The organism is Streptomyces sp. A1277 (assembly GCF_004795015.1).
Classification (GTDB): domain Bacteria; phylum Actinomycetota; class Actinomycetes; order Streptomycetales; family Streptomycetaceae; genus Streptomyces.
Map to the genome: position 1 here is coordinate 1 of NZ_SSBI01000056.1, position 55,054 is coordinate 55,054.

Consider the following 55,054-nt stretch of genomic DNA (forward strand, 5'->3'; position numbering starts at 1 on the left):
GAACTGGCCGTCGTCCTCGTCGACGCCCGCAACGGGGTGGTCGAGCAGACCCGCAGGCACGCCGCGGTCGCCGCCCTGCTGCGCGTCCCGCACGTGGTGCTGGCCGTCAACAAGATGGACCTCGTCGAGTACGCGGAGCCGGTGTTCGCCGCGATAGCCGAGGAGTTCACCGCGTACGCGGCCTCCCTCGGCGTCCCCGAGATCACCGCGATCCCGATCTCCGCGCTGGCCGGCGACAACGTCGTGGAGCCGTCCGCGCACATGGACTGGTACGGCGGCCCGACCGTCCTGGAGCACCTGGAGACGGTCCCGGTCAGCCACGACCTCACCGGCTGCCACGCCCGCTTCCCCGTCCAGTACGTGATCCGGCCGCAGACCGCCGAGCACCCGGACTACCGGGGCTACGCGGGCCAGATCGCCGCCGGCGTGTTCCGGGTCGGCGAGCCCGTCACCGTGCTGCCCTCGGGCCGCACCTCCACGATCGCCGGCATCGACCTGCTCGGGGACAGCGTGGACATCGCCTGGGCGCCCCAGTCGGTGACCCTGCGCCTCACCGACGACATCGACGTCTCGCGCGGCGACCTCATCGCCCCGGTGGACGACGCCCCGGCGGTCACCCAGGACGTGGAGGCGACCGTCTGCCATGTCGCGGACCAGCCGCTCACCGTGGGGCAGCGGGTGCTGCTCAAGCACACCACCCGTACGGTCAAGGCGATCGTCAAGGACATCCCCTCGCGGCTGACCCTGGACGACCTCTCGCAGCACCCGGCCCCGGGGCAGCTCGTCGCCAACGACATCGGCCGGGTCGTGGTCCGTACCGCCGAGCCGCTCGCGCTCGACGCGTACGCCGACTCGCGCCGCACCGGCTCCTTCCTCCTGATCGACCCGGCGGACGGCACCACGCTGTCGGCGGGCATGGCGGGCGCCTCGTTCGCCGCCGCCGAGGAAGCGCCGGCCGCCGGCGACGACGCCGAGTGGGACTTCTGATGGGCATCGACATCTTCTCGACCTTCGCGAAGGAGGGCGGCCGCGTCGGCAGCGGCGCCCTGGGCAGCGGGCAGGGCGGTGTCGGGCGATGTGCGCGATGACGTACGCGCACCGCCTGCGCGCCCGGCAGCTCCAACAGCTCCGCACGCACCGCCCGCATCGACGAAGACCCGCCGACCGCCCGGCCGCGCCCCCGCAATTCCGAGGGGCGTGAGCACCGGGCCTCCGAGAGGAAGACCTCCCGTGCCTGCCCCCCGTACCACGCTGCGTCGCAGCATCGCCGCCGCCGCCGCGCTGCCCCTGCTGGCCGTGGCCCTGACCGCCTGCGGCTACGGTTCCGAGTCGACGGACGACGACGTCAAGAAGGCGAACGCCGCCGCCGACGGGAAGAAGCTCTCCGCCGACACCGTGCGCATCGGGTACTTTCCGAACCTCACGCACGCCACCGCGCTCGTGGGCGACCAGGAGGGTCTGTTCCAGAAGGAACTGGGCGGCACCCAGCTCAAGACCTCCACCTTCAACGCCGGCCCGTCCGAGATCGAGGCGCTGAACGCCAACTCGATCGACATCGGCTTCATCGGCCCCTCGCCGTCCATCAACGGCTACACCAAGTCCAAGGGCAAGAACCTCCGGATCATCGGCGGTTCGGCCTCCGGCGGCGTGAAGCTCGTCGTGAACCCGAAGAAGATCAAGACCCTGGACGACCTCTTGGGCAAGAAGATCGCCACCCCGCAGCTCGGCAACACCCAGGACGTGGCGTTCCTCAACTGGATCTCCGAGAAGGGCTGGAAGGTCGACGCCCAGAGCGGCAAGGGTGACGTCTCCGTCGTCCGTACGGACAACAAGGTGACGCCCGACGCCTACCGCTCCGGCTCCATCGACGGCGCCTGGGTCCCCGAGCCGACCGCCTCCAAGCTGGTCGCCGAGGGTGCGAAGGAACTGCTCGACGAGTCGAAGCTGTGGCCGGACGACAAGTTCGTGATCACCAACATCATCGTGTCGCAGAAGTTCCTCAAGGAGCACGGGGACGTCGTCGAGGCCGTGCTGCGCGGCTCCGTCGCCACCAACGCGTGGATCAACGCCAATCCGGACAAGGCCAAGCACTCCGCCAACGCCGCGCTGAAGAAGCTCACCGGCAAGGAGCTCCCGGCCGAGGTGATCGACCCGGCGTGGAAGTCGATCCTGATCACCGACGACCCGCTGGCCGCCACGCTCGACGCGCAGGCCCAGCACGCGGTGAAGGCCGGTCTGCTGGAGGAGCCCGACCTCAAGGGCATCTACGACCTGAAGCCGCTGAACAAGATTTTCAAGGCCGCGGGCAAGCCCGAGGCCGACGACGCCGGCCTCGGCGTCAAGTAACCAGCCGCCCGAAGACTCCCAGGAGGTGACGACCATGGCGAACACCCTCACCAAGGCCGAGGACCGTGTCTCGGTCGGGCACGCCGCTCGTCTCGCACATGTCTCGAAGTCCTTCGCCGGGCCCGCGGGAACGCAGCTGGTCCTGGACGACATCAGCCTCGATGTCGCCCCGGGCGAGTTCGTCACCCTTCTGGGAGCCTCCGGATGCGGCAAGTCGACGCTGCTCAACCTGGTGGCCGGACTCGACCGGCCGACCGGGGGGACCATCGAGACCCCCGGCGGCCGGCCGGCGCTGATGTTCCAGGAGCACGCCCTCTTCCCGTGGCTGACCGCGGGCAAGAACATCGAACTCGCGCTGCGCCTGCGCGGCGTAGCGAAGTCGCAGCGCCGCCCGGAGGCGGAACGGCTGCTGGAGCTGGTGCGTCTGGGCGGGGCGTACGGCAAGCGGGTGCACGAGCTCTCCGGCGGCATGCGGCAGCGCGTGGCGATGGCCCGCGCGCTCGCCCAGGACAGCCGACTGCTCCTGATGGACGAGCCGTTCGCCGCGCTCGACGCCATCACCCGCGATGTGCTGCACGACGAGCTGACCCGGATCTGGCGCGAGACCAATGTGTCGGTCCTCTTCGTCACACACAACGTGCGCGAGGCCGTACGGCTCGCCGAGCGCGTCGTGCTGCTCTCGTCCCGCCCCGGCCGGATCGCCCGTGAGTGGACGGTCGACATCGAGCAGCCTCGCCGCATCGAGGACACCTCAGTGGCGGAACTGTCCGTCGAGATCACCGAACAACTGCGTGGGGAGATCCGCCGTCATGGCCAGCACTGACATCAAGTCGGACGAGGCGGGGTCCGGCGGGAGCGGGCCCGGTACGCGAAAGCCGGACGACCTGGCCGGTCTGGAGGCGGGCCTGGACGCCCTGGACACGGTGCAGGTGCAGCGCACCCCGGTGCGCGAGGTCCTGCTGCGCAAGGTCCTGCCGCCGCTGCTGGCGGTGGCCCTGGTCCTCGTCGTGTGGCAGGTGCTCGTCTGGGCCGAGGTGACCGAGGACTACAAGCTGCCCTCGCCCTCCGCCGTCTGGGACAGCGCCCGTGACATGTGGCTGCGCGGAACCTTGCTGGAGGTGGTGTGGACCAGCGTCTCGCGCGGTCTGCTCGGCTTCCTGCTCTCGGTCGCCATCGGCACCCCGCTCGGCCTGCTGGTGGCCCGGGTGAAGTTCGTCCGGGCCGCGATCGGCCCGATCCTGTCCGGGCTTCAGTCGCTGCCCTCGGTCGCCTGGGTGGCGCCGGCCGTGATCTGGCTCGGCCTCGACGACAAGATGATGTTCGCGGTCATCCTGCTCGGCGCGGTGCCCTCGATCGCCAACGGGCTGGTCTCCGGCGTCGACCAGGTGCCGCCGCTCTTCCTGCGAGCGGGCCGCACCCTGGGCGCGACCGGGCTGCGCGGCACCTGGCTGATCGTGATGCCGGCCGCCCTGCCGGGCTACCTGGCCGGCCTCAAGCAGGGCTGGGCGTTCTCCTGGCGTTCGCTGATGGCCGCCGAGATCATCGCCTCCTCTCCCGAACTGGGCCTCGGGCTCGGGCAGTTGCTGGAGAACGGCCGCAACAACGCGGACATGCCGGGGATCTTCCTCGCCATCATCCTGATCCTGTTCGTCGGCATCGCCATCGACCTGCTCATCTTCAGTCCGCTGGAGCGGTGGGTGCTGCGCAGCCGCGGTCTCCTCGTCAAGAACTGAGCGCTCATGTCCTCTCCGGTCCTCCTCGTCATCGCCCACGGCAGCCGTGACCCGCGGCACGCCGCGACCGTGCACGCGCTGACCGCGCGGGTACGGGCGCTGCGGCCGGGGCTGCGCGTGGAGACCGGGTTCCTGGACTTCAACGCGCCCTCGGTGCCGCGGGTCCTTGAACGGCTGGCCGCCGAGGGTGCGCACGAGGTGGTGGCGCTGCCGCTGCTGCTCACCCGGGCGTTCCACGCCAAGTCGGACATCCCGGCGGTGCTGCGGGAGGCCCGCGCGGCGCTGCCCCGGCTGCGGGTGAGCCGGGCCGAGGTGCTCGGCCCGTCGCCGCTGCTGAACGCCGCCCTGGAACGGCGGCTGGACGAGGCCGGGGTCCGCCCCGGCGACCGAAGCTCGACCGGGCTCGTCCTGGCCTCGGCGGGCTCCTCAGACCCGGAGGCGATCGCAGTGATCGCTGAAATCGCGCGGGAGCTGCGGCACACCGGTTGGTGTTCCGTGCGGCCTGCGTTCGCCTCCGCATCCCTCCCCCGCACCGAGGACGCGGTACGGGCCCTGCGGGCCGACGGCGTGCGCCGGGTGGCGGTCGCCCCGTACGTGATCGCGCCCGGCCGCCTCCCGGACCGCATCGCTGCGGGGGCGGCCGAGGCCGGCGCGGACGTGCTGGCCGGGGTGCTGGGGCCGGCGCCCGAGCTGGCCCGGCTGCTGCTGGACCGGTACGACGGGGCCCGCGTGCGGTCCGCGCGCCCGGTCCCGCTCAGCGCCTGAGCCGGCCGGGCCGCTCAGCCCACGTCGATGCCGCCCGTGCGGGTGCGCTTGAGCTCGAAGAAGTCCGCGTGGCCGGCGAGCACCCGGAAGCTGTCGAACAGCCGGGCCGCCTCCTCGCCGCGCGGGATCGCCCGCAGCACCGGCCCGAACCAGACCGTCCCGTCCACGTGGATCGTGGGGGTGCCCACGTACCCGCCCGCCTCCGGGTCCTGGCCCGCCTCGTGGCTGCGCCGCACGGCCTCGTCGTACGCCTCGGTGTGCGCGGCCCCCGCGAGCCCTGCGGGCAGGCCCAGTTCGGCGAGGGACTGGGCGACGACCTCGTCGAAATCCTCGTTCTTCTGCTGGTGGATACGGCTGCCGAGGGCCGTGTACAGGTCGCGGAGCACCTCCTCGCCGTGTTCCTCGGCCGCGGCGGCGGCGACCCGCACCGGGCCGATCGACCGGTCGACCAGGTCGCGGTACCAGTCGGGGAGTTCGTTGCCGGTGTTGTGCAGGTAGAGGCTCATGACGTGGAAGCGGAGTCCGATGTCGCGGTGCTGCTCCACCTCCAGCATCCAGCGGGAGGTGATCCAGGCGAACGGGCAGGCCGGGTCGAAGTAGAAGTCGACGACGGGCCTGCCCTGTTCCGGGGTGCGGTGTGCGCTCATGGGGTGAGCCTAGCCAGCCGGTGGCGCACTCCCCCGGGCCATTCGGCGCCCCGCGTCCTGGGCCACTTTCAGCCCGCGGTCCACTGCGGGTCGCGTCCGCTCAGGGCGAGGGCGCGGGTGAATCCGGTGGCCCCGGGGGCGTCCACCTCGTCGGTGAAGCCCTCGTACTGGCGGTAGAGCGCGGCGGTCTTCTCGACGGTCCCCAGCACGTGGGCGGCGGCCTCGTCGGAGAGCCGGAACTCCTGGCCGGTGGCGCGGGCGACGTCCCAGCCGTGCAGGGCGATCTCCTCGATGAGCATGGCGGCGGTGTCGGCGGCCGGGGACGCAGACTCGCCGGTGCCGATGGTGCCTTCCCAAACGGTCGGGTCGGCCCAGGCGGCGACGGCCCGGTCCAGCTGGGCGGCGTACTGCTCGGCCCAGTCGGCGTCGGCGGTGAAGTCGCGGGCGATCAGCTCCTCGGGGAGCTCGGTGCGCAGGGCGCGGTGCTCCATGCCGTGCGAGGTGTAGAGGACCCAGTGGTTGATGAGCGTGCGGACGTCCCAGTCCGCGCAGGGGGTGGCGGTCGCCTCCAGCTGTCGGGCGCTGACGCCCCGGGCCACACGGGCGGCCTCGGCGGCGCATTCGGTCATGTGGGCGTGCTCGTTCTTCATGCACGACAACGTAGGTGCGCATGGCCCGGCCGGTATTGAAGAAAGGCGACAGCGGGCGGGCGGCCGGGGAGGGTGTATGGGCCACGGACTAGGCTCTCCGGTGCGCCGGAAGGCGCTCGCGCCCGTACGAAGGAGCAGCCGCACGTGACCACCACCGCACCTCTGTCCCCCTCCGTCGCCACGGCCCCGGTGCCGGTCATCCGCGCCGAGGGGGTCTCGCTCGTACGTGACGGGAACGTCCTGCTCGACTCGGTCTCGCTCACCGTGCGCGGCGGGGAGCACTGGGCGCTGCTCGGTGCCAACGGGGCGGGCAAGAGCACGCTGCTCGGGCTGCTCGGCGCGGTCACGCACCCGACCCGGGGTTCGGTCGAGGTGCTGGGCCGGACGCTGGGGCGGGTGGATCTGCGGGAGCTGCGGACGCTGCTGGGCCATGTCAATCCGCGTCATCCGCTGCGGTCCCCTCTGACGGTGGACGAGGTGGTGCTGACGGGCCTGACGAACTCGGTCGAGCCGGTGCCGCGCTGGTCGCCGGGCCCTGGGCAGCGGGAGCGGGCGGAGCGGCTGCTGACGATGCTGGGCATGGGCGACAAGACGGGGTCGCGCTGGCCGGCGCTCTCGCAGGGTGAGCGCGGCCGGACGCTGATCGCCCGCGCCCTGATGCCGCAGCCCCGGCTGCTGCTGCTCGACGAGCCGGCGACCGGGCTCGACCTGGCCGCCCGGGAGCAGCTGCTGGACAGCCTGGACGCGTTGCGCGAGGAGCATCCGGAACTGGCGACGGTGCTGGTCACGCATCATCTGGAGGAGCTGCCGGCGTCGACCACGCATGCGATGCTGCTGCGCGGCGGGCGGTGCCTGGCCTCGGGTGCTGCGGACGAGGTGCTGACCACGGACCGGGTCAGCGAGTGCTTCGGGCACCCGGTGCACATCACCCGCACGGACGGCCGGTGGACGGCCCGCGCCCGGCGTTCGCCCCGTCGCTGACCTCGGGGGCCGCGTCGAAGGGGGTGGCCTGGTGGTAGTAGAGCAGCCAGCCCGCATCGGTGAGCCGCCACAGCGAACTGCGGTGGGCGCGCCTGCCCTTGGCCTCGGTGTCGAAGGTGAGGTGGACGAGCTCGTCGGCGAGGTTGACGCCGCGCATCCGGGAGGCGGTGAGCTGGCCCGGCCGCGGGGCCAGGCCCGAGATGAGCGAGTCGATGACCGTGGCCCGGTCCCAGTGGCGGCCGGCGGTGTCGACCTCGTGGTAGTCGGGGTGCAGCACCTGGTCGAGGAGGACGGTGGAGGCCCGGACCACGGGGTCCATGAGCCGGAGCTCGCCCTCGATGGCCGCGGCCACGCCCGGCGCCGGCTCCGTCATGCCCCGCCCCCGCCCGCATCGGTCGTCATGGGCCCAGCTTAGGACGGTCCCGCCGGGCCGTGCGGCCGCCGCGCCCCGTGGGGGAGAGCGCGGTGGCCGCCGGTCGGGTGCGCTGTTACTCGACGACCTTCAGGAGCTTGTTCGCGGTGCCCGCGGTGGCGTCGCTGATGGCGCCCGGGGTGGCACCGCCGGTCAGGGCCGTGGCGACCTCGTCCGGGGTGGCGTCCGGGTGTCCGGCCAGGTAGACGGCGGCGGCACCGACGACGTGCGGGGTCGCCATGGACGTACCGGAGATGGTGTCCGTGCCGGTGTCGCTGTCGTTCCACGCCGAGGTGATGTCCGAGCCCGGGGCGTAGAGGTCCACGAGCGAGCCGTAGTTGGAGAAGTACGACTGCCCGTCGTCCACCGTGGACGAGGCGACCGTGATGGCCTCCGGGACGCGCGCCGGGGAGGACTCGCTCGCGTCGCCCGACTCGTTGCCGGCGGCCACTCCGTAGGTGACACCGGAGGCGATGGACTTCTGGACCGCCGCGTCGAGCGCCTCGTCCACGCCGCCGCCGAGGCTCATGTTGGCGACGGACGGACCCTCGTGGTTCGCGGTGACCCAGTCGATGCCGGCGATGACCTGCTCGGTGGTGCCCGAGCCCGAGTCGTCCAGGACTCGCACGGCCACGATCTTGGCCTTCTTGGCGACACCGTACGTCGCACCGGCTATGGTGCCGGCCACGTGGGTGCCGTGGCCGTAGCCGTCGTCGGCGACGTCGTCGTCGTCCACGGCGTCGTAGCCGTAGCTGGCCCGGCCCTCGAACTCCTCGTGCGTGATGCGGACCCCGGTGTCGATGACGTACGCGGTGACACCTTCGCCGGCGCTGTCCGGGTAGGTGTAGGCGTTGTCGCCGGCGGTCCCGGTCTGGTCGATGCGGTCCAGGCCCCAGGACGGCGGGTTGTCCTGGGTGGCGTCGATGTGGAACTTCTTGTTCTGGACGACCTTGGAGACGGCCGGGTCGGCGGCGAGCCGCTTGGCCTCGGTCTCGGTGAGGCCGCTGGCGGAGAAGCCGTTGATGGCGGAGCTGTAGTTGCGGTTCAGCTTGCCGCCGTACTCCTTGGCCAGCTTCGTCTTGTCCGCCTTGTGGTCCAGCATCACGATGTAGCTGCCGGAGACCGCGGTCGCCGCGTCGGCGCCGTAGATCTTGCCCATGGCGGGAGCGGGTGCCGCCCCCGCCATCGGGCTGCCCAGCAGGGTGACGCCGGCGGCGGCCGCCACCGCGGTGATGGAAGCGGTCAGCTTGAACCGGCGTACGCGCTTGTGAATTGCCATGAAGAGGGGTCTCCTCGTCATTCTTTGTGGGGGGATTGGCCTCCGGCCGGAAAATCTCCGGGGGTTGTTCGAAACCTTTACCGATTGACGCGCACAGATCAAGACCTTCATACGGCTCTGACGCAGTCGTCAAGCTTTCGTCACAAGAAGCCCTCACCCGCGCACCGATGCGCCAACCACCTTTACGTGTAAGGGGCTTCGACCCTCCGTCTCGGGGGCACGACCTGTCCGCAAGTCGGAGAGGTCCTGCGGCCGTGCTGATCGACGCGACGATCATCCGCGGTGTCCTGCTGCCGGCCGCGATGGCCCTGCTGGGCGAGCGCAACTGGTACTTCCCGAAGTGGCTGCGGTGGCTGCCGGACATGACCCACGACCAGTCGTACGACGACGTGCCGGACGAGGCCGCACCGGTCCTCGGCGGCGGGGAGCCGGAGCGGGTCGGCGTCTGACCCCGGCCGCGCGCACGCCCTCCTCCCGGAGTCCGGGAGGAGGGCGTGCGCGTTCAGCGCTGGTAGCGGGCCAGGACCCGGTTGCCGTCGGACACCAGACGCTTCTTCAGCTCGGCCGCGTCGATCGCCCCGCTGTAGTACTCCTGGAGCGCGGGGGTGGCGACCTTGTCCTTCCACTCGGGGTAGCCGCGCACGGACTGGGCCGGTGCGGAGCGCAGCGCTCCGGCGAGGGCGGCGCCGGTGGCCCAGCCCCGGTCCGCGGTGTGCAGGGCGGGGTCGGCCAGCGCCTCGGTGCCGGTCGGCAGCATCCAGTCGCCCTTGGCCAGGCGCACCATGTTCGCCGGCCGCAGCAGGAAGTCGATGAACTGAACGGCTTCCTTCTTGTGCGGGCTGTCCTCGGCGACGGACAGGGTCTGCGGGCTCACCCCCTGGGCGAGGCCGTCCCGGCCGGCCGGGGCGGGCAGCACCGTCCACTCGAAGCCCTTCGGCGCCTGCTCGACGACCTGCTGGCGGTAGGAGAAGCCGAGCGGCACCATCGCGTACTTGCCGCCGAAGAAGCCGGGCAGGGTGTCGCCGCCGCCCATGCCGAGCGCGGTGCGGGCGGCGCTGTGGTCGGTGTCGACCTGGTCGTGGATGGTGTCCGGGACCACCTGGTCGTCCTCCCCCATCGCGACGGTCACCTTTCCGTCGGCGCCCCGGTGGAAGAGCTCGCCGCCGGCCGAGAGGCCGAGGTTGAGGGTGACGGAGACGGGTTCCTTGAGCGGCCAGGCGACCCCGTAGCGTCCCTTGCCCGTCAGCTCCTTGGTCACCTCCCGGAACTCCGGCCAGCTCCAGGGCTTCTCGGGGGTGGGGATACGGACTCCGGATTCCTTGAGGATCCTGGTGTTGGCGATCAGGACCCGGGGCTCCTGGAGGAAGGGCACTCCGTAGACCCCGCCGTCGAAGGTGGTGGTCTGCCAACTCTGCCGGGGGATGTCTCCGGTCAGCCGGTCCGGCAGGAGCGTGCGCAGGTCGGCGAGGTAGCCCCCGTACGCGAAGTCCGCGAGGTCGTCGGAGGCATCGTGGATGACGTCGGGCGCCTCGCCGCCCTCGAAGGAGGTGAGGAGCTGGTCGTGGACGCTGTCCCAGCTGCCCTGGACGTACTGGACCTGGATGCCGGGGTGGGCCGCGTTCCACTCCTTCACCAGCTGCTTGTTGATGTCGACGGACTCCTTCTGCCAGGCCAGCGACTGGAAGCGGAGCCGGATCTTCCCGTCCGCGTCGCCGTCGCCGCCCCCTCCGCCGCAGCCGGTGAGCAGCAGGGCCATCGCGGTGGCCGCCGCGGCTGCCGTACGTACCAGCGCGCGCATCAGCTCTTCACCGCCCCGGCCAGCATGCCGCCGGTGATCCGGCGCTGGATGACGGCGAACAGGACGAGCGAGGGGAGGGTGGCGAGGAACGCGGCGGCGGCGAGCGGGCCGAGGTCGGCGGCGCCCTCGGCACCGAGGAAGTGTGTCAGTACGACCGGCAAGGTCTGCTTCTCCGGTGTCTTGAGGAGGACGAGCGCGAAGAAGAACTCGTTCCACGCGGTGATGAACGCGAAGAGGGCCGTGGCGACGATGCCGGGGGCCAGCAGCGGGGCGGTGACCGAGACCAGCGTCCGCAGCCGGCCCGCCCCGTCGACCGCCGCCGCCTCCTCCAGTTCGGGCGGCACGGCCCGTACGTAGCCCACGAGCATCCACAGCGCGAAGGGCAGGGCCCACACCACGTAGACCATGATCAGCCCCGCGAGCGTGTTGATCAGGTGCAGGTGCTTGAGGACCAGGAAGAGCGGAATGATCAGCAGGACGAAGGGGAACGCCTGGCTGACCACGACCCAGCCGGTGGCCGCCGTGGCGAGCCGGGTGCGGTGGCGGGCCATCACATAGGCCATCGGCGTGGCGATGACGACGGCGACGACCCCGGCCGAGAGCGCGGCGATCAGCGAGTTGGCGGCGGCCCGCAGCAGCGGCTGCTCGTCGAACGCCTGCCGGAAGTTGTCCAGCGTCGGGTCCCGGGGAATCCAGGTCGGGTGCAGGGACCCCAGCTCGGGCGCGGGTTTGAAGGCCGTGGAGATCAGCCAGAGGAACGGGAACGCCAGGAAGACCAGGTAGCACAGCAGCGCCAGATACTGCCCGGCGCGCACGGACCGCTTGGTGCGCATGCTCACCGGTCCTCGCCTCCCCCGAGCCGTCCGGCGAGGTACACGGCGAGGATCACGGAGATCACCGCGACCATCACACAGCCCATCGCGGCGGCGTAGCCGAACTGCCCGTACCGGAATGCCTCCTCGTACGCGAAGAGCATCGGCAGCCGGGTGCGGACGCCGGGGCCGCCGTTGGTCAGGACGTAGACCAGCGCGAAGGAGTTGAAGTTCCAAATAAAATTGAGCGCGGTGATGGACAGGGCGACCGGCCGGATGGCGGGCCAGGTGACGGTCCGGAACCTGCGCCAGGCACCCGCGCCGTCCAGGGCCGCGGCCTCGTGGAGTTCCTGCGGGGTGTTCTGCAGCCCGGCCAGCAGGGCGACGGTGGTCTGCGGCATGCCGGCCCAGACGCCGACGAGGATCACCGCGGGCAGGGCGGTGGCGAGCCCGGTCAGCCAGTCCCGGCCGTCCCCGAGGCCCAGGTCGCGGATGGTCTCGTTGAGGATGCCGGCATCCGGGTTGTAGACGAGCCGCCACATGATGCCGACGACGACCTCGGGCATCGCCCACGGGATGATCGCCAGGGCCCGGGCCAGCCAGCGCATCCGCAGGTTCTCGTTGAGCAGCAGGGCGAGGCCGAGCGCGAGCAGGAACTGCGGGACGGTGACGCCGACCGCCCACACCAGGCCGATCCGGAACGACTCCCAGAACAGCCCGTCGTGCAGCAGGTCCTGGAAGTTCAGCGTGCCGACCCACTGGGTGGCGCGGGTGCGGCCCGACTGGGAGTCGGTGAAGGCCAGCAAGATGCCGTAGAGCAGCGGGCCGACGCTCAGGACCAGGATCGGGATGAGGGCCGGCAGCACCAGGAACCAGGTGCCGGGGGCCCCGCCGGGCCGCGCGGACCGCTCGGTGCGCCGCTTGTCCGGCGGACCGTGCCGCCCGGACCGCACGGTTGCACTCGCCAATGTCATGGATGAGCCCCCTTTGCGTCATTCGATCGGCTTTAGGCCGTTCTGGCCGCTCAGGTGGCCTCCGTCATCGTGCTGACGGGCCGCCGGTTCGTCAAGACAACCTGCACGGATGCGAAAATCGGATCCATGAACGAGATGGAAGCGCGCGAGGTGCTCACCGCCGCCGGGTTCTCCGGTGACGCCGAACTGCTCGCGCTCGGCGAGAACGCCGTGTTCGCGGCCGGTGACCTCGTCGTCAAGGTCGGCCGGGACGCCGTGCGCAGCCCGGAGCTGCGGGAGCGGGCCGAGCGCGAGGTGGCCGTCGCGCGGTGGCTCGCCGACTCGGGCGTGCCCGCCGTGCGGGCCGCCGAGCCCGGGGCGCGGCTGGTCGAGGGCCACCCGGTGACCCTGTGGCACCGGCTGCCCGAGGCGGTGCGCCCGGCCGAACCGCGCGACCTGGCCCCGCTGCTCACCGCCGTGCACGCGCTGCCCGCGCCCGCGGACTTCACTCTGCCCCGCCGCGAGCTGCTCGGCGGCGTCGAGCGCTGGCTGCACCTGGCGGGCGACGCGATCGACCCGGCCGACGCCGACTATCTGCGCGAGCGCCGCGACGGCTTCGCGGCGGCGGCAGCGGCGCTGGTCCCGCATCTGCCCCCGGGCCCCATCCACGGCGACGCGCTGGCACGCAACGTCCATGTCGGCCCGGCCGGACCGGTCCTGGTGGACCTGGAGACCTTCGCCGCGGACCTGCGCGAGCACGACCTGGTGGTCCTCGCCCTGTCCCGCGACCGGTACGGCCTGGCGGCCGGGGCCTATGACGCGTTCACCGAGGCGTACGGCTGGGACGTGCGCGAGTGGGAGGGCTGCGGGGTGCTGCGCGGGGCGCGGGAGACGGCGAGCTGTGCGTGGGTCGCGCAGCACGCCCCGGCCAACGCGGCGGCTCTCGCCGAATTCCGTCGGCGCGTGGCGTCCCTGCGGGACGGGGACACGGCGGTGCGGTGGTACCCCTTCTGAGGGTTCTGTCCTCAATCGCCGGACGGCCTGGATACGGCCGAGCCGGCCCACGCACCGGCCAAGCGCCTGTCCTCAATCGCCGGACGGGCTTGGTTCGGCCTGGCCGACCCGCGCACCGGCCAAGCACTTGTCCTCAATCGCCGGACGGGCTGGATACGGCCGGGCTCGATTCGGCGGCCGGCGCCGGCTCCCGGACCGGCCAGCGGCCGTCGATCTCCGCGTCGGCGGTGCCCTTGCGGCGCAGGAACTGCTGGAAGTCGGCGGCCCACTCCGCGTACCAGGCGATCTGGCGCTCGTGGAGCCGGGCGGCGTCCAGCTCGGCCACCGCGCGGTGCCGGCCGGCTATCGCGTACGCCACGCGCACCGCGGCCAGCGCGTCCGCCGCCGCGTCGTGCGCCCCGCCGTGGACCACGCCGTACTCGACGCAGACCGCCTCAAGGTTCCGCTTGCCCTTGCGGTAGCGGTCGACGGCCCGGTCGATGGTGTACGGGTCGATGACGGGCCCGATGGGGGCGCCGTCGAGCCGGTCGCTGAGCGAGGGCAGCCGGTGGCGGTGCAACTCGGCGGTGAGCAGCGTCAGATCGAAGGCCGCGTTGTACGCGACGACGGGGACGCCCCGGCGCCAGTAGCCGGCCAGGGTGTCGGCGATCTCGTCGGCCACCTCGCGCGCCGGCCGGCCCTCGGACGCGGCCCGCTCACTGCTGATGCCGTGGATCGCGGAGGCTTGGGCGGGGATGCGGATGCCCGGGTCGGCCAGCCAGCTGTGCCGGTCCACCGGCTCGCCGTCCAGCCCGTCCACGGCGATCACCGCGGCCGTCACGATGCGGGCCTCCAGCGGGTCCGTCCCCGTCGTCTCCAGATCGAAGCCGACCAGCGCATGCCGGTGCCAGCTCATCCCGTACCTCCTTCGTGGTGCTCCCCCGGATGACGACCACCCTCGCACGGGCCACTGACAACGCCCGGTCAGGAGACCGGCCGGGAGTCCGTCCAGACGGATTCGAACTCCTCGCGGTAGGTCTCGAACAGCCCGTGCTCGTACCCCTGCCCCGCCCGGACCACCGCACGCCCGCCGCCGCGCAGCACCAGCACCGGCGCCTCCATGCCGCGTGCCCGGCGCAGATAGGTCTGCACGACGCCCACCGCGTCGGCCCCGTCGCCGTCCACCAGGTAGGCCGTGAAGCGCGGGGTCTCGTCGAAGACGTGGATCTCGAAGGCGCCCGGGTCGCGGAGCTTGGAGCGCACCCGCCGCATGTGCAGGATGTTCATCTCCACCGACCGGCTCAGCTCGCCCTTCTTGAGCCCGAGCTCCCGCTCGCGGCGCTTGACCGCGCTGCTGGCCGGGTTGATGAAGAGCAGCCGTATCCGGCAGCCCGACTCGGCGAGCCGGATGAGCCGGCGGCCGGAGAAGTTCTGCACCAGCAGGTTGAGCCCGATGCCGATCGCGTCGAGGCGGCGGGCGTCGCCGAACAGGTCCTCGGCGGGCAGCTGGCGCTGGAGGCGCACCCGGTCGGAGTGGACGGAGACCACGTCCGCGTACCGGTCGCCGACCAGCTCCTCGACGGCGTCGACCGGGAGCCGGTCGGCGGAGGGCACGGCCGCCCCGCTGCCCAGCATCTCCAGGAGGCGGGCGGAGGCCCGCTCGGCCTGGGCCAGCACCGCTTCGTTGAGCGCGCGGTTGCGGGAGACGACGTTGCGCGCGACCTCCAGCTCGTCGAGCGCCAGTTCGACATCGCGGCGGTCGTCGAAGTACGGCTCGAAGCACGGCCAGTGCTGGACCATCAGCTCGCGCAGCTGGGGCAGCGTGAGGAAGCTCAGGACGTTGTCGTCGGCCGGGTCGAGCAGATAGCCCTTGCGGCGGGAGACCTCGCGCACGGCGGCCGCCCGCTGCACCCACTCCTGCCCGGCAGGGCCTGCGGCGGCCACCACCCAGTCCTCGCCGTGCACGGGCTCGTAGATCGGCCGGAGCACCGCCGCGACCACGGCACGCAGCCGCTGTTCGACGAGATTCAGCCAGATGTAGGCGCGCCCGGCCCGCTGGGCGCGCGTGCGCACCTCGCTCCAGGCGTCGGCGCCCCAGTCCAGTTCCGCACCGATCTCCAGCGGTTGCGCCAGCGAGACCGCCCCGGGCGGGACATCGGCCACATCCCCCTCGTGACCCGTGTCACCCGGGGGCAGCTCGAACCCTCCCGAGCTCACCCACGCACCGCCTTCCACTCCCCCACCAACGATCAAGGAAGGGTACTCCGGGAGCGGGAGCCGGTGCAGCCGGATGCGCAGGCTCCTTTACCAACTCCCCATGGAATCAAACCTGTTCCCGTCGGCGCGTTCGGCGGGAGTGAGCGGATTCATAGTGATTAAACACCCCAGTAAGGGCCGCAAACCGGACAGAGGCGGCGAGGAGTGACCGAAGGCCGTTCCCGGGCGACACGGAGAGGCGCGAGGTTGACCGGACCGGGCCGTGACACGGCGACGCCGCCCCCGTTTGTCGGCCGGGTCCTAGGTACAAGCCGGTCTTTCGGGGAAGATCTGGCCCAGGTGGCCAGCATTCCCCAGGCGACCGCAGCAGAACTGGAAGAGTCGAATCCATGCAGGTCTGGCCGGGACAGGCGTACCCCCTCGGTGCCACGTACGACGGCGCCGGGACCAACTTCGCGGTCTTCTCGGAGGCCGCCCACCGAATCGAGTTGTGCCTGCTGCACGACGACGGTTCCGAGACGGCGGTGGAACTGAGAGAGACCGATGCCTTCGTCCGTCACGCGTACCTGCCCGGAGTGATGCCCAGTCAGCGCTACGGATTCAGGGTGCACGGCCCGTACGAACCGCAGCGGGGCATGCGGTGCAACTCCGCCAAGCTGCTCCTGGACCCCTACGCGCGGGCGGTGTCCGGGCGGATCAAATGGGGCGAGGCGGTGTACGGCTACCCCTTCGGCCGGCCCGACGCGCGCAACGACCTGGACTCGGCCCCGCACACCATGAGCTCGGTCGTGGTCAACCCGTACTTCGACTGGGGCGACGACCGCCGGCCGCGTACGGATTATCACCGCACGGTGATCTACGAGGCCCATGTGAAGGGCCTGACGATGCTCCATCCGGGGCTGCCCAAGGAGCTGCGCGGCACGTACGCGGGGCTCGCGCACCCGGAGATCATCGCCCATCTGACGGAGCTGGGCGTCACGGCCATCGAGCTGATGCCGGTGCACCAGTTCGTCCAGGACCACCGGCTGGCGGACGCGGGGCTCGCCAACTACTGGGGTTACAACACGATCGGATTCTTCGCCCCGCACAACGCCTACGCCTCCTGGGGCGACCGGGGCGAGCAGGTGCTGGAGTTCAAGCAGGCCGTGCGCGCCCTGCACCAGGCGGGCATCGAGGTGATCCTCGACGTGGTCTACAACCACACCGCCGAGGGCAACCACCTGGGCCCCACGCTCTCCTTCCGGGGGCTGGACAACGCCTCGTACTACCGGCTGACCGACGACCAGCGCTACTACATGGACACCACGGGGACCGGGAACTCCCTGCTCATGCGCTCGCCGCACGTGCTCCAGATGATCATGGACTCGCTGCGGTACTGGGTGACCGAGATGCATGTGGACGGCTTCCGCTTCGACCTGGCGGCCACGCTGGCCCGTCAGTTCCACGAGGTGGACCGGCTTTCGTCGTTCTTCGACCTGGTGCAGCAGGACCCGGTGGTCAGCCAGGTGAAGCTGATCGCCGAGCCGTGGGACGTGGGCGAGGGCGGCTACCAGGTGGGGAACTTCCCGCCGCTGTGGACCGAGTGGAACGGCAAGTACCGGGACACGGTCCGCGACCTGTGGCGGGGCGAGCCCCGGACCCTGGCCGAGTTCGCCGGGCGGCTGACCGGCTCGTCCGATCTGTACCAGGACGACGGGCGGCGCCCGCTGGCCTCGATCAACTTCACCACCTGCCACGACGGCTTCACCCTGCACGACCTGGTCTCGTACAACGACAAGCACAACGAGGCCAACGGCGAGGGCAACCGGGACGGCGAGAGCCACAACCGTTCCTGGAACTGCGGCGCCGAGGGCGAGACGGACCGGCCCGAGGTGCTGGAGCTGCGCGAGCGCCAGATGCGCAACTTCATCGCCACCCTGATGCTGTCCCAGGGCGTGCCCATGCTCAGCCACGGCGACGAGTTCGGCCGCACCCAGCAGGGCAACAACAACGCCTACTGCCAGGACAACGAACTGTCGTGGGTGCACTGGCCCGGGCCGGCCGGTGCGGCGGGTGGTGACGTCGGGGAGCCGGACGAGGCGTCGCAGGACATGAGCCTGCTGGAGTTCACCCGGGCGATGGTGTGGCTGCGCCGCGACCACCCGGTCTTCCGGCGCCGGAGGTTCTTCCACGGCCGCCCGGTGGAGGGCACCCACGACGAGCTGTCCGACATCGCCTGGTTCACCCCGGAGGGTCAGGAGATGACCCAGCGGGACTGGCAGGCGGCGCACGCCAAGGCGCTGACGGTCTTCCTGAACGGGCACGCCATCTCGGAGCCGGGCCCGCGCGGGGAGCGGATCTCCGACGACTCGTTCCTGCTGATGTTCAACGCGAGCGCCGAGACCCTGGAGTTCGCCGTGCCGGTCAACCACGGGCGGCAGTGGCACGCCGTCGTGGACACCGCGCGCCCGGCCGGGGTGCTGCTGACCGGGTCGGGTCCGAAGGTGGCGGCGGGCGATCGGGTGACGCTGGTGGGGCGGAGCATGGTGGTGCTGCAACGGCCCGCGTGAGCGGCCACCGGGACATCCGGTGTCACCCCGTCGTGCCCTTGTGCCCGGCGGGGTGACACAGGCGGCCCGGATGTGGGTACGAAGGTTCCCATGACGCCTACCGCCACCTACCGGCTCCAGCTCCAGCCGGAGTTCCCGTTCTCGGCCGCCGAGGACGCCGTGCCGTATCTCGCCTCGCTCGGCGTCTCCCATCTGCATCTGTCACCGGTCCTGGAAGCCGTGCCCGGCTCCCGGCACGGCTACGACGTCGTCGACCACGGCCGGGTCCGCGCCGAGCTGGGCGGCGAGGAGGGGCTGCGGCGGCTGGCGCGCACCGCGCGGGAGCACGGTCTCGGTCTCGTCCTGGACATCGTGCCGAACCACATGGCGGCCGACCCCCGGCACAACCACGCCCTGCGGGAGGTGCTGCGCGAGGGGCCCGACTCGCCGTACGCACGCTGGTTCGACATCGACTGGGCGGCGGGCGGCGGGCGGATGCTGCTGCCGGTGCTCGGCGGCCGGATCGGCGACGAGATGGCGCGGATGCGGGTCGACGGCGAGGTGCTGCGCTACGGCGAACAGGAGTTCCCGCTCCGGGCCGGCACCGCCCACCTCGATCTGCCCGAGCTGCTGGACGCCCAGCACTACCGGCTCGGCTGGTGGCGGCTGGCCCGGACCGAGCTGAACTACCGCCGGTTCTTCACCATCTCGGACCTGATCGGGGTGCGGGTGGAGGACCCGGAGGTCTTCGCCGCCACCCACGGCAAGATCCTCGAACTGGTCCGGGAGGGGGTCGTGGACGGTCTGCGGATCGACCACCCGGACGGGCTCGCCGACCCGGCCGGCTATCTGGAGCGGCTCTCCGAGGCGAGCGGCGGGGTGTGGACGGTGGTGGAGAAGATCCTCACCGGGTCCGAGCCGCTGCCGGCCGGCTGGCCCGTGGCGGGGACGACGGGATACGACGCGCTGTACCGGATCGACGGCCTGTTCACCGACCCGGAGGGCGCGGCGGAGCTGCTGGGCCACTACCGCGACTCCGCGTCCCCGGCCGGAGACCGGGGCGGCTACTGGACGGCGACCGTGCGCCGGGCCGCGTACCGCGTGGTCACCCACGAACTGGCGGCGGAGACCGAACTGCTGACCCGGCTGGCGTCGCGGATCTGCGCCCAGGACCCCGCGCTGCGCGACCACGCCCCCTGGGCGCTGCACACCGCGGTGCGCGAGCTGCTGGTCCGGGTGCCGGTCTACCGGCCGTACGTGACCGCGGGCGGCCCCTGCTCCGAGACGGCCGAGGCGACGCTCGACGCGACGGCGGTGAGCGACGCGAAGGCGGTCTTCGCGGTACGTGAGGAGGCGTCGGCCGTCGATGTGGTGCGGGACCTGGCGCTGGGGCTGCTCGGCGGGGGCGGTGACCGGGCGGCGTTCTGTGCCCGGTTCGCCCAGACGGCGTCCGCGCTGCGCGCCAAGGCGGTCGAGGACACGGCGTACTACCGGTACGTGCCGTTGATCTCGGCGAACGAGGTGGGCGGCGATCCGGGCCACCCGGCGGTGGAGCCGGCGGACTTCCACGCCTTCTGCACCCGGATCGCCCGTGACTGGCCCGCCACCGGGACGGCGCTGACCACGCACGACACCAAACGCAGCGCCGATGTGCGGGCGGGCGTCGCGGTGCTGTCGCAGTGCCCCGGCCGGTTCGCGGGACTGGTGGCCGGGCTGGCGCGGTCGGCGTCGGCCGCCCCCGATCCGCAGCTGGCCTGGCAGGCATGGCAGACCGCGATCGGCTGCGCCGGGATTCCGGCCGGCGAGCGGGCGGCGCGGCTGGAGCCCGCGCTGCTGAAGGCGGTGCGCGAGTCGGGCCTGTTCACCAGCTGGACGGAGCCCGATCCGGTGTACGAGCGGATGGCGTCGGACTTCGTCGCCGCCGGGCCGGCCGCGGACACCGGCCCGGTCCGGGAGCTCGTCGAGGAGTTCGCGGCCCCGCTCGCCCCGCATGTGCGCGCCCAGGTGCTGGGGACCGCGTTGGTGCACCTGACGATGCCGGGGGTGCCGGACCTCTACCAGGGCACCGAGCGCGCGTACCTGGCGCTGGTGGACCCGGACAACCGGCGGCCGTTCCGACAGCCCGCGCCGGACGCGCCCGCCGACGAGAAGGCGGAGCTGACCGCGGCGGCGCTGCGGCTGCGGCGCGAGCGGCCCGGCGTGTTCGGCGAGTCGGGTACGTACGCCCCGCTGAGCGCGTCCGGCCCGGCGGCTGCGCACTGCCTGGCCTTCTGCCGTTCGGGTGAGGTCGTCACGGCGGTGACCCGTCTTTCGATGCGGCTCGCGGAGTCGGGCGGCTGGCGCGGGACGCGGCTGGCGCTGCCGGACGACGGGGTGTGGCGGGACCTGCTGGCACCCGGGCGGGAGTTCTCGGGCGGCACGGTCGAGGTGGCCGAGCTGTTCGCCCGGCGTCCGGTGGCGCTGCTCAGCCGGGCCTGACGAGCAGGGAGCGCGGGCCCCGGGTGAGCAGTCCGGTGGCCGCCGGGCGGAAGCCCTCCGCCCAGCGCAGCCGGGGCATCGCGTCGAGCAGCGCGCGCAACCCCTGTTCGGCCTCCAGCCGGCCGAGCGCCACCGCGGGGCAGCCCGGCGGGCCGGTCAGTGTGCGGTCCTGGTCGGGGCGGAACGGGTCGAACACGTCCGGGGCGGCGAACCGCTGCGGGTCGCGGGCGGCCGCCCCGACGAGGCAGGCGACGGGCGCCTTGGCGGGGAGGGTGCCGCCGCTGAGGGTGACCTCGGCGACGGTGCGGCGCAGCACGACCTGGACGGGCGGGTCGCGGCGCAGGGACTCGGTCCAGGCCCGGCCGGCGAGCGCGGGCTCGATGCGCAGGGCGGCCAGCAGGTCGGGGTCGTCCAGCAGGTTGGCGAGGAGCGAGGCGAGCGCGGTCTCGCGCAGGGCGGTGTCCCGGAGGCAGGGCCCGTCGCCGGCCGGCGCGGCGGCGGCCTGGGCCGCCTCCCCGTCCGGCGCCCGGTTCACGTCCCGGCCGGACCCCGCGGGCAGCCAGCGGCAGAACTCCTCGACCAGGTCGGCCCGGGAGCGCAGGGCGATGCGCCGGGCCAGCACATAGGCGGTGCGCTCCACGCGTTCGGCGAGAGGGGCGGGGACGGTGCCGGTCACCACGGTGTAGCGGTCGGAGGGCAGGCAGCGCGCGCTGCCGTGGCACAGGCCGAGGGGCGCGGGCCCGCCCCGGGGCGCCCCGTCGTGCGGGAAGCCGGTGAACCGGGGGTCGGTGAGGGCGGCGGTCACGTCGTCGTACCGGCTGATCAGCCAGGCGCCGAGCGGGGCGTCGTAGCTGAGCGGGTACTGCTCGCGCAGCATCCGGTAGAAGCGGTACGGGTCGTGGGCCGCGCCGCGTGCCAGGAGGCTCGGGCCGGTGCGATTCGTGGACCGGCCGGCTCGGGTGCGGCGTTCGGGCGAGGTCGTCGGGGCCGGTATGTCTCGGGGCGCGTCGGCCTGCATGGCGTTCCCCCGGGGCGAGTCGGTGCGCCGGTGCGCGGCGCGGTCCCCCTCAGGGCATCACCTGAACGGGCCCGTCGCAGTCGGCGCGCGGCCATCCGGGTGACACGGGGCCGCCTCGCCGGTCCGCCGGACGTCCGCCAGCAGCTCGGTGAACGCGGCCGCGGCGCCGGTCAGGCCGACGCGGGAGAAGACGGCCAGCTCCCGCCGCCAGGCCGGGTCGACGGTGAGCAGGGCGCAGTCCTCGCCGACCGCTCCGCGTACGACGTGCGCGGGGGCGGTGGCGACGCCGACCCCGGCCGCCGCCATCCGTACCGCGGTCGAGGTGTGCTCGGTGCGCACCGCCGTACGGGGTGTGAAGCCGGCCCGGGCGCAGGCCCAGTCGAGGAACGGGCGCCCCTCCACAACGGCCTCCATGGCGCAGCGCACCCAGAAGCGGTCGGCGAGCTCCTGGAGGCGGACCGAGGCGCGTCCGGCGAGGGGGTCGTCGAAGGGGACGACGAGGACGATGTCCTCCGCGCCGATCGGGACGACCGGGCCGCTCCAGCGGGCGGGCGGGGGCCCGACGGCGAGGTCGGCGGTGCCCCGTTCGATCTGCTCCTCCAGCGCCTCGGTGGTGGCGTACTCGTGCAGGACGAGGGCGACCCGGGGGTGGGCGGCGCGCCAGCGGGCGAAGACGTCGGGGAGGATGCCGACGGCGATGGCGTGCACGGTGGCGATGTGCAGTTCGCCACCCTGGGCCCCGGCGGCGGCGCGGGCGGCGCGCCGGGCCTGGGCGGCGCTGCGCACGGAGCGTTCGGCGTGCGGCAGGAAGGCGCGGCCCATGGCGGTGAGCCGCACGCCGCGCGGCAGCCGTTCGAGCAGGGGGCCGCCGACGGTCCGCTCCAGGGCCTTGATCTGGTGGGAGAGCGCCGGCTGGGTGACGTGGAGGTGTTCGGCGGCCCGGGTGAAGGAGGACTCCTCGACCACCGTGAGGAAGTACTCCATCTGCCGCAGGCTCATCACGCCCCCGTTTCGTGTGCGCACCGGTTCACCCGCCATGAACTGTGTGCATGGAAGCCACACAAACATTGACTTGGACTCATGGCAAGGACCGGGCGGAGGGTGGGGGCCATGACACGGAATCAGCGTACGAACGAGACGGACGTCGTCGTCATCGGCGGGGGGACCGGTGGTTACTCGACGGCGTTGCGGGCTGCCGGGCTCGGGCTGGGCGTCGTCCTGGCGGAGCGCGACAAGGTGGGCGGGACCTGTCTGCACCGGGGCTGCATCCCCAGCAAGGCGATGCTGCACGCGGCCGAACTGGTCGACGGCATCGCGGAGGCGCGGGAACGCTGGGGTGTGAAGGCGGTGCTGGAGTCGGTGGACTGGCCGGCGCTGGTCGCCACCCGCGACGACATCGTGTCCCGCAACCACCGGGGCGTCCAGGCGCATCTGACGCAAGCGGGTGTCGAAGTGGTGGCGGGCAGCGCGGAGTTGACGGGGCCTCGCAGTGTCCGGATCGAGGGGTACGGGGACGTCGTCGCCCGGCGCGGCATCGTGCTGGCGACGGGGTCGCGGCCCCGGATGCTGCCGGGTCTGGCGGCGGACGGGCGGCGGGTGGTGACCAGTGACGACGCGCTGTTCGCGCCCGGGCTCCCGGATTCGGTGCTGGTGCTGGGCGGCGGGGCGATCGGGGTGGAGTACGCCTCGCTGCACCGGTCGATGGGGGCGCGGGTGACCCTGGTGGAGGCCGCCGACCGGCTGGTGCCGCTGGAGGACGCCGATGTGTCGCGCCATCTGACCCGGGGCCTGAAGAAGCGGGGCATCGATGTGCGGACCGGCGCCCGGCTGCTGGAGGCGACACTGCTGGACGACGGGGTCCGGGCCACGCTGCGCACCCCGCGCGGCGAGACCCGGACGGTTGAGGCGCGGCGGCTGCTGGTCGCGGTGGGCCGGGTCCCGGTGACGGACGGCCTGGGGCCGGCCGCCGCGGGGCTCGCCACCGACGAGCGGGGGTATGTGGCGCCGGCGCACTGGTCACGGCTGGAGACCTCGGTGCCCGGCATCCATGTGGTGGGCGATCTGCTGCCGCCGCCGTCCCTCGGGCTGGCGCACGCCTCGTTCGCGGAGGGCCTGTTGGTGGCGGAGACGCTGGCGGGGCTGCGGCCGGTGCCGGTGGACTACGACGCGGTGCCCCGGGTCACCTACTCGGCGCCGCAGACCGCCGCCGTGGGCCTGACCGAGGCGGGCGCGCGCGACGCGGGGCACGACGTCGTGGTCAACACGATGCCGCTGACGGCCGTGGCCAAGGGGATGGTGCACGGGCAGGGCGGCATGGTGAAGGTGGTCGCGGAGCGCGGGGGCCGGGTCCTGGGGGTGCACCTGGTCGGGCCGCACGTCTCGGAGATGGTCGCCGAGAGCCAGCTGATCGTCGGCTGGGACGCGGAGCCCTTCGACGTGGCCCAGCACATCCACCCGCACCCGACGCTCTCGGAAGCCGTCGGCGAGTCCTTCCTCACCCTGGCGGGCCGGGGCCTCCACCAGCAGGCGTGACGTTACGCCGGCGGCCGGAGCGCGGGCGCGGACAGCCGGAACACCATCCGGCCGAAGCTGACCTGGTCGCCCTCGCGCACCGGGACCGTGCCGGTGACGCGCTGCCCGTTGACGCAGGTGCCGTTGGTCGAGCCGAGGTCGCGCAGCATCCAGCGGTCGCCCTGCGCGGTCAGTTCGGCGTGCATCCGGGAGACGGTCTCGTGGCTGAGGCGCAGGCCGTTGCCCGGGTCGCGGCCGATGAGCAGGGGGTGCGGGCTGGGGGCCGGCAGCAGCAGCTTGGGCAGCCGCTCCGCCCGCCAGGCCCGGCGGACGCGCTCGGGGAAGCCGGAGACCGCGCCCACGACCCGCAGCAGCCCGCGCGACCAACGGCCCTCGCGCTCCAGGTCCTTGGTGAGCGCTTCCAGCTCCTCGGGGCGGCTCGTCGTCAGGGCCACTTCCATGCGCCGCATGAAGGTGTCCTGGGAGAGCCTGCCCTGGGCCGCGCCCTCTCTGAGCACACCGAGAACACGGTCGCGCTGGGCGTCCGACAGCCGCGCGGGATACGTGTGGGACTCGAAGGAGGACGTCACGCCCGCAATTGTCGGTCCGACGGCCCCGGGGTGTCCAGAACAACCCTGCTTTCGCGCTCCTGACCTGCGCGGGCCGCCCCCGGATATCCGGGGGCGGCCGGTCGGAAGCGTTGCTAGGGTCGGCGGCCGTGCCTCCGGCGACCGCCGTGACGCACCCGTACACCCGGGGGGATCTGTGCCCGACGCACCACTCGACCTGACCGTCCGACCGCTCAGCGGCCCGGAGGAGCTGGACCTCTTCCGCCGACTGCCCTACGTCCTCGACCACGAGCTGGCGGACGACCTCGCCACGGGGCGCCGCCGTCCGGAGTGGATGTGGGTGGCGCTGCGCGGTGAGCGGGTGGTGGCGCGGATCGCGTGGTGGAGCAGGGGCGGCGGAAAGCCGCTGCTGCTCGACTTCTTCGACCTGGACGACACGCTGCCCGGGCCCGAGCGCGAGGAGGCGGGGCTGCGGCTGGTCGAGGCGGCGACGGCCGCCGTCGTACCGGCCGGGACGCCGCGCCCCGAGTACGGGCGGTTCGTACCGGCCGACTGGCGGGAGGACCCGGCGGTCCGCGACGCCGTGGAGGCCCGCATCCGGGTCATGGAGCGCACCGGTGCCCGGATGCTCGCGGAGCGGCTGCGCCTGGAGTGGCGCCGGGGTACGCCGGTCCCCGCCGACAGCGGGCGGCTGCGGTTCCGTCCGGTCGCCGGGCGCGCGGACCTGCTCGACCTGATGACGCCGGTGATGGAGGGCACCCTCGACGCGCACGGCCGGGCGGACCTGGCGTCCGGCCTCTCACCGCGCCAGGCCGCCGAGAAGCACTACGACGAGGAGCTGGCCGGCTATGCGACGCCCCGGGAGTGGTGGCGGGCGGCCGAGCTGCCGGACGGCGAGCCCGTCGGCTTCGTGATCCCGGCCCGCAACGACTACAACCCGATCATCGCGTACATCGGGGTGCTGCCCGCCCATCGCGGTCACGGCCACATCGACGACATCCTCGCCGAGGGCACCCGGCTGCTCGCCGCGCAGGAGGGCGTGGAGCGCGTCCGGGCGGCGACGGACCTGGGCAACGTGCCGATGGCGAAGGCGTTCGCGCGCCTCGGCTACGTCGACTTCGAGCGCGCCTTCGACATGGTGTGGGACGACTGACCGCCGGTCACTCTCCGGCGCCCCGCTGGGCCTTGATGAGATCGCGGTACCAGGCGTAGGAGTCCTTCGGGGTGCGGCGCAGCGTCTCGTAGTCGATGTGGACGAGGCCGAAGCGCTTGCTGACGCCCTCGGTCCACTCGATGTTGTCGGTGAGCGACCAGGTGAAGTAGCCGCGTACGTCGACGCCCGCGTCGATCGCCTCCCGCAGGGCCCTGAGGTGGCCGTCGAGGAAGGCGATCCGGCGGGTGTCCTTCGCGGGCTCGTCCACGGCGCAGCCGTTCTCGGTGATGTAGAGCGGCGGGAGCCGGTCCCCGTAGCGCTCCCGCAGCTGTACCAGGGTCTCGCGCAGGCCCTCGGGGACCACGGGCCAGCCGAAGTCGGTCTTCTCGTACCCCTCGATCTCCCGGATGCCGAAGGGCAGGCCCTCGGGCATGCCGAAGCCGGCGAAGCTGTCGAGGGCGTCGGGGGTGGGGGCGCCGACGAGGGTGGGGTTGTAGTAGTTGACCCCGTACCAGTCGAGCCGGGTGGAGATGGTCCGCAGGTCGTCCTCGACGGGGCCCGGCATCAGGGCCGCGAAGTTCTCGTCGGGGTAGCGGCCGGTGAGGAGCGGGTCGGCGAACAGCCGGTTGGTGAGGGTGTCGTACAGCTCGGCGGCGAAGCGGTCCTCGTCCGACTCGCCGGCCGTCCAGACCGGCGAGTGCGATACGGCGATGCCGATGTTCCCGGCGCCCGCCGCGCGCAGCGCGCGTACGGCCAGACCGTGGGCGAGGAGCTGGTGGTGGGCGGCGGGCAGCGCGTCGAAGAGAAGGGTGCGGCCGGGGGCGTGCTCGCCGAGCGCGTAACCCAGGAGGGTGACCTCGGCGGGTTCGTTGACCGTGATCCACATGGGGACGCGGTCGGCGAGGCGTTCGGCGACGATGCCCGCGTACTCGGCGAAGCGGTAGGCGGTGTCGCGGTTGAGCCAGCCGCCGGCCTCGTCCAGCGGGAGCGGGGTGTCCCAGTGGTAGAGGGTGGGGGCCGGGGTGATGCCGTGGGCGCAGAGCTCGTCCACGAGGCGGTCGTAGAAGTCGAGGCCCTGCGCGTTGACCGGCCCGCTGCCGCCGGGCACGACGCGCGGCCAGCTCACCGAGAACCGGAAGGCGTCGGCGCCGAGTCCGGCCAGCAGGGCCACGTCCTCGCGGTAGTGCCGGTGGAAGCCGGTGCCCCGGCTCGTGTCGGTGCCGTCCTTGATGCGTCCGGGCTGCGCGGCGAAGGCGTCCCAGCCGGAGGGGCCCTTGCCGTCGGTGTCGGCGGCGCCCTCGGTCTGGAAGGCGGACGCGGAGGCTCCCCACAGGAAACCCGGCGGGAACGACGGCACGGTCATCTCGGCCTCCACAGCCGTAAGAGGGAGTGCGTAGGGCAGAACCCGGCAGGGCAGTGATCAGATTCAGACCTTAATCGCCAGTATCGAACTCGATCCAGTGTCGGGGGCCGAAGATCGTGCCGTCTGCCGACCATGGGCCGGGGCGAACGGCCCCGGAAGCGAGGGAGCGCTGCATGTTGTTCGAGGTATGGGCACCGGACGCGGGATCGGCCGCTCTGCGGCTGGCGGGCGAGCCGCTGCCGATGGAACCCGATCCGGACCGGCCCGGCTGGTGGACCGCCGAGGCGGCGGCGGCGGACGGCGACCGGTACGGCTTCGCGCTGGACGGCGGCCCGGTGCGTCCCGACCCCCGCTCGCGCCGCCAGCCGGACGGGCCTGACGGCGAGTCCGCGGTGGTCGACCACGACGCGTACACCTGGCGCTCCGACTGGGCGGGGCGCGGGCTGCCGGGCGCGGTCCTGTACGAGCTGCACATCGGCACGTACACCGACGAGGGCACCTTCGACGCGGCGGCGGCCCGGCTCGGGCACCTCGCGGAGCTGGGCATCACCCACATCTCGCTGATGCCGGTCTGCCCCTTCCCCGGGGTGCACGGCTGGGGGTACGAGGGGGTGTCGCTGTGGGCCGTGCACGAACCGTACGGCGGGCCCGAGGGGCTGAAGCGCTTTGTCGACACGGCACACGGGCTCGGGCTCGCCGTCGTCCTGGACGTGGTCCACAACCATCTGGGCCCGTCCGGCAACTACCTCCCCCTCTTCGGCCCGTACTTCACCGAGACGCACCACACCCCGTGGGGCGCGGCGGTCAACCTGGACGCGCCGGGCTCCGACGAGGTGCGGGCGTTCCTGCTGGGCAGCGCGCTGGCCTGGCTGCGGGACTACCGGCTGGACGGGCTGCGGCTCGACGCGGTCCACGCGCTGGCCGACACCCGGGCGCTGACGTTCCTGGAGGAGCTGTCGGCCGCCGCCGACGCGCTCTCGGCGGAGCTGGGCCGCCCGCTCCCGCTGATCGCCGAGTCCGACCTGTGCGATCCGCGCACCACGACACCGCGCGAGGAGGGCGGGCTCGGTCTGCACGCCCAGTGGAACGACGACTTCCACCACTGCCTGCACACCGCGCTGACCGGTGAGGACCAGGGCTACTACGCGGACTTCGCGGCCGCCCCGCTGGCCGGGCTCGCCAAGACGATGACGAGCGCCTTCTTCCACAACGGCACGTACTCCAGCTTCCGCGGCCGTACGCACGGGCGCCCCGTCGACCCCGGCCGCAGCGCCGCCCACCGCTTCGTCGGGTACGCCCAGACCCACGACCAGATCGGCAACCGGGCCCTCGGCGACCGGCTCGCCGCCTCCCTCTCCCCCGGGCTGCTGGCCTGCGCGGCGGCGCTCGTGCTGACCGGTCCCTTCACGCCGATGCTGTTCATGGGCGAGGAGTGGGGCGCCCGTACGCCCTGGCAGTTCTTCACCGACCACACGGACCCGGAGCTGGCCGAGGCGGTGCGCACCGGCAGGCGGCGGGAGTTCGGGGCGCACGGCTGGGCCCAGGAGGACATCCCGGACCCGCAGGACCCGGCCACCCGGGCCCGCTCCTGCCTGGACTGGGACGAACCCCACCGCGAGCCGCACGCCCGGCTGCACGCCTGGTACCGCGAGCTGATCGCGCTGCGCCGCACCCTGCCCGACCTCGGCGACCCGGATCTGGGCTCGGTGAAGGCGGCGTACGACGACGGGGCGCGCTGGCTGGCGGTGCGCCGGGGCGATCTGCGGATCGCGGTCAACCTCGACGGGAAGCCGGCCGCGATCCCGCTGGGCGGCGGCCGGCACCGCAGCGGCGGGGGCCGGGTGCTGGCCGCCTGGCTGCCGGTCGACCCGCCGGGCCCGGACGGGATGCTGCATCTGCCGCCGGAGTCGTGCGTGGTGCTGGCCGACGGCTGAACGGGGCCGCTACTCGACGATCGCGAGTTCGCGGGCGGTGGCGTTGAGGCGCCGCCCGCCGTCCTCGGTGACGGTCACGATGTCCTCGATGCGGACGCCGAACCGGCCCGGCAGGTAGATGCCGGGCTCCACCGAGAAGCACATGCCGGGCACCAGCGGCTGCTCCTCGCCCTCGATCATGTACGGGGGTTCGTGGGTGGTGACGCCGATGCCGTGGCCGGTGCGGTGGATGAAGCGTTCGCCGTAGCCGAACTCGGTGATGACGGCGCGGGCGGCCCGGTCGATCTCCTGGCAGGCGACGCCGGGGCGCACCGCCGCGCAGCCCGCCTGCTGGGCCTCGCGCACGATGTCGTGGACCCGCTGCTCCTCGGCGGTGGGTTCGCCGACGTGGACGGTGCGGGAGGTGTCGGAGCCGTAGCCGTGCTTGAGCCCGCCGAAGTCGAGGACGACCATGTCGCCGTGCTCGATGGTGCGCTCGCCGGCCTCGTGGTGCGGGTTGGCGCCGTTGGGCCCGGAGCCGACCACGGTGAAGTCGACCTGGGAGTGCCCGTGCTCGGTGAGCAGCCGGGCCAGGTCGGCGGCGACCTCGGTCTCCTTGCGGCCGGAGAAGCGGACCTTGACGATCTCCCCGTACGCGGCGTCGGCGGCGGCCCCGGCCGCGGCGATCCGTTCCAGCTCGTGGGTGTCCTTCACCGCGCGCAGCATCGGCAGCGCCTCGGTGAGGGAGGCGTACGAGGTGTCGGGCAGCCGCTGCTGGAGGCCGAGCAGGTGCATCGCCCAGGCGTTGTCGCTGATCCCGAACCGGCCCCGCGCGTCGAGCAGCGGGGCGGTGACGGCGTACGGGTCCTTGCCGTCCGTCCAGTCCCGCAGCGTCATGGCGGGGGCGCCGACGGCCTTCGCCGCGTCCGGGGCCTCCAGCGTCGGCACGACCAGGACGGGGTCCTGGCCCGCCGCGAGGACGAGGAGGGTGAGGCGTTCGGTGTCCGCGGGCGGCGCGTAGCCCGTCAGGTACACCATGTCGGGCCCCGGCGCGACCAGCACACCCGCGAGCCCGGCCGCGGCTGCGCTCTCGGCGGCCCGTGCCATCCGGGCCCGGTAGTCGTCGGCGGTGAACGGCACGGGCTGGTTCGGGCTGGGCATGCGGGGCCTCCTGACGGTACGGAACAGCCCTCCCATCCTGCCTCCTCCGGCCGTACGCACGCGAGCGGTCAGCTTCCCGCGTCCGGCCGGACGACGAGGTCGGCGCGGTCCCTGAAGGCGGCGACGAGCCGGGCGTTGGCCTCGTCGGACCGGGCGACCCAGCGCTCGGCGTCGGCCCGCTGCTTCCCGTACCGCACATGCCGCTCGACGAGCCGGGGCACGCGGACGGCGTCGTCGCTCTCCAGGAACCACGCCTCGTCCAGCAGCCCGCGCACCGGCGCCCAGGGCCCTTCCCCGTAGAGCAGGTAGTTGCCCTCGGTGACGACGAGCGGCACCTCCGGCGGTACGGGGACCGCTCCGGCGACCGGCTCCTCCAGGGCCCGGTCGAAGGCGGGGGCGTACACGACGGTCCCGCGCTCGGGGGCCCGCAGCCGCGTCAGCAGGGCGGCGTACCCGGCGGCGTCGAAGGTGTCGGGCGCGCCCTTGCGGCCGGCCAGGCCGAGCCGTTCGAGTTCGGCCTGGGCGAGGTGGAAGCCGTCCATGGGCACGAGCACGGCGAGCGGCCCGAGCGCGTCGGTGATCCGCCCGGCCAGGGTGGACTTGCCGGCGCCGGGCGGCCCGGCGATGCCGAGGATGCGGCGCTCGCCGGCCCGGGCGAGGCGCCGGGCGCGGGCGGTGAGGCCGGTCAGGTCGCTGAGGTCGCTGAGATCCATGCGGATAGTGTCGCGTCACGGGCCGGCGACCGTCCGAGCCCACCCGTCCCACGAGGAGTCCGATGCCCCACATCGCCCTGGTCACCCTGGTCGTCCGCGACTACGACGAGGCCCTCTCCTTCTACACCGGCGCGCTCGGCTTCGAGCTGGTGGAGGACACCGACCGGGGCGACGGCTCCCGCTGGGTGGTGGTGCGTCCGAGGGGCACCGAGGGCACGGGACTCCTGCTGGCCCGCGCCAAGGACGAGGCCCAGGCGGCGAGCGTCGGCGCGCAGACCGGCGGCCGGGTCGGCTTCTTCCTGCACACCGAGGACTTCGCCGGCGACCACGCCCGGATGACGGCGGCCGGGGTGCGGTTCCTGGAGGAGCCGCGCCATGAGCCCTACGGCTCGGTCGCGGTCTTCGAGGACCTGTACGGCAACCGGTGGGACCTGCTCCAGCCGGCGTGACGCGGCGGGGCGGCGGCCCGCCCGTGCGGCCCGCGCCCCGGGGTCAGCCGCCCGTGCCGGGCAGGCTCGTGAAGCCCACCACCGGGCCGTCGGCCGTTTCGCTCGCCCGGACGTCGAAGGCCCGGTGCGGAAAGGCGTCCCCAAGGGACAGGCGCCAGGCGCGGGCGATCTCCCGGGCGAGGTCCAGGGCGTTCGACCGGGACGCGGGATCGTCGTCGAAGTCGACGTACATCCACAGCCGGAACTCGTTGAGTGTCGCCTCGACGGAGGCGACGTCAGGGCGATCCACTCGGCCGGGCCGGTGGACCGGGAGAGGAAGTCCAGATAGTCGCCTCCACCACCCGAGGCCGCCGCCCACTCCCCGGCCCCTGAATCCTTCAGCGGATCCATCCGCGATCTCCCACGGTGGGATTCCTCACTCCGTACCACCCCACATGGCCTCGATATCCTGACAGTGAACGGTGATCGACGCGTCCGTCAGTGCGATCTCATGAAGGCATCCGCCCTCCCGGGGAAGAATTTCGTCGAGCAGCACGGTATCGGCCTGCATCCAGTCGATCAACCGGTCGTAGTCGATCGAGAAGTGCGAGACACCGGAGTACCGAAGCCGAAGTCCGCACTCGTGCTTCCACTGGTTGGCGGCGAAATCGATGACCAGGATGCCGCGCTTGTCCGTCGGTACGGAGATCGCCGCCAGCTCCAGGTCCTTCACGCAACGACTGCCGCGCATGCTGTAGTGCTCCGCGTCGGACGCATAGGCCCAGGCGCCAGGAGGCAACGCGTCCCGCATCTTCGGGAGCTCGGCGAGATAGGCGCTCGGGTCCAGATCGAACCCGTGCATCTCGGCGTCCCACTCCGCTTTCACGAACTTCATGAACAGCTTTCCATTACGTGTCCGGCACCGGCCCGGGAACGGAACGGCGATCCCCCAGTCCTTGGTCGAGGTAATTTTGGCCAGCGTTCGCCACCTCAGGCCGTGGGCTCGTTGCAAGGAACAATCAGTTCCCAGTCCTTCCCAGAGTCCCCCGTGCGAAGAAATTCACCGAGATACAGTTCTGTCTCTTCGCGCACGTCCTGATCCTTCAGCCACAGGGATTCACACTCCGGACACATGAAGAAAATCTCGCCGGAGTCCTTGCGTTTATAGCAGCGCACCCAGTCCTGCCCGCAATGGACGCATGCCACCTTCTCCATCAGTGCCAACTCCTCGGAAAAGCAGTGATCACTTCATTGCCGTTTTCAACCGTGATGGAAATATAATTCTCGCCAGGATTGAAACCGACTTGACGTTCCATTGGAATGATATACGTGATGCGCGCACCCTGCTTATTCTCCGAGACCGCCAGGGCACGTCTACTCCATGCCTCATCCACCGTCTCAAGCACTCCCTTGCTTCCCGTGTCGAACACCCCATGAGCAGGCTTTGCCGGATTTTCTCGGGTGTGCTGCATTACGTGGGTGATCCGGTGCCCCTCGGCGGATCCGGGACCATAACCGAGGCCTTCTTGTGAGCGATACCACCCACCACCCAGGTCTCGCAGGTCGCATCCTGCGAGGCCGAGAGGGTCTGCCCATGTACCAGGGTGCGGGACATAGGCATGATGGTTGGGCGCCGGCTCCAGGCCCAGCGGGTCCGGGCTGATGTAGCGGGCGGTCTCGGGGTCGTAGTAGCGGAAGTGGTTGTAGTTCAGGCCGGTTTCGGGGTCGGCGTACTGGCCGGGGAAGCGGATCGGGCAGTCCACGGACGTGGTGTCCGTGGCGGCCGGGAAGTCCGTTCCCCACAGGGTGGTGCGGCGCTGCCAGGTGAGTTCTCCGTCGGGGGTGACCAGTTCGGCCGGGGTGCCGAGAGTGTCCGTGACGACGGCCTGGAAGCGGGTGCTGAAGTCGGTGGACGCGTCCAGGGCCAGTTGGGCCAGCAGGGACGCGCCCTTTTCGGTGGGCAGCGGTTTGTGGTCGGTCTGGGTGAGGACGCTGTGGGTGCCGGGGGCGTAGTCCCAGGTGGTCACCCGGCCGTCCGGCCTCGTCCGCTCGGCCAGGCGCAGGTCGTCCCAGGTGAACTCCGTGCGGTCGGCGGCGGAGCCGTCCTCGGTCACCCGGTGCTTGGATACGCGGCGGCCCAGGGGGTCGTAGGCGTAACGCCAGCGGTCGCCGTCGGGGGTCACCGCCTCGGTCAGGCGGTCCTCCGCGTTCCAGGCGTACGTCCAGCGCAGCCGCTGCCCGTTGAGCAGCTTGCGGGTCCTGCGGATCAGGCGGCCCTGGGCGTCGTGCTCGTAGGCCGTGCGGCCGGCGCTGCGGATGAGGGTGCCGGTGAACTCGCGGTCCCCGGCGGACTCGTGCGCGGGGGCCGTGGCGTGGGTGAGGTTGCCCGTCGTGTCGTAGGCGTACGTCTCGGTCCAGCCGTGGGCGCGGACCCCGGTGACGCGGCCGGTGGCGTCGAGGTCGAACCGCCGGGTGCCCGAGGTGAGTTCGCGGATCTCGGCGAGGTAGCCGTCCTCGCGGTAGGCGTAGGTGCGGTGCTGGAGCAGCCGGTCGGCCCCGTTCACCCGGGCCGAGAGCCGCTGCCCGGTGAGGCGGTGGACGGCGTCCCAGTCCTGGGTGGGGGTGACGGTGTCGCCGATGCGGCGCTCCGTCTCACGGCCCGCCGCGTCGTAGGTGAAGGTCAGCGCGCCGGCGGCGGTACCGAGCCGGGTGGGCCGGCCGGCCGGGTCGTAGGTCCAGTCCGAGACCAGCCCGGACGGGGTGGTCCGCCGGGTGACGCGTCCGAGGGCGTCGTACGCGTACGTGGTGCTGCGGCCGTTGACGGTCTCGGTGAGCGGGCGGCCCAGCGCGTCCCGCTCGACGGTGACCTCCGCGTCCGCGTTGGCCGTGCGGGCCAGATGGCCGGAGGCCCCGTACGCGTAGGTGGTGACGCCGCCGCCGTCGGCGGTCTGTTCCACGACCCGGCCGAGCGCGTCGCGGGTGAGGCGGAGCGTCTCGCCGGCGCCGTTCGTCCGGGACGTCATGCCTCCGGACGCGTCGTGCGCGTAGGTCAGGACCCGGCCGTTGAAGTCGGTCTCCCGGACCAGCCGCCCCGCCTCGTCGTACGCGTACGACCAGGTCAGTCCCTGGGGGTTGGTGACCGTCGTGAGCCGGAGTTCGGTGTCGTAGGCGAAGGCGTACGTCGTGCCGTCCGGGTCGGTGCGGGTGGCGGGGACGTCGAAGTGGGTGCTGGTGTGCTCGGTGGTGCCGCCCGCGCGGCCGGTGTGGGTGAGGAGGTTTCCCTCCCCGTCCCAGCTCCAGGCTTCACGGGTGCCGTCCGCGTACTCGCGCCACAACGGCTTGCCCTCGGTGGTCCAGCCGGTGCGGGTGGTCCCGCCGAGCGGATCGGTGACCTCGACGACGCGGCCGAAGGTGTCGCGGCGGGCGGTCGTGGTGTTCCCGAGCTCGTCGGTGACCGCGACGGGCAGTCCGGCCGCGTCGGACGTCACCGTGCGGGTGTGGCCCAGGGCGTCGGTGATCGCGGACAGCTTGCCCGACTCGTCGTAGGAGAGTTGCGTTTCGGCGCCGAGGGGGTCGGTCGTGGTGAGCAGGTTGCCCCGCTCGTCGTAGGTGTGGCGCCAGACCGCGCCCCCTGGTTCGACGACCTCGGTGGGCCGGCCGAGCGCGTTGTACGTGGCCCGGGCACCGGACCCGTCCGGCAGGGTCACCTCCGTGAGGCGACCGGCCTCGTCGTACGCGTACCTCGTCGTACGGCCCAGCGGGTCGGTGACGGAGAGCGGCTTGTCACCCCGGTCCGTCCACTCGGTGCGGGTGGTGTGGCCGAGCGGATCGGTCTCCTCGACGACCATGCCCGCGGCGTTGTACCGGTGCGTGGAGCGCCGGCCGAGGGAGTCCGTGTAGGTGGTGGTGCGGGCCGCGTCGTCGTAGGCGAGCGAACCCGAGAGGAAGCCGTCGCTGCCCTCGGTGCGCTCGACGCGGCCGTCGGCGCCGTAGACGTACGCGAACGAGGTGCCGTTGCGGTCGGTCCAGGAGGTGACCCGGCCCTCGGAGTCGTACGTGAACCGCAGTGGTTCGCCGCTGGAGTTGACGACGTCGGTGAGGTTGCCCTCGGCGTCGTAGCCGTACCGCATGACGACGGTGCCGCCCTCGCGGGAGGCGTGCTTCGTGTAGACGTCCGGGGCGTGGTCGAGGAGCCGCAGGGCGGTGACGCGCGGGCCGGACGTGTCGACGGCGAGGTAGTAGCCGCCGGAGTGGCGAAGCGCGCCGGGGATGCCGTCGTCCGAGCGCTCGATGTCGATCCGCGCGCCGTCGCGGTCGTGCCAGCTCTCCAGGGGGAGGTGGAAGACCCCGAAGGTGCCCGAGGGGAGCGGGGCGCCGAAGGTGCGGACGACTCCGGAGTCGGGGTCGGTGACGGTCATCGCGCCGTCGGGCTTGCCGTCCCATTCGAGCGGCCAGGGCGCGCCCTTGACCGGCAGCACGGGCACGCCCGGCTCCGGGACCGGGTAGATCAGTCGCATCCCGTCGGCGGCGGCGAACACCACGCCCTCGCCGTCGATCTGGAGGCACTCGTCCAGGGTGGAGGCCCACGCCGGGCCGAAACACACCCCGCCGCGGTACGAGGACAGATGGGTCCGCTCGACGACCAGCGGGAGCCCGGCCGGGAGCGTCAGGTCCGTCTGCGTCATCAGCATGGCGCCGGTCGCCACGTCGACCGGCTCCCCCACGCACGGAGTGCTCTTGCACGGTCGGGCCGCGGGCCCGATCTCGACCAGGTCGGGGCGGAGCGACGGGGGCCGCAGCATCAGCGGCACGCTGTTGGCCCCCGTGAACAGGTTTCCCTCCACGCCGGCCTTCAGGACACCGCTTCCGGCACCGAACACCCCGCCGTAGACCATGCCGTCCCGGGCCGCGGCGTTGATCTCGTCCAGGCTGAAGCCGTCCTGCAGACCGGTGGCGATCTTCAGGGGCTGGGCGACCGCCAGGTCCATGGTCACCGATTCGATGCCACCGAAGGCCGCGGCGACCAGGGTTCCGGCCGCGATCTCGGCAACGGTGGTGGACACGGCGATGCCCATGGTGACGCCGAACTCGATCAGCGCCTCGGTGGCCAGAGCGGCGGCCCCCGCGGCGAGACCCGCGGTGAAGAAGGCCAGCGCCACGCCGCCGACGATGACCGCGGCGTCGATGCCTATCTGCGTCCAGAGTTTGGTGATGGCGTCGTCGACGGCATCGGCGAACTTGTCCAGCGCCTCCGCCATCTTCCGCGCCGACTTCGCCAGGTCACTGAGCCAGCCCGCGTCGTTGTCCTTGGCGTAGCGCCCCCAGAACACCGTGAACGTCTCGATCGCCTCGCCCTTGTTGTTGGCGATCAGCGAGGAGGCCGCGTTGTGGACCGGCGTACGGACGTCGTCGACCGCGTCCGCGAATGTCCGCCAGGCACCGGCGGCGCTGCGCAGGGTGCCGGAGTTGGCGTCGGGCCACCAAAGACCGAGCTTGAGCAGAAGGTCCTTGGCCTCGTCCTCGACACTCACTTGTCACCCTGGTCGTGGCCGGCCGCCGGCTTCGCCTTCTTGAACATCCCGGAGATCAGCTCGTCGTTGTCCACGTGCCCGTCCGACATGTCGGCCATCGCCTCGTGAATGCTGATCAGGCCGAGGACGAGAGTGCCGGCCGCTTTCTCGATGACCGTCTGCTGGGGGCTGTAGGCATCGCCGAACTGCTTGCCCTGCTCGTCGTCGCCCCACGGCTTGCCCAGCCCGTCCAGGGTGGTGACCAGCGTGGTGAGCGCCTTGCTCAGATTCTTGCCCTGCGTGTGGAAGACCGGCGCCGTCGCCTTGATGTCCGCCGTCTTGATGTCGAGGACCTTGCCACTGTCCTTGCCGTCGCCCATGCGCTGGTCTCCCCCCGGTCACGTGTAGTGCGCAGCCACCCTACCGAGGACATCTCATACGCCTGTTCGGTTACCGCCATCGCCTCAGCCCGCCGCGCCCGCCAGCGCGTCCAGGACCGGTGCGATCAGCGGGTGGGCCTCGGCGCCCCGGCGTACGGCGGCGAAGACGCGGCGGGTGGGGGCGGTCCCCCGCACCGGGCGGACCACCACGCCGGTCAGGGACATGCCGCGCAGGGCGGTGCGCGGCACCAGGGCGACCCCCGCGTCCGCACCGGCCAGCGCGACCACCGCGTGGAAGTCGTCCGAGGAGTGTTCGAGGTTCGGTGCGAAACCGGCGTACTCGCAGGCCAGGACCACCACGTCGTGGCAGGGGTTGCCCGGGTACGGACCGATCCAGGCGTCCTTGGCCAGGTCGGCGACGGCCACCTGATCCTGGGCGGCCAGCCGGTGCCCCACCGGGAGCACCGCGTCGAACGGCTCCGAGTACAGGGGGACGCGGGTGAGCCGGCGGTCGTCCTCGCCGGGGGCGCCCCGGTACTCGACGGCGACGGCCACGTCGACCTGCCGGTCCAGGACCATCGGGACGCTGGCGTCGCCCTCGGCGTCCTGGACCCGGACCTTGATGCCGGGGGCGGTCGTGCTCAGGGCGGCGATGGCGGGGGCGAGGACGAGGCCGATGCCGGTGGCGAAGGCGGCGACCGTGACCGTACCGGCGTGGCCCGCGCCGTACGCGGCGAGCTCGGCCTCGGCCCGCTCCAGCTGGGCCAGCACCGCGTTGGTGTGGGTGAGCAGGATCTCGCCGGCGGGCGTGAGGCGGGCGCCGCGCGAGCCGCGTTCCACCAGCCGGTGGCCGGTCTCCTGTTCGAGGGCGGCGAGCTGCTGGGAGACGGCGGAGGGCGTCAGGTACAGCGCGGCGGCCGCGGCGGTCACCGTGCCGTGGTCCGCCACGGCACGCAGGATTCGCAGCCGCCGTGCATCGATCATGTGCCCCATTGTCCCAGGTCGCGGGGGCGCCCCGACCGCCCCCGCGACCAGCCGGCCCTAGCTCTCCAGCGCGGCCCGCGCCGCGACGAACGCTTCCACGGCGCGGTTCACGTCGTCCGTGGAGTGGGCCGCGGAGAGCTGGACGCGGATGCGGGCCGCGCCCTGGGGGACGACCGGGTACGAGAACCCGATCACGTACACACCGCGCTCCAGGAGCAGCTCCGCCATCCGGCCTGCCTTCGCCGCGTCCCCGATCATCACGGGGGCGATGGCGTGGTCGCCGGGCAGGACGTCGAAGCCTTCCTCGGTCATCCGGGTACGGAAGAGCGCGGTGTTGGCGTTGAGCCGGTCGCGCAGGTCGCCGGCGGACTCCAGCAGGTCGATGACCTTGAGGGAGGCGGCGGCGATGACCGGGGCGAGCGAGTTGGAGAAGAGGTACGGGCGCGAGCGCTGGCGCAGCAGGGCGACGATCTCGGCGCGAGCCGCCACATAGCCGCCGGACGCGCCGCCGAGCGCCTTGCCGAGGGTGCCGGTGATGATGTCGACGCGGTCCATCACGCCGTGCAGCTCGGGCGTACCGCGGCCGCCGGCGCCGACGAAGCCGACGGCGTGCGAGTCGTCGACCATGACCATGGCGTCGTAGCGCTCGGCGAGGTCGCAGATCTCGCGCAGCGGCGCGACGTACCCGTCCATGGAGAAGACGCCGTCGGTGACGACGAGGCGGCGCCGGGCCCCGGACGCCTCCTTGAGCCGCTGCTCCAGGTCGGCCATGTCGCGGTTGGCGTAGCGGAAGCGCTTGGCCTTGGACAGGCGGATGCCGTCGATGATCGAGGCGTGGTTGAGGGCGTCGGAGATGACCGCGTCCTCGGCGCCGAGGATCGTCTCGAACACGCCGCCGTTGGCGTCGAAGCAGGAGGAGTAGAGGATCGTGTCCTCCTGGCCCAGGAAGGAGGAGAGCCGCTGCTCCAGCTCCTTGTGGACCTCCTGGGTGCCGCAGATGAAGCGGACGGAGGCCATGCCGTAGCCCCAGCGGTCCAGTGCCTCGTGCGCGGCGGCGATCACGTCGGGGTGGTCGGCGAGGCCCAGGTAGTTGTTGGCGCAGAAGTTCAGCACCTCGCCGGGGCGGCCCCCCGCGGTGACGGCGACGGTCGCGGACTGCGGGGTGCCGATGACGCGTTCGGGCTTGTGCAGCCCGGCCGCCTCGATCTCTTCGAGGGTGGTGCGCAGGTCGTCGCGTACGGAGTCGAACATGCCGGGTTCCTTAGGGGTCGGGACTGGTACGGACAGGCTCAGGCGGTCCAGTCGAGGATGACCTTGCCGCCGCGTCCGCTCGCCGCGTCGTCGAAGGCCGCCTCGAAGTCGCGGTAGCCGTACCGGCCGGTGATCACGGGGGCGAGGTCGAGGCCGCCCTCCAGCAGGACGGACATGGCGTACCAGGTCTCGTACATCTCGCGGCCGTAGATGCCCTTGACGGTGATCATGGAGGTGACGATCCGGGCCCAGTCGACGGCGAACTCCTCGGCGGGCAGTCCGAGCATGGCGATCCGGCCGCCGTGGGTCATGTTCGCGATCATGTCGCGCATCGCCTCGGGGCGGCCGGACATCTCCAGGCCGATGTCGAAGCCCTCGCGCAGGCCCAGCTCGCGCTGGCCGTCGGCGATGGTCTGCTCGCCGACGTTGAGCGCCAGGCTGACGCCGACCTTGCGGGCCAGGTCGAGGCGGGCCTCGCTGACGTCGGTGATCATGATGTTGCGGGCGCCGGCGTGCCGGGCGACGGCGGCGGCCATGATGCCGATCGGGCCCGCGCCGGTGATCAGGACGTCCTCACCGACCAGCGGGAAGGACAGCGCGGTGTGCACGGCGTTGCCGAACGGGTCGAAGATCGCGGCGATGTCGAGGTCGACGGGGACCCGGTGCACCCACACGTTGGACGCGGGCAGGGCGACGTACTCGGCGAAGGCGCCGTCGCGGCCGACGCCGAGGCCGAGCGTGGAGCGGCAGAGGTGGCGGCGTCCGGCCAGGCAGTTGCGGCACTTGCCGCAGACGAGGTGGCCCTCGCCGCTGACCAGGTCGCCCACGGAGACGTCCACGACGTCCGCGCCGATCGCGGCGACCTCGCCGACGAACTCGTGGCCGAGGACGAGCGGGGTGCTGACGGCCTGCTGGGCCCAGCCGTCGTAGTTGCGGATGTGCAGGTCGGTCCCGCAGATGCCGGTGCGCAGGACCTTGATCAGGACGTCCGATGGGCCGGTCTCGGGCTCGGGTACGTCCATCAGCCAGAGCCCGGGCTCGGCCTTCTGCTTCACGAGTGCCTTCACGGCTGCGGCTCCCTGTACCTGGTGCGGCGTTGATCTCCCCGGGCCGGGGGCGCGCCTGAGGAAGCCTGCGGCCCGGGGAAGGATGAGAGGGACGGCATGGCAGCGCGCTCGCACCGGCTGCCGCGCACCATCCTCCGCCGTCACGGAGAAATCTGCCGTACCCCGCGCCCCAGGTCCATCGAGGTTTTCTTAAACGGTGCCGCAGCTCCGCTTCACGCCGGGTCGTACGGGCGGGAGCGGCCCCTGCTCCGTTCGGCGGACCGGCGGCGGACTCACACCGCTGTGTAGAGCCCGAGGAAGCGGGCCCGTCCCCCGTCGACCCGGTGGAGGAAGATGCCCGACTGGGGCCGCACCACGTGCGTGTCGTAGAAGGACGGGCGCCGGGTGATGCCCTGGTAGGCGGTGCTCAGGATTCTCCAGGTCGGTGCTCGCGGCGCGCGCCCCCGAGTGAGCGCGGGCCGTCCGGGGGCGGGGGACGCCAAAAGTGTTGCGCCATCAAGACGTTGAGGCGGACGCCCACTAAGGATTGACATGGACAGGTCTTGACCACTGATACCGCGGCTCCCTAATGTGAGCCGGCATCAGACGTCTGCTGTCCGTTTTCAGACTATGGAGTTGTTCCATGCCCGGAAGACGAACCCTGCTCCTCTCGGCCCTGTCGCTACCGCTGGCATCCCTTCTGGCCGCGACCCCCACCACGGCGGCCCAGGCCGCCCCATCGGCCCCGCAGTCCTTCTACGTCGACTGCGGGGCCGCCGCCGCAGGGGACGGCACCTCGGCCTCGCCGTGGAACGCGCTGGCGCCGGTGAACGCGCACACCTTCCGGCCGGGCGAGAGGATCCTGCTCAAGCGCGGCTCCACCTGCACCGGCCAGCAGCTCTTCCCGAAGGGCTCGGGCGCGGCCGGGTCGCCGATCGTGGTCGACGCCTACGGCACGGGCGCCAAGCCCGCGCTGGCCGGCGCCGGCCAGGTCACCGATGTCGTGCGGCTCGCGGACCAGCAGTACTGGGAGATCCGCAACCTGGACATCTCCAACCAGGGCGCGGCGGCCGCCACCCGGCGCGGCGTCCACGTCACCCGTACGGACTCGGGCACCGGCACCTACTACCGGATCGCCGGCCTGGACGTCCACGACGTCAACGGGAACCAGACCAAGAAGGACGACGACGCCAGCGCCGGCATCTTCTTCGAGGTCCTGGGCAACACCACGCCCACCGCATTCGACGACGTCGCGATCACGGACAACACCGTGCGGACCGTCGACCGCTACGGCATCCACTTCTGGACCCGGTGGATGCAGCGCCCCGAGCTGAACAACCCCAACTGCGGCGCCACCTGCGGGGCGTGGAACCCGCAGACCCGGGTCGTCATCCGGGGCAACACCGTCTCGGACATCGGCGGCGACGCGATCGTGCCGCACCACACCGAGGGCGCGCTGGTCGAGTACAACAAGGTCGACGGCTTCCGCGAGCGCGAGCCCGCGCACTGCGCGGCCGGTGTCTGGGGCTGGAACACGCAGGACGCGGTGTACCAGTTCAACGAGGTGAGCGGCGGAAAGAGCGACTGCGACGGGCAGGGGCTCGACCTCGACGAGGCCAATATCCACACGGTCTACCAGTACAACTACAGCCACGACAACGAGGGTGGCTTCATCCTCCTGTGCAACGGCTCGGGCTCGACCACCGACGGCAACATCGTCCGCTACAACATCAGCCAGAACGACGGCGGCCAGCTCTTCGACATGGTCTGCGCGAAGACGACCGGCACGCAGATCTACAACAACACCTTCTACCTCGCCGATCCGGTCCAGATCATCAACAACGCCAACGGCTCGGCGGCGGCGAACGCCACGTTCACCAACAACGTCTTCCACGTGGCGACGACCGGGGCGAGCTACGTGAACGCCGTCGGCCTCGGCTTCGACTCGAACGTCTTCCACGGCACCCACCCGGCCGGTGAGCCGGCCGACGCCCACAAGGTGACCGCCGACCCGAAGCTGACGGCCCCCGGCACCGCGACCTCGCGCACCGACGCCGACGGCTACCGCCTCCGGGCGGGCTCCTCCGCCCTCGCCAACGGGGCCGTCGTCCCGGGCGCGGGCGGGCGCGACTACTTCGGCAACCCGGTCACCGCGGGCTGCGTGCCCGACCGGGGCGCCCACCAGTCGTCCACGGCCTGCGTGACGCCCACGGGGCCGGCGACCGGGGTCAACCGGATCTCCGCGGGCAGCCAGGCGATCGACGTACCGGCGCACTCCACGGCCCAGGGCACCCAGCTGGTCGGCTGGCTCTGGAACGGGGGCGACAACCAGAAGTGGAACGTGACGGCCGGCACCGACGGCACGTACACGCTGAAGAACGTGCACAGCGGCCTGTGCGCCGACGTCGACGCCAACTCCACGCGGGCCGGCGCCGCGATCATCCAGTGGCCGTGCACCGGCGCGGACAACCAGCGCTGGACCGCCATCCCGGCGGCCGGCGGCTACCGGCTGGCGAGCAAACGCAGCGGGCTGCTGCTCACGGCGGCCTCCACCGCCGACGGGGCCCCGCTCACCCAGCAGCCGGCCTCCGCGGCCGCGATCCAGACGTGGGCCTTCACCCGGCAGTCCTGACCCGGGCGCTCCCCCGGCTCAGCCGCGCGGCCAGGGCCGCCCGTCGAGGCGCTCGATGTCCCGGTTGAGCCGGGCGAGGTCGTCCGCGAAGCGGGCGGCCTCCTCCGGCGCCCAGTCGGCCAGGACGCGCTGCAGGCCCTCCCGGTTCTCGGCCCGGTCCTTGTCGAGCCGGCGTTCGCCCTCGTCCGTGATGACGAACTTGCGGGCGATCCCGCCGTCCGGGTCGGCGATGCGCTCCACGACGCCGGCGCGGAGCATGGCCGCGGTCTGCCGGTTCAGCGTGGAGGTGTCCAGCCCGAAGGCGTCGTGCAGCTGGCCGATGGACATCGGGCCCTGGACGCGGATGCGGCTGAGCAGGATGTACGCGCTCCGGTCGAGCCGCCCGTCGCCCCGCGAGGTCAGCAGACTCATGTGCCGCCCGAGCAGCATCGTCTCGAACTCGATCCGGTCCACAGGCATGTCCACGCACGGCTCCCTACGACTGCGGGCGCGCCTCCCAGGATCGGGACTGCGGCCTCTCGGTAACAGATATACCATGCAGTGTATGCATGGTGCACTTTATGTGCATCATGCATAGCTCTCCTTCGAACGGCGTGGTCCACGCGTCGGCCGCCACTCGAAACGGTGGTCCCGGCTCTTGCGGAGGCAGACAATCCGCTGTCGCGCGCCCCACCCGCGCACCCGGCCGTAGACTCGCCGGATGGCGAAGTATTTCGACGTACACCCCGAAAACCCCCAGCAGCGCACCATCACCAACGTGGCCGAGAACATCCGCTCCGGGGCGCTCGTCGCGTACCCGACGGACTCGTGCTACGCACTCGGGTGCCAGCTCGGCAGCCGTGACGGCATCTCCCGCATCCGAACGATCCGCGACCTCGACGACCGCCACCACTTCACGCTGATGTGCCAGAACTTCGCCCAGCTCGGGCAGTTCGTGCACATCGACAACGACGTGTTCCGCACCGTCAAGTCGGCGACGCCCGGCCAGTACACCTTCATCCTGCCGGCGACGAAGGAGGTGCCGCGCCAGCTGCTGCACCCGAAGAAGAAGACCGTCGGCGTCCGCATCCCCGACCACGCCGTCGTCCAGGCCCTGCTGGCGGAGCTGGGCGAACCGCTGCTCTCCAGCACCCTGCTCCTGCCCGACGAGGACGAACCCCTCACCCAGGGCTGGGAGATCAAGGAGCGCCTGGACCACGAGGTGGACATCGTCCTCGACTCCGGCGACTGCGGCACCGAGCCGACCACCGTCATCGACTTCTCCAACGGCGAGCTGGAGATCGTACGGCGCGGAGCCGGCGACACCTCGCGGTTCGAGTAGCCGGCGGCTCCCCGGCTTCCCGCCGCACGGGCGCCGGGGCGCGCGGGTCCTTGATAGCGTCGCCCCAGCGACTGCGGAACACTCCCCGCCGGGGTCGCCGCTCTCGGCCGGGACGGCACTGCCACCGCGGGAGCGGGTGCGGGTGGCAGGGGACCTTCACGGCAGGGACGAAGAGAGCCGACGCATGAGCCTCGCGCAGTTGCACTACACCTCCGCGACGGACGGGGACGGGACCGACAGCGGCGAGGAGGGGCCGATACCGGGCCGTTTCAGCGCGGTTGACGCCGCGATACCCGGGTCCGTGCTCACGGAGGCCGGCCCGCTGCTGGCGTACGAACCGCCGCCCGGCACCGAACCACCGCTCACCGACGCCGCGTTGCGCGCGCTGCCCGAAGCGCTCAGCTTCAGTGTGCTGGCCGACGGCGGCCACCTCCTGGCCCGTACGGTCGCGACCCGCCCCGCACCATCGGCGTCCGTGGGCTTCCACGCCCACGCGGTCCACCTCCCGCCCGGCAGCCGGCTGCCGGGCGGCGCGCTGCCGATCACCGCCTGCCGGACCGCCCGCTGGGCCGCCACGACACCCGGGCGCCCGCTGCCGGACCCGCTCGCCGCGCTGCCCGGCGCCACCGGCCACCACGCCCGCGAACGGGAGGGGCTGAACGACTTCGCCGTCGCGCGCGGGCCGTGGCTCGCGGGGGTGCTGGCCGATCTGCGCAGGCTGTGCGAGCCGGGCGCCTCCGGCCGGGTCGTGCTCGTCGAGCCGCAGAGCGCGGACGTGGCCCGGTGGATCGCGCTCGCCTGCGTCGCCCTGCCCGACGAGCTCGCCGGGCGGCTGACGTTCACCACCTACACCCGCCACCCGCTGCGGGCCCCGCAGCGGATCGTCGGTGTACTGCCCCAGGACGCCGCGGAGCTGACGGACCCGGACGTGCGCGTGCACCGGTGCGCCGGGGCCCGCCCGGAAGCGGCCGTGGCCGACGCCTGGGCCGAGACCGCGGCGCGGATCTGGCGCAACCGCACGCCCGAGCTGTTCCGGGAGGCCGCCGAGCTGCCCGGGGAGCCGTTCGCCGCCGGGCCGGTGGCGGTGACGGCGCTGTGCGCGGGCATCGCACTGGGCACGGGAGGGCGCGCCGCCGCCGCGGAGTGGGCCGCCGAACGGCCGTACGCGCTGGACGCGAAGCGGACCCGGCAGCTGGTCGACGCGCTGACCGCGCCGGGCGTGGACGAGCGCTCCGGACCCGAATTCGACGCCGCGGGGCGCCTGTTCGCCGCGCTGGACGGCCGCTCCCCCGCGACCACCACGGCCCCGCTGGCCGCGATGCTGGTGACGGAGGCGGTACGCGGCGGCAACGGCTCCCTCGAACTGCCGGGCCGCACCGCCTTCAGCGGCCCCGAGGGCGCGGCCGTCGCCGGTGTCCTCGGGCCGGAGATCCTGACCGAGCTGGCGAGCGCGGGCGTCGGCCTCGACGTGGCCCGTACGGTGCAACTCCTGCGGGTGGCACGGCTGCTGGGAGTGGACTGCGCCGAGCTGCTGCCCTCGGTGGTGGACCGGCTGGCGCCCGCCCTGCTGGAGGGCGACGAGGAGGGCCCGGGCTGGGCGCCGGCCCTGCTGGAGCTGATGGACGAGCAGTTCGACGTACGGACGGCCCTGCTCGGCGCGCTCGACCGGATCGCGCCGGACAGCCCGGGCGGGGTGGAGCGGCTGCTGCTGCGGGTGCCGCTGCCGTTCACCGGTACGCAGTCGCTGCCGCATCTGCGGATGTGCGCCGGGGCGCCGGAGGCCAGGGCCGACTGCGGCGACGACCGGGTGGCGAGGATGCAGCGGATTCTGCGGGCCGCCGGGGTGTCGCCGTTCGCGGAGCCGCTGGTGCTGCGGACGGCCGTGGGCCTGGTGTGGGAGGAGTCCGCCCCGACGGTGGCCGAGGCCCGGCTGCTGCTGGAGGCGGCGACCTCGGACGCGCACCGGGCGGCCGGTACCTGGTCGCACCTGGTGGCCGCCGCGCTCGCGGCCGGCGCCGGGGACGGCGAGGCGCCGGAGCTGGCCCACGACCTGCTGCGCGGCTTTCCGCGGGAGACCGGGGGCCGGGTGCGCGCGGCGCTCCAGCTCCTGGAGTTCGCCCGCGAGGTGCGCTCGGGGGCGGCCCAGCCGGAGTGGGCCGAGCGGGTGCGGGCGCTGCGCGCGGAGGCCGAGCCGGTGGAGCCGGGGGTGCTCGGGCAGGCGTGCGACGCGGTGGCCGCGCGGCTGCTGGCACCGGAGCGGCCCGAGGCGGAGCTGTACGCCCTGGTGCACAGCGGTGACACGGACCTGATCAACGCCTACGACCGGGGCGCGCGCGGTGACAGCGTCCGGGCCCGGCTGGCGGCCGACGCCGCGTACGCCGCCGACTGCTTCACCGTATGGACGGCCCACCCGCACGCGGGCCCGGCCTGGAGCAGCGCCGCGGCGGCCCTGCTGGAGGAGGTGCTGCGCCCGGTGGTGCGGGGGCTGCCCGCCGACCGGGTCGCGGCGGTCGAGGAGGCCGTGGGCCGCTCGGGCAGCAGCGGCCGGGCGGATGCCTTCCGCGACTGGAACCGCCGGGAGCGCCGGACCCTGGGCCGCCTGGGCCGGCGCATCGCGGGCCGGGTGCGGCGGGCCTGAGCGTGGCACGGGTCGGGCGCGGCGCCCGGTACGGTTGAGGACACCGATCTCGTGCGCCCTCCTGGTGGGCTGCGTGGACCCAGGAGGAGCAGACCGATGACGACGAACCGCGGCCGCAAGGACGTCATCCGCGACCGGATGGCGGCGACCGGTGAGTCGTACAACGTGGCCGCCCGCAACCTCAAGGCGATGAAGGACATGGGCGCCACGCGGGAGGCCGTCCTCACCCAGCGCTGGCAGCCGGCCGATTCCCTCGACGTGCCCTGCCCCTGCGGCGGCACCTGCGAGCCGGGCGAGCGGTGCGGGCGCTGCCACGCGCTGCACCGGCACGTGGCGCGCTACCCGGGCAGCACGACCGAGGTGGAGACGTGGGTGGACCGCTACGAGTGCCTGGGCTGCCCGGCCTCGTACACCCTGACCGTCGTCCTGCCGGGCCGCCCCTGGGGTGTCGCGGAGACCGTGGTGCGGGGCGGCGCGGCGGAGGCGGTGGTGCGGGCCCGGGTCTTCCCCGGCGTCGCGCACCCGCTGCTGCGCCAGGAGGAGCCGTACGGGGAATGACGCGGCGCGCCGGTCCCCGTACGGGCGGGATCAGTCCTCCGGCGTCAGCCGCAGGGAGATCGAGTTGATGCAGTACCGCTGGTCGGTCGGGGTGGGGTAGCCCTCGCCCTCGAAGACATGGCCCAGGTGCGAGCCGCAGCGGGCGCAGCGGACCTCGGTGCGGACCATGCCGTGGCTGCGGTCCTGGATCAGTTCGACCGCGTCGGTGTCCTTCGGGTCGTAGAAGGACGGCCAGCCGCAGTGCGACTCGAACTTGGTGTCGGAGCGGAACAGCTCCGCGCCGCACGCCCGGCAGGAGTAGACACCGGCGGTCTTGGTGTCGGTGTACTCACCGACGAAGGCGGGCTCGGTGCCGGCCTTGCGCAGCACCGCGTACTCGGCGGCGGTCAGCTCCTTGTGCCACTGCTCGTCCGGCTTCTCGACGTCGTACGCCACGGGTGGCTCCTTCAGCTCGACAGGTGGTCCAGGATCTGCGGGCCGAGGTCGGTGACGTCGCCCGCTCCCATGGTGAGAACGAGGTCGCCGGGCTTCGCCATTCCCGCGACGGCCTCGGGGACCTTCGCCTTGTCGTGGACGGCGGTGACGTCGGCGCCGGCCGCCCGCGCCGCGTCGATGATCAGGGCGCTGGTGACGCCGGGGACCGGGTCCTCGCGGGCCGGGTAGATGTCCAGGACCACGGAGGCGTCGGCGAGCGCGAGGGCCTGGCCCATCTCGGTGCCGAGCTCCTGGGTGCGGGAGAACAGGTGGGGCTGGAAGACGACGAGGAGGCGGGCGTCGGATGCGGCGCCGCGCATGGCCTCCAGGTCGGCGGTCATCTCGGTCGGGTGGTGGGCGTAGCTGTCGATGACCTGGACGCCGGCCGCCTCGCCCTTGAGCTGGAGGCGGCGCTTGACCCCGGTGTACTTGCCGAGGGCGGAGGCGAGGTTGTGGGCGGGGATGCCGAGGGCGACGCCCGAGGCGAGGGCGGCCACCGCGTTGAGGGCGTAGTGGCGGCCGGGGACCGAGACGGTGAAGGTGAGGAACTTGCCGCCCAGGACGACCGTGACCTCGCTGGTCAGGCCGCGCGCGGCGATCTTGTGGACGCGTACGTCGGCGGTCTCGGACTCGCCGTAGGTGACGACCGTGAGCGCGGGCAGTTCGGCGCGCACCCGGCGGGTCAGCTCGACGGCGCCGGACTGGTCGGCGGAGACGACGAGGGTGCCGTCGGGGACGATCTTGCCGGCGAAGGTCTCGAAGGACTCGTAGATCTCGTCCATCGAGGCGTAGTTCGCGTGGTGGTCCAGCTCGACGTTGAGGACGATCGCGACCTCGGGGTCGTACTTCTGGAAGCTCCGGTCGCTCTCGTCGGCCTCGGCGACGAAGATCGTGCCCTCGCCGTGCACGGCGTTGGTGCCGGGTCCGGCGAGGTCGCCGCCGATCGCGTACGAGGGGTCGAGGCCCAGCTCGGTCAGGGCGACGGCCAGCATCGAGGTGGTCGTCGTCTTGCCGTGGGTGCCCGCGACGGCGATGGAGCGCAGCCCTCCCATCAGGGAGGCCAGCGCGTCGGAGCGGTGCACGACGGGGATCGACAGCTCCCCCGCGCGCACCAGCTCCGGGTTGTCGGCGCGGATGGCGCTGGAGACGACGACGCAGGTGGCGTCGTCCGCCAGGTGTCCGGCGGCGTGCCCGATGTGGACGGTCGCCCCCAGCGCGCGCAGTGCCTCGGCCGTCGCGGACTCCTTGGCGTCGCTGCCCGCGACCTTCGCGCCGCGCTGGGCGAGGATCTTCGCGATGCCCGACATTCCGGCGCCGCCGATGCCGATGAAGTGCGGTCGTTCCATGGCGGCGGGAATGCCGGGTGCCATCTGTGCTCCTCCAGGTCCTTCGGGTCTGCGGACCGGTGCCACTCCGGAGCCGCGGCCCCAGCCTATTCGCTGTGCGCGAAGAGCTTGAGCACCGGGACGCCGACCTTGTGCCGGGCGCGGGAGGCCCAGTCGCGGTGGAAGAACTCCTCGACGTAGTGCGGCGCGGTCAGCACGATGACCTCGTCGGCGCCCGACTCGCCGACCACGGAGGTGAGCTTGTCCAGGGGGTGGTCCTCGATCACCTGTCCCACGGCCTCGGAGCCCGCCTGGCGCAGGGCCTCCAGGGACACCTGAAGGGCGAGTTCGGCCGACTCCCTGGCGTTCTTGCCCTCGGGCTCCTCGCTCTCGCGGGCCGCTTCCTTCAGTTCGCCCATCGCGAGGTCGTCAATGGCCCGCAGGAGCACATCCGCCTGGTCGCCGCGCGGCTGCATGAGGACGACGAAGGAGGTCTGCTCGTCGCCGTGCAGGGTGGTGACGAATTCGACGTCCCCGGACGTGAGGGCCTTCTCGATCATCAAAACGCTGGTGAACACCACAGGAGCCCTTCTCTTCAGCGACCGCCGCCGGTCGCTGCTGAAACCATCCTTCCCCGTGCTCGCACGGGGTCTGCGAGATCCATTCTGCCCGCGGAACGCTAACCGGAACGGGATATTCCGATTATTGCCGTCCGCCGGGGGCGGTACGGGAGAGCCGCGCACCGGCCCCGGCGGCGGTTCGGGCGGCCCGCGCGTCAGCTCCGCCGGTACCGGGTGAAGAGGAACCCGTCCTCCTCCAGCAGGGACGCCAAGGCGAATCGTTTCGGCACAGTGACCGCGGGCCCGCCCGCGATCCGCTGGGCGTCACCGGCCGTGAGCAGGGGCGCGACGGTCAGGCACAGCTCGTCCAGCACGCCCGCCGCCACGAACTGGCCGAGCAGCCGGGGCCCGCCCTCCGTCAGCAGCCGCCCGAACCCCCGGTCGGCCAGCTCCCGCACGGCCCGGGCGGGATCGACGCGTGAGCCCTCCCCCGCGATCACCACATCGGCACCGGCCTTCCCGGCCGCCGCGATCCGGTCGGGCGGCGCGCCCGCACCGGTCAGCACCAGCGTCGGGACCAGCGGCGAGACGAAGAGCGGGAGCGAGAAGTCCAGGTCCAGGCTGCCGCTCACCACGGCGACGGCCGGGGCGGGGCCCTGACCGGCCGCCGCCCGCCGCGCCGCGAAGGCGTCGCGGGCGCGGGCCGGGCGGTAGCCCTCCAGGCGTACGGTCTCCGCGCCCGCGATCACCACGTCGGCCAGGCCGCGCAGGGTGCCGAAGATCCGCATGTCGCTCTCGCAGGAGATCGGCTGCGAGCGGCCGTCGTGCTGGGCGGCCCCGTCGAGGGTGGAGACCATGTTGGCGCGCAGCCAGGGGCCGGCCGTGCCGGGGTAGGCGTAGGCGTCGGCGAGGTCGTCCAGGCTCCACTCACGCGGAGTGCCGGCCGCTGTCAGGTCCGTCACAGGGAACAGGCGTCGCATGTCCGGCAGTCTGACACGGCCGTAAGCTTGATGGTTGTGTCGTCCTCCCACGCCGTGCCGGGGTCCAGCCCCATAGCCGAAACGGCCCCGCTGTCCCTGTGCGCCCGCGAGCCGCACGTCCCCGCCGACCGCCTGGTCGCCGAGATGGTGCCGCCGCCGCGCTTCGACTCGGTACGTTTCGATACGTACGTACCCGACCCCGACCAGCCCAGCCAGACCGAGGCGGTCGGGGTCCTGAGCGACTTCGCCGCCGGGCTCGGCGGGGCGCACGCTTCGGGCTCCGGCAAATCCGGAGGAGCGCGAAGCGCGTCCCTTGAGGGGTGGTGGCGGGCGACGGGTGGGCGGTTCGGCCGCAAGGCGGCCCAGCCCTCCGGTCCGCGCGGGGTCTACCTGGACGGCGGGTACGGCGTCGGCAAGACCCACCTGCTCGCCTCCCTCTGGCACGCCACGCCGGCCGCGCCCTCGCTGAAGGCGTTCGGGACGTTCGTGGAGCTGACGAACCTGGTGGGCGCGCTCGGCTTCCAGCAGACCGTGCGGACGCTGAGCGGGCACCGGCTGCTGTGCATCGACGAGTTCGAGCTGGACGACCCGGGCGACACCGTGCTGGTGTCCTCGCTGCTGAGCCGGCTGGTCGAGGCGGGGGTGGCGCTGGCCGCGACCTCCAACACGCTGCCGGGCAAGCTCGGCGAGGGCCGGTTCGCCGCGGCCGACTTCCTGCGGGAGATCCAGGGCCTGTCCGCGCACTTCCGCCCCCTGCGCATCGACGGCGAGGACTACCGCCACCGCGGTCTGCCCGAGGCCCCGCCGCCCTACTCGGACGAGCAGGTCACCCGCGCCGCGTACGCCACCGACGGCGCCAGCCTGGACGGCTTCCCCGCACTCCTGGACCACCTGGCCCGGGTCCACCCGAGCCGGTACGGCGCGCTGACGGACGGGCTGCGGGCGGTGTGCCTGACCGAGGTGCGGCCGGTGCCCGACCAGTCGACCGCGCTGCGGCTCGTGGTGCTCGCGGACCGGCTGTACGACCGGGAGGTGCCGGTGCTCGCCTCCGGGCTGCCGTTCGACCGGCTGTTCAGTGAGGAGATGCTGAACGGCGGGTACCGGAAGAAGTACTTCCGGGCGATCTCCCGGCTGACCGCGCTGGCCCGCGACGCGAAGGGGCTGGTCGCGCAGTAGGTTCGGGGGCGTAGGACGTACCACCGGCCGGGCACGACGGTGTGCCCGCCCGTCCCGTACAACCGCGCATTCCGTTTGAAGGGAACCAGCATGGCTACCACGCGTCAGGCGCACACGGTCTGGGAAGGCAACCTCCTTGAGGGCAAGGGCGTCGTCACGTTCGACTCCTCCGGGATCGGTGACTATCCGGTCTCCTGGCCGTCCCGCGCCGAGCAGGCGAATGGGAAGACCAGCCCGGAGGAGCTGATCGCCGCGGCCCACTCCAGCTGCTTCTCGATGGCGCTCTCCAACGGTCTCGCCTCGGCCGGCACCCCGCCGACCCGGCTGGACACCAAGGCCGAGGTCACGTTCCAGCCGGGCACCGGCATCACGGGCATCCACCTCACCGTGGAGGGCGAGGTGCCGGGTCTGGACGAGGCGGGCTTCGCCAAGGCGGCCGAGGACGCGAAGGCGAACTGCCCGGTCAGCCAGGCCCTGTCGGGCACTACGATCACGCTGAGCGCCTCGCTCGCCTGATCCTTTCCCCCGTGTCCCCGGGCAGGCGCCCCGCGCGCCGGCCCGGGGACACGGCTGTTTCCGTCCCGGCCGTGTTCACCTTCCGGCCATTTTGAATCCTCCTGCAATACACCCGGGTTTCTCATCGCTTCCTCATCCGTCGTTGGTTGCGTATCGCGGGCCGGCCGGTCCGGCACGGACGACGAAGGAGGCGCACGGTGTCGCAACCCGACACGGCTCCGTCCGGGGGACCCGCCCAGGGGCACCCCACGGGCACGGAGGACCCCCCACCGCTGCATGTGGCGAGCAGGCTGCACGCCTTCAACAGATACGAGCTCAAATACCTGGTCCCCGTGGAGCTGGCCGCGGACCTCCGCGACGAACTCGCGGAGCGGATGGACCGCGACCTGAACAGTCCGGTCGGCGGCTACGGGGTGTGGAGCCTGTACTACGACTCCCCCGAGCTGCGGTTCTACTGGGAGAAGATCGAGGGCCTGAAGTTCCGCCGCAAGCTGCGCATCAGGCACTACGGCGATCCGGTCGGGGCCACGGACGACTCCGCCGTCTGCGTCGAGGTCAAACAGCGCGTCAACCGGGTCACCCAGAAGCGCCGCATCACCCTGCCCTACGGCACGGCCCGTCAGCTCTGCGACGAGCGGCGGATGGTGGACCACGCGCCGAACGAGCGCGCGTTCATCCACGAGGTGCTCGACCTGGTCGTACGGCTCAACCTCCGGCCGACGGCGATGACCGGCTACCAGCGCGAGGCGCTGGTAGGGCGGGCCGCCGACACCGGTCTGCGGGTCACCTTCGACCGGCGCATCCGGGGCCGCGACCGCGACTTCCACTTCGGGCAGGCGCGGCCGGAGAACCGGTTCACCGTGCCGCCGCACATGTCGGTGATGGAGATCAAGGTCAACGAGCGCACCCCGCACTGGATCACCGACCTGGCGGCCCGGCGCAACCTCAGCCTCGTCCGGGTCTCCAAGTACGTCCAGTCCATCGAGGTGTTCGGGCTGGCACCCCGCTCCGCCTTCCATCTCGACGAGGCGGACTGTCCGCCGCCCCCCACCCCCCTCGACACGCGGCTGCCGGCACAGGAGTCGCCGGTGAAAGCAGGAGCACAGTGAATTTCGAACTGCAGGAACTCAGCGGGACGTTCAGCGTCGCCGACGTCGTCGCGGCGATGGTGCTGTCCTTCGTCCTGAGCACGGTCATCGGTTACGTCTACCGGTACACCCACCGGAACGTCTCCTACAGCCAGTCCTACGTCCAGACGCTCGTCATCGTCGGCATGATCGTCGCGCTGATCATGCTGGTCGTCGGCTCCAACCTGGCCCGGGCGTTCTCCCTGGTGGGCGCGTTGTCCGTGGTCCGGTTCCGCAACGCGGTCAAGGAGACCCGGGACGTCGGGTTCATCTTCCTGGCGATGGCGATCGGCATGGCCTGCGGTGCGCGCTTCTACACGCTGGCCGCGGTCGGCGCGGTCGTGATCTGCGCGGTCGTCGTCATCATGCACAAGTTCAACTGGTTCGCTCTGAACGTCCAGCGCCAGGTCGTCAAGGTCCAGGTGCCGGCGGGCGAGGACTACACCCCGGGCATCCGTGACGTCCTGATCAAGTACACGACCGAGTTCGAGCTGGTGAGCACGGAGACGATCCGCGGCGGGGCGCTGAACGAGGTGTTCTACACGGTCCGCATGAAGAAGGGCACCGAGCCCAGCGACCTGGTCACCGCGCTGCAGGAGCGCACCTCCGGTCAGCGGGTGACGGTCCTGACCGGTTACGACACCACCGACCTGTGAGCCCCGTGGACGGCACGCCCCAAAGGCGGCGGCTGCGCGACCGCGTGCCCGTACGGCTGCGGCACCACTGGAAGCCCGCCGGGGCGCTGTGCGCGGGGCTCGCGGTGATGCTGTACGCGTTCGGCGACGCCCGGATCTCCCCGTACGTCACCTCCGCCTCGCGGGCGGAGGCCGACACGATCACGGAGAACGTGAAGGGCACGGTCGGGCTGTACGACACGTCCGTGAAGCACTCCGTGCAACTGGAGTACGAGCAGACCGACTTCGACAAGATGATGAAGGAGTTCAAGAAGGACGGCACCAAGGACTCGATCCCGGCGGACCTCACCGTCGACGGGGTCTACCTGAGTGACGTCGGCATCCGGCTCAAGGGCAACTCGACCCTGATGTCCCTGCGGGGCACCAACAGGGGTGGCGGCGCGGGAGGCGGCGGCATGCCGGCCGGCGGCGCGGGACAGCGCGGCGGGCAGGGCGGCGGCCGGATGCCGGGCGGCGCGGG

General features: G+C 72.4%; 49 protein-coding genes and 2 pseudogenes. 23 read left to right on the forward strand and 28 right to left on the reverse strand.

Translation table 11 applies throughout. From position 1 onward, the window contains the following. The 5 genes from E6R18_RS29340 to E6R18_RS29365 all read left to right on the forward strand — a co-directional run. On the forward strand, positions 1–987 hold a 987-nt coding region (locus E6R18_RS29340), incomplete at its 5' end, for a GTP-binding protein (protein ID WP_136319908.1). A gap of 243 nt (positions 988–1,230) precedes the next feature. Continuing rightward, entirely contained in the window at positions 1,231–2,346 is a 1,116-nt protein-coding gene (locus tag E6R18_RS29350; protein WP_136319910.1) for an aliphatic sulfonate ABC transporter substrate-binding protein, read from the forward strand. A gap of 34 nt (positions 2,347–2,380) precedes the next feature. Further along, on the forward strand, positions 2,381–3,169 hold the full coding sequence (locus E6R18_RS29355; protein WP_136319911.1) for an ABC transporter ATP-binding protein: 789 nt from the start codon (positions 2,381–2,383) through the stop codon (positions 3,167–3,169). Beyond that, on the forward strand, positions 3,156–4,079 hold the full coding sequence (locus tag E6R18_RS29360; protein WP_136319912.1) for an ABC transporter permease: 924 nt from the start codon (positions 3,156–3,158) through the stop codon (positions 4,077–4,079). The genes E6R18_RS29355 and E6R18_RS29360 overlap by 14 nt, the downstream gene beginning before the upstream one ends. A gap of 6 nt (positions 4,080–4,085) precedes the next feature. Beyond that, positions 4,086–4,844 carry a sirohydrochlorin chelatase gene (locus E6R18_RS29365; RefSeq protein ID WP_136319913.1) on the forward strand — a complete coding sequence of 253 codons (759 nt, stop codon included), beginning with the start codon at positions 4,086–4,088 and terminating at the stop codon, positions 4,842–4,844. Between the two features lie 14 nt (positions 4,845–4,858). On the opposite strand, the gene E6R18_RS29370 is transcribed toward E6R18_RS29365, so the two are convergent. Both E6R18_RS29370 and E6R18_RS29375 read right to left on the reverse strand, forming a co-directional pair. Continuing rightward, positions 4,859–5,491: a DsbA family protein gene (locus E6R18_RS29370; protein WP_136319914.1), complete on the reverse strand. Its 633-nt coding sequence runs from the start codon at positions 5,489–5,491 to the stop codon at positions 4,859–4,861. A 68-nt stretch (positions 5,492–5,559) separates the two neighbouring features. Further along, positions 5,560–6,141 (reverse strand): TIGR03086 family metal-binding protein, encoded by a 582-nt coding sequence (locus E6R18_RS29375; protein ID WP_136319915.1) that lies wholly within the window; start codon positions 6,139–6,141, stop codon positions 5,560–5,562. 144 nt (positions 6,142–6,285) lie between these two features. On the opposite strand from E6R18_RS29375, the gene E6R18_RS29380 reads away from it, so the two are divergent. Beyond that, on the forward strand, positions 6,286–7,122 hold the full coding sequence (locus tag E6R18_RS29380; RefSeq protein WP_136319916.1) for an ATP-binding cassette domain-containing protein: 837 nt from the start codon (positions 6,286–6,288) through the stop codon (positions 7,120–7,122). On the opposite strand, the gene E6R18_RS29385 is transcribed toward E6R18_RS29380, so the two are convergent. Both E6R18_RS29385 and E6R18_RS29390 read right to left on the reverse strand, forming a co-directional pair. Then, positions 7,067–7,495 carry a nuclear transport factor 2 family protein gene (locus E6R18_RS29385; protein WP_136319917.1) on the reverse strand — a complete coding sequence of 143 codons (429 nt, stop codon included), beginning with the start codon at positions 7,493–7,495 and terminating at the stop codon, positions 7,067–7,069. The two genes, E6R18_RS29380 and E6R18_RS29385, sit on opposite strands and share 56 nt — an antisense overlap. Positions 7,496–7,610: 115 nt before the next feature. Then, entirely contained in the window at positions 7,611–8,813 is a 1,203-nt protein-coding gene (locus E6R18_RS29390) for a S8 family peptidase (protein WP_136319918.1), read from the reverse strand. Between the two features lie 248 nt (positions 8,814–9,061). Here E6R18_RS29390 and E6R18_RS29395 point away from each other — a divergent pair. Beyond that, positions 9,062–9,262, forward strand: a pseudogene (locus tag E6R18_RS29395) (hypothetical protein); the annotation flags it as partial. A gap of 53 nt (positions 9,263–9,315) precedes the next feature. On the opposite strand, the gene E6R18_RS29400 reads toward E6R18_RS29395, so the two are convergent. The 3 genes from E6R18_RS29400 to E6R18_RS29410 are packed head-to-tail and all read right to left on the reverse strand — an operon-like array spanning position 9,316 to position 12,397. Continuing rightward, a complete protein-coding gene (locus tag E6R18_RS29400) occupies positions 9,316–10,611 on the reverse strand; it encodes a sugar ABC transporter substrate-binding protein (protein ID WP_136319919.1) in 1,296 nt (431 codons plus the stop codon). Further along, the gene (locus tag E6R18_RS29405) at positions 10,611–11,444 is read right to left on the reverse strand and encodes a carbohydrate ABC transporter permease (RefSeq protein ID WP_346765012.1); all 834 of its coding nucleotides are present in this window, start codon (positions 11,442–11,444) and stop codon (positions 10,611–10,613) included. Before E6R18_RS29405 ends, E6R18_RS29400 begins: the two co-directional genes overlap by 1 nt. A 2-nt stretch (positions 11,445–11,446) precedes the next feature. Further along, complete coding sequence (locus E6R18_RS29410; protein ID WP_206308460.1) at positions 11,447–12,397, reverse strand: sugar ABC transporter permease; 951 nt, start codon at positions 12,395–12,397, stop codon at positions 11,447–11,449. Positions 12,398–12,523: 126 nt separating this feature from the next. Between E6R18_RS29410 and E6R18_RS29415 the strand changes: the two genes are divergently transcribed. Then, on the forward strand, positions 12,524–13,390 hold the full coding sequence (locus E6R18_RS29415) for an aminoglycoside phosphotransferase family protein (protein ID WP_136319921.1): 867 nt from the start codon (positions 12,524–12,526) through the stop codon (positions 13,388–13,390). Positions 13,391–13,523: 133 nt separating this feature from the next. Here E6R18_RS29415 and E6R18_RS29420 read toward each other — a convergent pair whose 3' ends face one another. Beyond that, positions 13,524–14,285: a 3'-5' exonuclease gene (locus tag E6R18_RS29420; protein ID WP_136319922.1), complete on the reverse strand. Its 762-nt coding sequence runs from the start codon at positions 14,283–14,285 to the stop codon at positions 13,524–13,526. Between the two features lie 68 nt (positions 14,286–14,353). After that, on the reverse strand, positions 14,354–15,586 hold the full coding sequence (locus tag E6R18_RS29425) for an SAV2148 family HEPN domain-containing protein (RefSeq protein WP_136319923.1): 1,233 nt from the start codon (positions 15,584–15,586) through the stop codon (positions 14,354–14,356). Between the two features lie 389 nt (positions 15,587–15,975). Here E6R18_RS29425 and glgX point away from each other — a divergent pair, with 389 nt between their 5' ends. Both glgX and treY read left to right on the forward strand, forming a co-directional pair. Beyond that, positions 15,976–18,135 carry a glycogen debranching protein GlgX gene (glgX, locus tag E6R18_RS29430; RefSeq protein ID WP_136319924.1) on the forward strand — a complete coding sequence of 720 codons (2,160 nt, stop codon included), beginning with the start codon at positions 15,976–15,978 and terminating at the stop codon, positions 18,133–18,135. Between the two features lie 90 nt (positions 18,136–18,225). Next, complete coding sequence (treY, locus tag E6R18_RS29435; RefSeq protein WP_136319925.1) at positions 18,226–20,592, forward strand: malto-oligosyltrehalose synthase; 2,367 nt, start codon at positions 18,226–18,228, stop codon at positions 20,590–20,592. On the opposite strand, the gene E6R18_RS29440 is transcribed toward treY, so the two are convergent. Continuing rightward, complete coding sequence (locus E6R18_RS29440) at positions 20,579–21,610, reverse strand: cytochrome P450 (protein WP_136319926.1); 1,032 nt, start codon at positions 21,608–21,610, stop codon at positions 20,579–20,581. The two genes, treY and E6R18_RS29440, sit on opposite strands and share 14 nt — an antisense overlap. Before the next feature lie 57 nt (positions 21,611–21,667). Further along, positions 21,668–22,609, reverse strand: coding sequence for a LysR family transcriptional regulator (locus tag E6R18_RS29445; protein ID WP_240799894.1), 942 nt, complete (start codon positions 22,607–22,609; stop codon positions 21,668–21,670). A 111-nt stretch (positions 22,610–22,720) separates the two neighbouring features. Here E6R18_RS29445 and lpdA point away from each other — a divergent pair, with 111 nt between their 5' ends. Beyond that, positions 22,721–24,142 (forward strand): dihydrolipoyl dehydrogenase, encoded by a 1,422-nt coding sequence (lpdA, locus tag E6R18_RS29450; protein WP_136319927.1) that lies wholly within the window; start codon positions 22,721–22,723, stop codon positions 24,140–24,142. Positions 24,143–24,144: 2 nt separating this feature from the next. Here the strand turns inward: lpdA and E6R18_RS29455 are convergent, their stop codons facing one another. After that, entirely contained in the window at positions 24,145–24,711 is a 567-nt protein-coding gene (locus tag E6R18_RS29455; RefSeq protein ID WP_136319928.1) for a DUF1707 and FHA domain-containing protein, read from the reverse strand. Positions 24,712–24,886: 175 nt separating this feature from the next. Here E6R18_RS29455 and E6R18_RS29460 point away from each other — a divergent pair, with 175 nt between their 5' ends. After that, complete coding sequence (locus E6R18_RS29460; RefSeq protein ID WP_136319929.1) at positions 24,887–25,843, forward strand: GNAT family N-acetyltransferase; 957 nt, start codon at positions 24,887–24,889, stop codon at positions 25,841–25,843. Positions 25,844–25,850: 7 nt separating this feature from the next. Here the strand turns inward: E6R18_RS29460 and E6R18_RS29465 are convergent, their stop codons facing one another. Then, entirely contained in the window at positions 25,851–27,206 is a 1,356-nt protein-coding gene (locus E6R18_RS29465; RefSeq protein WP_136319930.1) for a GH1 family beta-glucosidase, read from the reverse strand. A 173-nt stretch (positions 27,207–27,379) separates the two neighbouring features. On the opposite strand from E6R18_RS29465, the gene treZ reads away from it, so the two are divergent. Further along, positions 27,380–29,140 carry a malto-oligosyltrehalose trehalohydrolase gene (gene treZ / locus E6R18_RS29470; RefSeq protein ID WP_136319931.1) on the forward strand — a complete coding sequence of 587 codons (1,761 nt, stop codon included), beginning with the start codon at positions 27,380–27,382 and terminating at the stop codon, positions 29,138–29,140. Positions 29,141–29,149: 9 nt separating this feature from the next. On the opposite strand, the gene E6R18_RS29475 is transcribed toward treZ, so the two are convergent. Both E6R18_RS29475 and E6R18_RS29480 read right to left on the reverse strand, forming a co-directional pair. Next, positions 29,150–30,280: an aminopeptidase P family protein gene (locus E6R18_RS29475; RefSeq protein WP_136319932.1), complete on the reverse strand. Its 1,131-nt coding sequence runs from the start codon at positions 30,278–30,280 to the stop codon at positions 29,150–29,152. Between the two features lie 68 nt (positions 30,281–30,348). Continuing rightward, a complete protein-coding gene (locus E6R18_RS29480; protein ID WP_136319933.1) occupies positions 30,349–30,993 on the reverse strand; it encodes a nucleoside/nucleotide kinase family protein in 645 nt (214 codons plus the stop codon). Between the two features lie 62 nt (positions 30,994–31,055). Here E6R18_RS29480 and E6R18_RS29485 point away from each other — a divergent pair, with 62 nt between their 5' ends. Further along, entirely contained in the window at positions 31,056–31,442 is a 387-nt protein-coding gene (locus E6R18_RS29485; protein ID WP_136319934.1) for a VOC family protein, read from the forward strand. Positions 31,443–31,485: 43 nt separating this feature from the next. On the opposite strand, the gene E6R18_RS29490 is transcribed toward E6R18_RS29485, so the two are convergent. From E6R18_RS29490 to tdh, 8 genes are all read right to left on the reverse strand, one after another. After that, the gene (locus E6R18_RS29490; protein WP_206308461.1) at positions 31,486–31,731 is read right to left on the reverse strand and encodes a hypothetical protein; all 246 of its coding nucleotides are present in this window, start codon (positions 31,729–31,731) and stop codon (positions 31,486–31,488) included. A gap of 126 nt (positions 31,732–31,857) precedes the next feature. Beyond that, complete coding sequence (locus E6R18_RS29495; protein ID WP_136319935.1) at positions 31,858–32,316, reverse strand: hypothetical protein; 459 nt, start codon at positions 32,314–32,316, stop codon at positions 31,858–31,860. A 95-nt stretch (positions 32,317–32,411) separates the two neighbouring features. After that, a complete protein-coding gene (locus tag E6R18_RS29500) occupies positions 32,412–32,636 on the reverse strand; it encodes a hypothetical protein (RefSeq protein ID WP_136319936.1) in 225 nt (74 codons plus the stop codon). Further along, positions 32,636–36,952: a DUF6531 domain-containing protein gene (locus E6R18_RS29505; RefSeq protein ID WP_136319937.1), complete on the reverse strand. Its 4,317-nt coding sequence runs from the start codon at positions 36,950–36,952 to the stop codon at positions 32,636–32,638. Before E6R18_RS29505 ends, E6R18_RS29500 begins: the two co-directional genes overlap by 1 nt. Continuing rightward, entirely contained in the window at positions 36,949–37,311 is a 363-nt protein-coding gene (locus E6R18_RS29510; RefSeq protein WP_136319938.1) for a hypothetical protein, read from the reverse strand. Before E6R18_RS29510 ends, E6R18_RS29505 begins: the two co-directional genes overlap by 4 nt. Before the next feature lie 84 nt (positions 37,312–37,395). Beyond that, positions 37,396–38,295: a LysR family transcriptional regulator gene (locus E6R18_RS29515; protein WP_136319939.1), complete on the reverse strand. Its 900-nt coding sequence runs from the start codon at positions 38,293–38,295 to the stop codon at positions 37,396–37,398. 57 nt (positions 38,296–38,352) lie between these two features. Further along, positions 38,353–39,546: a glycine C-acetyltransferase gene (locus E6R18_RS29520; protein WP_136319940.1), complete on the reverse strand. Its 1,194-nt coding sequence runs from the start codon at positions 39,544–39,546 to the stop codon at positions 38,353–38,355. 38 nt (positions 39,547–39,584) lie between these two features. Continuing rightward, a complete protein-coding gene (gene tdh / locus E6R18_RS29525; RefSeq protein WP_136319941.1) occupies positions 39,585–40,613 on the reverse strand; it encodes an L-threonine 3-dehydrogenase in 1,029 nt (342 codons plus the stop codon). 622 nt (positions 40,614–41,235) lie between these two features. Between tdh and E6R18_RS34490 the strand changes: the two genes are divergently transcribed. Beyond that, positions 41,236–43,224: an RICIN domain-containing protein gene (locus tag E6R18_RS34490; RefSeq protein ID WP_136319943.1), complete on the forward strand. Its 1,989-nt coding sequence runs from the start codon at positions 41,236–41,238 to the stop codon at positions 43,222–43,224. Between the two features lie 18 nt (positions 43,225–43,242). Here E6R18_RS34490 and E6R18_RS29540 read toward each other — a convergent pair whose 3' ends face one another. Next, positions 43,243–43,689 (reverse strand): MarR family transcriptional regulator, encoded by a 447-nt coding sequence (locus E6R18_RS29540; RefSeq protein ID WP_136319944.1) that lies wholly within the window; start codon positions 43,687–43,689, stop codon positions 43,243–43,245. Between the two features lie 235 nt (positions 43,690–43,924). Here E6R18_RS29540 and E6R18_RS29545 point away from each other — a divergent pair, with 235 nt between their 5' ends. The 3 genes from E6R18_RS29545 (at position 43,925) to E6R18_RS29555 (ending at position 47,741) form a co-directional block, all read left to right on the forward strand. Then, entirely contained in the window at positions 43,925–44,545 is a 621-nt protein-coding gene (locus E6R18_RS29545; RefSeq protein WP_136319945.1) for an L-threonylcarbamoyladenylate synthase, read from the forward strand. A 184-nt stretch (positions 44,546–44,729) separates the two neighbouring features. Next, positions 44,730–47,183: a GTPase-associated protein 1-related protein gene (locus E6R18_RS29550; RefSeq protein WP_136319946.1), complete on the forward strand. Its 2,454-nt coding sequence runs from the start codon at positions 44,730–44,732 to the stop codon at positions 47,181–47,183. 96 nt (positions 47,184–47,279) lie between these two features. Next, positions 47,280–47,741 (forward strand): hypothetical protein, encoded by a 462-nt coding sequence (locus tag E6R18_RS29555; protein WP_136319947.1) that lies wholly within the window; start codon positions 47,280–47,282, stop codon positions 47,739–47,741. A 30-nt stretch (positions 47,742–47,771) separates the two neighbouring features. Here the strand turns inward: E6R18_RS29555 and msrB are convergent, their stop codons facing one another. The 4 genes from msrB to E6R18_RS29575 form a co-directional block, all read right to left on the reverse strand. Next, positions 47,772–48,176, reverse strand: coding sequence for a peptide-methionine (R)-S-oxide reductase MsrB (msrB, locus tag E6R18_RS29560; RefSeq protein WP_136319948.1), 405 nt, complete (start codon positions 48,174–48,176; stop codon positions 47,772–47,774). 11 nt (positions 48,177–48,187) lie between these two features. Then, complete coding sequence (gene murC / locus E6R18_RS29565; protein WP_136319949.1) at positions 48,188–49,585, reverse strand: UDP-N-acetylmuramate--L-alanine ligase; 1,398 nt, start codon at positions 49,583–49,585, stop codon at positions 48,188–48,190. A gap of 62 nt (positions 49,586–49,647) precedes the next feature. After that, positions 49,648–50,100, reverse strand: coding sequence for an indole-3-glycerol phosphate synthase (locus E6R18_RS29570; protein ID WP_136319955.1), 453 nt, complete (start codon positions 50,098–50,100; stop codon positions 49,648–49,650). Between the two features lie 215 nt (positions 50,101–50,315). Beyond that, complete coding sequence (locus E6R18_RS29575; RefSeq protein ID WP_136319950.1) at positions 50,316–51,080, reverse strand: pyrimidine reductase family protein; 765 nt, start codon at positions 51,078–51,080, stop codon at positions 50,316–50,318. 36 nt (positions 51,081–51,116) lie between these two features. Here E6R18_RS29575 and zapE point away from each other — a divergent pair, with 36 nt between their 5' ends. The 5 genes and pseudogenes from zapE to E6R18_RS29600 form a co-directional block, all read left to right on the forward strand. After that, on the forward strand, positions 51,117–52,256 hold the full coding sequence (gene zapE, locus E6R18_RS29580; RefSeq protein WP_136319951.1) for a cell division protein ZapE: 1,140 nt from the start codon (positions 51,117–51,119) through the stop codon (positions 52,254–52,256). Positions 52,257–52,346: 90 nt separating this feature from the next. Beyond that, entirely contained in the window at positions 52,347–52,772 is a 426-nt protein-coding gene (locus E6R18_RS29585) for an OsmC family protein (RefSeq protein WP_136319952.1), read from the forward strand. A gap of 278 nt (positions 52,773–53,050) precedes the next feature. After that, on the forward strand, positions 53,051–53,881 hold the full coding sequence (locus E6R18_RS29590; protein WP_136319956.1) for a polyphosphate polymerase domain-containing protein: 831 nt from the start codon (positions 53,051–53,053) through the stop codon (positions 53,879–53,881). Beyond that, on the forward strand, positions 53,878–54,555 hold the full coding sequence (locus tag E6R18_RS29595) for a DUF4956 domain-containing protein (RefSeq protein WP_136319953.1): 678 nt from the start codon (positions 53,878–53,880) through the stop codon (positions 54,553–54,555). Before E6R18_RS29590 ends, E6R18_RS29595 begins: the two co-directional genes overlap by 4 nt. Next, a pseudogene (locus E6R18_RS29600) lies at positions 54,552–55,054 on the forward strand (spore coat protein CotH); the annotation flags it as partial. The gene E6R18_RS29595 and the pseudogene E6R18_RS29600, both read left to right, overlap by 4 nt.

Excerpts from the sequence above, each read along its gene's own strand:
- murC (WP_136319949.1), bottom strand. The coding sequence starts at position 49,585 with ATGGCACCCGGCATTCCCGCCGCCATGGAACGACCGCACTTCATCGGC.
- E6R18_RS29575 (WP_136319950.1), bottom strand. The coding sequence starts at position 51,080 with ATGCGACGCCTGTTCCCTGTGACGGACCTGACAGCGGCCGGCACTCCG.
- lpdA (WP_136319927.1), top strand. The coding sequence starts at position 22,721 with ATGACACGGAATCAGCGTACGAACGAGACGGACGTCGTCGTCATCGGC.
- treY (WP_136319925.1), top strand. The coding sequence starts at position 18,226 with ATGACGCCTACCGCCACCTACCGGCTCCAGCTCCAGCCGGAGTTCCCG.
- treZ (WP_136319931.1), top strand. The coding sequence starts at position 27,380 with ATGTTGTTCGAGGTATGGGCACCGGACGCGGGATCGGCCGCTCTGCGG.
- E6R18_RS29375 (WP_136319915.1), bottom strand. The coding sequence starts at position 6,141 with ATGAAGAACGAGCACGCCCACATGACCGAATGCGCCGCCGAGGCCGCC.
- E6R18_RS29370 (WP_136319914.1), bottom strand. The coding sequence starts at position 5,491 with ATGAGCGCACACCGCACCCCGGAACAGGGCAGGCCCGTCGTCGACTTC.
- E6R18_RS29420 (WP_136319922.1), bottom strand. The coding sequence starts at position 14,285 with ATGAGCTGGCACCGGCATGCGCTGGTCGGCTTCGATCTGGAGACGACG.
- E6R18_RS29550 (WP_136319946.1), top strand. The coding sequence starts at position 44,730 with ATGAGCCTCGCGCAGTTGCACTACACCTCCGCGACGGACGGGGACGGG.
- E6R18_RS29555 (WP_136319947.1), top strand. The coding sequence starts at position 47,280 with ATGACGACGAACCGCGGCCGCAAGGACGTCATCCGCGACCGGATGGCG.
- E6R18_RS29485 (WP_136319934.1), top strand. The coding sequence starts at position 31,056 with ATGCCCCACATCGCCCTGGTCACCCTGGTCGTCCGCGACTACGACGAG.
- E6R18_RS29585 (WP_136319952.1), top strand. The coding sequence starts at position 52,347 with ATGGCTACCACGCGTCAGGCGCACACGGTCTGGGAAGGCAACCTCCTT.
- E6R18_RS29480 (WP_136319933.1), bottom strand. The coding sequence starts at position 30,993 with ATGGATCTCAGCGACCTCAGCGACCTGACCGGCCTCACCGCCCGCGCC.
- E6R18_RS29385 (WP_136319917.1), bottom strand. The coding sequence starts at position 7,495 with ATGACGGAGCCGGCGCCGGGCGTGGCCGCGGCCATCGAGGGCGAGCTC.
- E6R18_RS29495 (WP_136319935.1), bottom strand. The coding sequence starts at position 32,316 with ATGAAGTTCGTGAAAGCGGAGTGGGACGCCGAGATGCACGGGTTCGAT.
- E6R18_RS29440 (WP_136319926.1), bottom strand. The coding sequence starts at position 21,610 with ATGCAGGCCGACGCGCCCCGAGACATACCGGCCCCGACGACCTCGCCC.
- E6R18_RS29400 (WP_136319919.1), bottom strand. The coding sequence starts at position 10,611 with ATGCGCGCGCTGGTACGTACGGCAGCCGCGGCGGCCACCGCGATGGCC.
- E6R18_RS29465 (WP_136319930.1), bottom strand. The coding sequence starts at position 27,206 with ATGACCGTGCCGTCGTTCCCGCCGGGTTTCCTGTGGGGAGCCTCCGCG.
- E6R18_RS29415 (WP_136319921.1), top strand. The coding sequence starts at position 12,524 with ATGAACGAGATGGAAGCGCGCGAGGTGCTCACCGCCGCCGGGTTCTCC.
- E6R18_RS29545 (WP_136319945.1), top strand. The coding sequence starts at position 43,925 with ATGGCGAAGTATTTCGACGTACACCCCGAAAACCCCCAGCAGCGCACC.
- E6R18_RS29515 (WP_136319939.1), bottom strand. The coding sequence starts at position 38,295 with ATGATCGATGCACGGCGGCTGCGAATCCTGCGTGCCGTGGCGGACCAC.
- E6R18_RS29520 (WP_136319940.1), bottom strand. The coding sequence starts at position 39,546 with ATGTTCGACTCCGTACGCGACGACCTGCGCACCACCCTCGAAGAGATC.
- E6R18_RS29405 (WP_346765012.1), bottom strand. The coding sequence starts at position 11,444 with ATGCGCACCAAGCGGTCCGTGCGCGCCGGGCAGTATCTGGCGCTGCTG.
- E6R18_RS29510 (WP_136319938.1), bottom strand. The coding sequence starts at position 37,311 with ATGGGCGACGGCAAGGACAGTGGCAAGGTCCTCGACATCAAGACGGCG.
- E6R18_RS29360 (WP_136319912.1), top strand. The coding sequence starts at position 3,156 with ATGGCCAGCACTGACATCAAGTCGGACGAGGCGGGGTCCGGCGGGAGC.
- E6R18_RS29355 (WP_136319911.1), top strand. The coding sequence starts at position 2,381 with ATGGCGAACACCCTCACCAAGGCCGAGGACCGTGTCTCGGTCGGGCAC.
- E6R18_RS34490 (WP_136319943.1), top strand. The coding sequence starts at position 41,236 with ATGCCCGGAAGACGAACCCTGCTCCTCTCGGCCCTGTCGCTACCGCTG.
- E6R18_RS29410 (WP_206308460.1), bottom strand. The coding sequence starts at position 12,397 with ATGACATTGGCGAGTGCAACCGTGCGGTCCGGGCGGCACGGTCCGCCG.
- glgX (WP_136319924.1), top strand. The coding sequence starts at position 15,976 with ATGCAGGTCTGGCCGGGACAGGCGTACCCCCTCGGTGCCACGTACGAC.
- E6R18_RS29445 (WP_240799894.1), bottom strand. The coding sequence starts at position 22,609 with ATGAGCCTGCGGCAGATGGAGTACTTCCTCACGGTGGTCGAGGAGTCC.
- E6R18_RS29570 (WP_136319955.1), bottom strand. The coding sequence starts at position 50,100 with ATGATCGAGAAGGCCCTCACGTCCGGGGACGTCGAATTCGTCACCACC.
- E6R18_RS29475 (WP_136319932.1), bottom strand. The coding sequence starts at position 30,280 with ATGCCCAGCCCGAACCAGCCCGTGCCGTTCACCGCCGACGACTACCGG.
- E6R18_RS29500 (WP_136319936.1), bottom strand. The coding sequence starts at position 32,636 with ATGGAGAAGGTGGCATGCGTCCATTGCGGGCAGGACTGGGTGCGCTGC.
- E6R18_RS29390 (WP_136319918.1), bottom strand. The coding sequence starts at position 8,813 with ATGGCAATTCACAAGCGCGTACGCCGGTTCAAGCTGACCGCTTCCATC.
- E6R18_RS29365 (WP_136319913.1), top strand. The coding sequence starts at position 4,086 with ATGTCCTCTCCGGTCCTCCTCGTCATCGCCCACGGCAGCCGTGACCCG.